Here is a 57671-nt window from a genome sequence, read left to right as displayed (position 1 = left end):
CCTTCAATTGCAAGCCACTGAATTCAATATTTGAAACCATATGATCCTTATCTGAGCCTTCGACACGGATCACTTCTTTGACTTTAGGGATTATAAATTCATTTTCATTTATATTTCCTTCGGGATAATAATACAAATCGCCAGTCGTTTTATTGAAATAATATTCACCTGGAACATCCAAGAAGCCTAAATTTCCTTGTACAAAATATCTTGCATTTGTACCTGTCTTATATTTAGGTCTGTACATTTCCGGTTTTCCTGGAACGCTTTTATAGGTAAGCTTACGACTTGCAGTATCAATTGCAGAAATTGGAATCGTATCTGTCATCCAATCCCAGTAGCCGCCATCCCACATATAAACAGAGGCATCTAAGTCTCCACGCACTTGGGCGTTTACGATTCCGTCAATTGACTCTTGATCAAGATCGCCATTTGAATAAATCAAGTCACCAATTCCGCCACCTGCACTTTTCATATATGGAGTTAAAGCGGAAGGGAAGTCTTTATACTTATCTAAATTTTGAGTACGTGCTAATGTTGCACGTCTATCATTTACATAAAGAGTATCAAAAATCACATCAGTGCCAACGTTAGTTTTGTAAACCTTACCTGCTGCTGCAGCTGGTAAGTCAGCATCAGCACCGGTTTTTCCAACTAATTTCCAATCTGTATCAACACGCTTACCACCGATAATTTCAGCACTAGCCAAATCATCTAAATTTCTATAGATGATCTTATGACCATTCGTACCGGAGTCGATTTCATTGAAAGTAATCGTTTCATCAAGATAATATTTACCTTCTGAAATAAATACGTAAATATCACCTGTCATGTCCTGATTAATTTTTCGAACCGCATCTCTTGCGGCTTGTAAAGTTGCGAATGGCTTATCATATGAACCTTTATTTTCATCTTTTCCATCTGGTGACACAAAGAATTGCGCTTGTATTCTGTTAAGAGAATATTCTGTTCCTTCTGCTGCTTTAACGCTAAAAGTAGGGACAAATAATGAAGTAGATATCATACATAATGCAATCATGGAACTAAAGATTTTTTTCTTATTCATAATTGTATAATCATTCCCTTCATTTACATTTTATAAAGTTTGAGATGTTAATAGAGCTTATCTGTTATACAACTTATACAAGATTACGGCAGCCTCAGCTCTAGTTGTCTTGCCAGTTGGATTGATCTTGCTGCCATCTCCTGTAATAATTCCTTCATTAATTAAGGATGCTACACTTTTTCGTGCATAACTTGCAATTTTGTCCGCATCATTAAATCTCTTAAGATCCACATTGCTTCCTTCTACACCTGATTTACCTGCAATTTGAAGTGCTTTCTCTACCATTACCATCATGTCTTGTCTACTAATTTGCGCACTTGGTTCAAATTTATTGTTTCCTAAACCAGATGTTATACCTAGTGCTTTGGCTATAGCGACTTCGTTATAGTAATGAGCATTTGCTGCGATATCATCAAAGCTTCCATTGATATCTGTTTTAAGTCCTAATGTATTTACTAGCAGCTTCAGGAAGTCTGCTCTCGTAATATTTTTTTGAGGAGAATAGGTTGTTTCACTTGTTCCTCTTATGATGTTTTTGGAAGCTAGTACAGATATCTGGTTTTCTGCCCATTTATACTTGGCGGTGTCTTCAAACGTTTTCTTTACAAAACCTATCGCATAGGTTCCATTTGTCATGCCATTTACAGTAACTTTGCCTGTTTCTTTGTTATATCTGCCGTTTAAAATGATGGTCAAGCTGCCATCCTTAGCTACTTGATATACGACGATATATTCATAATCTGTAGCTTCATTTCCTACAGGCTTGTAAGAAATGGCGATCTGAATGTCCGCATTTACAGGCTTGCCTTCTTGTAACATGGATACTTGAATACCTGCTCTATTACCTATCGTTTCGCTTGCAATGGGTGTAAGGCTACTCTTGTCCATTGATCTAATGACAACATCTACTTTACTATTGATATCTTTTGCTAAGGATTTAATCGTGTCATTGGTTAATACAATATCACCAAAGCCAGTGCTTATTGTGACATCTATCTTTCCAGTCTTTGCTGCTATTTTCCCTACAGGGATCGTTACCGTATTTTGCTTCGCATTATCTGTAGTTCCTATTTTTATGGTAAGTTGCTTTACTCCAAATTCATCTGTTACAGCACTATTAATCGCCGAATCTACATCGTCACCTTTAATTTCAACACTTACATTTCCGTCCTTATCAGGCTTTACATGATCATAAGAGATGCAACCATCTTTAATTGTAGGCTCTTGGCTCGGATTTGGAACCGGATTTGGAACCGGATTTGGGACCGGCGTTGGTGTTGGATCTGGTTTTGGATCTGGTGTTGGATCAACCTTTCCAGTCAACGTTGCTGATGAAACCAATGTTCCATTCATTCCATTCACATATACAATATGCTCTTCTACCTTTTCCAAAGCACCTGTCGTAATCGAACCTGAAATGGTACCATTTACATTTGCTTGAACCTGCCCCATCACTTTAAGGGTGTCATTTACTTTATCAACTACTCTTACCATATAATCCTTACTTGCTTCATATCCTTTACCCTCTATAGCAACAACGCCCTTATTATAAGTTGCTTTTAGATTAGTAGAAGCTGCAAAAACATTGATAGGCAATATGACTATACATAGTATTGCTGTAAGTATTGCAGGAATAATTCGTTTACGCATACTATTTCCTCCCGATGTTTCATTTCATTCATAAATTCTTTATATGGTACTCGTATGTTTCGACTTAACTAGAAACACCTGTTGTACCCAAGATAGTGCATTTTCCCCTTCAATTTGTTCATTATCCGCAAAGGCCAGACCTGTAAAACCAGTTAGGAAAATACCAACAGTTAGTGAAGCGCTTACATTTATTTCTCGCAGACATTTTTAAATGTTTCTTAGCGACTCCTCCATTTTTAAAAGTTAAAAAAACTTCTACTACAACTTATTTTCCTAACTTCCAAGTATCAAGCTGTGCTTCTTTGCAACAATAATCTTGTTCATGAATCCCCCCTAGGTTGTTAAAAGGCTGCATTCTTTTGATATAAATCAACTCAGCTATTCAACAAAATATACAGCTGAGTTACTTGCATTGTAGCCGGCTTATTCTCTAGCCAGCAATCTCAAAAAATGTACTATTTGATGTTTTTCTGCTTTTTCAAAACGAATAATACTCCCTGTACCTCATATTTTTAATATTTTCTCTAAGATCAGTCCAAACAAAAAAAGCCCACGTCTCCAACGAAAGAGATAAGGGCCAATAATCAAAAACTTAATTATGCTGTACAAGCCTGAATTCAATCATCATCAACATCATGTCCCAGATGCAGCCTGTATTCGCTGAGAGACATACCAAAATGCTTCTTGAATCGAGTATAAAAATAATTGTTTCTTTCAAGGCCAATCTTCTCAATAATCACCGACAAGGTCAGGTTGGTGCTTCGCATATATTCATCCAACTTTTTCATTCGCAAATCAAAGATGTATTGTGCTATCGACTGCCCGTATGACGTTTTAAACAATCGACCTACATAATTCGGAGACATACGCAACTTTTCAGCAATTGAACTTAAACATAAGCCAGTATCGGAATATTCCTGTTCTACAATTCCGATAATGCGCTGAAATAAATAATCGTTATTGTTTGACGAGTTTTTTAACATCACTACCTTACTACAGAGCTTTGTCAAAAAGGTATTCATAACATCATCAATATCCGTGCTCACTTCTGCATCTTGCAGATTGTGCAACAGCTCCTGCAAAAATAGATCTTGATTATCCTTTACGGAAGGTATTTTGCTAAGTACACCAGAATAAAGGCAATAAACCAAATGTATAATGCACGATATGATTTCATTGTAAGAACATTTATACAGCTGCTTTTTGATAGATTGATAGATAACGACAGCATCTTCAATATTTCCTTCAAGTACTTTTTCGATCAGCTGTTCTTCCTTCTTCACAGGTACATGGAAATCATCCATATTGATTTCATCCATCATATAAGGAGAAATAATGCATCCATGTCCATAACGGATCTTGAGTTGAATCGAACCCTTCATACTGTTATACATGCTGGGTAAATGTTCCATCCCCTTAAACAAGGTGCTGTACGTCATAGATAAAGATATACGAATAAATTGTTGCGTTTTATTTTGTACTTCGCGTAAATATCGCTCTATTTTTTCCTGCACCAACTTAAATTGCGTTACTTCTGCACAATCAACTAGTACTACAAATTTATCAGAATCACAACTAAATATTTCACACGGAATTTCCTCCGCTATTTCTGATGCAATATTCACAATAGCATAACGCAATGCCCAACGCTCTTCTTGACTATTTTCTGACCTAAATACACTGTAATTATCTATTTTGAATAGACACATACACAGCTGATTGGAGGCGATATAATCCAAGTCCAGATCATGAAGCTTGTCCAGAATAGTATTCATCGAATACGTTGAACTTTCACTTAATAGGGAATTTAGTAAATCTTGTTTGGCAGCATAGCCGGTTTCGCGCATGAGTTTATCAAGCTGCAAATTTTGCTCCTTCATCGATTCAAATACCGATAGAATAACTTGAAATTCTTCCGTGTCGGACACGAGTGGATTGCTTTTTTCAGGTGCTTCCCCATTTATGATTTTCGTAATGGCTTGAATAGGATTGTTCAGTCTACGTGCCAAGAACAGGCAAATGACTGCACAAAAAATAAATACAGCTGCTACGATCCCTGCAGACACGATTGATGCAGTGATAACATCCTTGAAAATTTTTTTGAAGGGTGTAACTCCCATGATGTACCAGTTGTTTGCATTACTTTTACTGCTCGAAACAAGATAACTGATTCCGTCAATTTTTTGCACCTGATTCATGTTGCCGTCCAGTTCCTGAGCTTTCCGGCCTAATGTCCGCACTTCACTCATGTCATGGGCAAAATCCGGTGAGAGGACCATGCTTAAAATAGAACCGTTCGAAACCACAAAAAAAGACGTTTCAGGAACTGAATCACTATTGTTAATCGCTTGGATAGAGTTCGTAAGCGCTTTCGTTCGAATGTTGACAACGATAGCATTTTTTAGGCCAGATTCCGTATTCCCTGGTTCAAATAATATATATGAACACACATTTGCCGGTTGTGTTGCTTCATCAACAGATGCCACAATGGGTCGACCACGGTACTCTTTTACAAATTTTTTGTCCGTTAACAACTTTGCAATGGCCTGATCTGAAAATGCAGACGATGACTTAAGTTCACCGCTGCGTGAGGAGTAGTACAAATCCAACCCCGTATTGTAAAGATACACGCTATCGATGTCGTTCAGTGTCAGAAAGTGTTTGTCAATTACCCTGCTTGCTGCAATTGCAACACGCACATCATTCTCATCCATGTTTAAATAGGCGATGATATCTTTGTCGGTGTATAGAGCATTTCCAAATTTTTTGGCGGTCTCGTCGAGATAGGTGATACTGTAATTGGATTGAGCAATCAGTTTTTCGTTATAGCCGTTAATTAATGAAATCGTAGTACGTAAATAATTAAATGTCAAAAAAGTCGTAAGTAAAACAGTGATGATAATCGAGATAATCAAAAAAGAGAAAAAAGATTTGCGTAAAAAGCTCGTTCTACCTTTTTGTGTTTTATTTGAGAGCTTCATTAAGACCTCCAAGTGACAGCTTCCTAAGAATATATTGATTATTATTATAGTGATAAATTAATTATACCTCAACGATTTATAACTCTTTGTAGAAATCGTTGTTTTTTAGAGATACACAGTGTTGAAAAACAAAAAGAACAACATATTTGTTTGTTGAAGCTCCCCCCCCCTCTTAGCTACAGTAATAGCAGACGTACAACCAATGCAGAGAAAGGGGGTGAAACAATGAAGACGATTACAAATGCAATTCCGAATCGCACGGGTAAGCCTCGCAGAACATTGCGCAGCATGCGCCGTCAGACACCTTTCTATTTAATGATGGCACCTGGATTAATTTTTGTTGCGATCTTATTTTACATCCCGATGGTCGGCGTTATCATTGCCTTCAAAGATTACAATGCACGCGATGGTATTCTCGGAAGTCCATGGATGGACCCGCTATTCAAAAACTTTGAGTTTTTCTTTAAATCCGACGCAGCGAGAAGCGTTACCTTCAATACACTTTTTTACAATGTAATACAAGCAGTTGCCGTTACGCTTTGCGCATTGGCACTGGCTATTCTATTAAATGAAGTAAAACACAAATTTGTATCTGCTACCTATAAGGGATCGATATTGCTGCCGACCTTCCTCTCATGGATTGTCATCCAGTTCATTCTCTTCAGCCTACTAAGTGTTGACCGTGGTATTGTCAATAGCATGATTAGCGAAAACGGTGGAGAGACCATTTACTGGTACAGTGAGCCGTCCTACTGGCGATACATTTTGCCAATTGCTTATATATGGAAGAACGTCGGTTACTATTCGGTGCTGTATGTAGCGGCGATTGCCGGGATTAATACCGACTACTATGAAGCTGCGCAACTGGACGGTGCTTCGAAGTGGCAACGTATTAAACATATTACATTGCCGCTTTTACAACCAACCATCATTGTTCTTTCACTGCTATGGGTTGGGAAATTGTTCAATGGCGGTCTGGGTGACTGGAACGGATTCTACACGCTTCCAAATGATGCGGGTGCTCTTTACTCAGCAACAGACGTTATCGACACACTTGTATTCCGCTCGCTGAAAAAGGTCAATGACTACGGCATGGCGTCGGCAATTGGTTTATATCAAGCGGTAGTTGGTTTCTTCCTTGTGTTGATCTCGAATTACATCATTAAAAAGAAGGATCCCGATAGCGCACTATTTTAATCGATCCGAAAGGATGAAAATTGCACTTTCTGATCGATCTGCAGAAACGGAATACTGTCTTTGAAAAAAGTCTTAAATCCGTTTCTAATTGGGAGGAAAATACATGCTTCTGAGAAAACTACATTTTTCGAAATTAGTGATTCATCTTACGTTTATTGCCATGAGCCTAGCCTGCATCCTTCCGCTGATTTTGGTTGTATCCATATCGTTTACGGACGAGCGATCGTTGATGCTTGACGGATATCGCTTCTGGCCCAAAGAGTTCAGCACAGCAGCTTACCAGTATGTATTCAGTGGAGCAGGCTCTATTCTAAATGCATATGCCGTTACGATTTTTGTGACGGTTGTCGGCACACTATTACATCTGCTGATTACTTCCATGCTGTCGTATTCACTGACACGTCCCGAAGTGACTCATCGCAAAGCGCTCACTTTCTTTGTGTATCTTCCGGTTTTGTTCAACGGCGGTCTTGTTCCGCAGTACATTTTGCTGACGCGCATCCTGCATTTGAAGGACACCATCTGGGTGCTGATTATCGTCTATCTGGTGTCGACGGTTAACATACTGATTATGAAAAATTTCTTCCGTACGATTCCAGATTCATTAATCGAATCAGCGCGTATCGATGGCTCGGGTGAAATCCGTACTTTTTTCCGGATTGCATTACCGCTTTCCAAACCGTCGCTTGCAACCATCGGTTTGTTTGTAGCCATTGCCTACTGGAATGACTGGATGACCGCATCATTGTATATTGAATCACAAAATCTACGCCCCCTACAATATCTGCTGCAATCTTTGATGAACAACATTGGATATTTGCAGTCGAACGCACAAGCTTCACAGTCAATGGAGGCTGCTATTGGAATGCTGCCTAGTGAAGGCGCGCGCATGGCAACTTGCGTACTCGCCATCGGCCCTATTATTTTGCTGTATCCTTTACTGCAAAAGTACTTTGAAAAAGGCTTGACAATAGGCGCTGTAAAAGAGTAGTTTTACCGGTAAAACACCGGGAAATTAAATAAAAATTAGGGGGAACTACAATGAAAAGATTTTCCGCAATTCTGTTGTCTGTAACGATGGTATTTACCATGATGCTGACCGGCTGCGGGCAGAAAGAAGCAGGCTCTACCGACGATTCTGCTCCGGATTCTGCTTCGGCTTCTGCTCCAGCTGATGAAAAGTTGGTTGAGCTCAAATTCTACATGATGAACAGCCCTGTCAATGACTTTGACCGCGTCATGAAGAAGGCGAACGAAATCATTGGCAAAGAAATCAATGCAAAACTGGATCTAATTCTTGTAGACAGCAGCACATATGCCGAGAAAATGAATCTGATGATCAATTCCGGCGACGATTGGGATCTCAGCTTCACTGCAAACTGGGGTGGCATTAACTTCTTTGAAAACGCAACCAAAGGTGCTTATGCTGATCTGACTGACCTCCTCCCTAAATATGCGCCTGAAACTTATTCCCGTATCCCTGAAGGACTGTGGGAAGGCGTTAAAGTAAATGGCAAGATCTATGGACTCGTGAACTATCAACAGTGGGGCACTGCCAAACGAGATGGCTTTAAATTCCGTTCTGATCTTGTAGATGAAACCGGTTTTGACTGGAAAGCCTTGAAAGACAAGACTGCAATTGATGCACTTGATAAGATAGGGCCTTTCCTTGGCGATGCTCTGGCAAAACACCGAGAAATGATCGGGTTTGAGACCAGTTCCATTGAAAGCTTGTTTGCCAGCAATCCGCTGTTATGGAACATGGAAGCCGTGGGTGATACTAGCATCCCTGGCTGGATTAACCTTGACAATCAAGACAAAGTCATCAACCAGTTTGAGACGGAAGATTTTGCGAAGTACACTGAAATTATGCGTGACTGGTTCCTCAAAGGTTATGTTCGCAAGGATGGCGCAACAGTAAAAGATACTTCTCCTGATCGTAAAGCAGCTAAATTTGTCGCTGAGAAAACTGGCAGCTGGCCTGACGGCATTGAATATCCTGGTAATCCTGATGCCAGCAATATGTCTATGACTAAAAGCGCAGGTAATGCTCCTGCAGTTACCGTTTCTACCTCTCGCACGATGATTCCTGCGGGCGCAGCTTCTACTGCTGCTATTGCAATCAATTCCGAATCCAAACATATTGAAAAAGCTTTACAGTTAGTTGAACTGCTCAACACCAACGATGATCTGTACAAACTGATTACGCTTGGTGAAGAGGGCGTTGACTACAATTACGACGAAAATGGCAAGTTTACTATGGTTGAAGGCAAATACAATTTCAACTTTAACGAATGGCAAATTGGTCAATCTTACAGCCCTAACTTCAACCGTACTAACTATGACAAGAACAAAGATGGTGAGATTCAAAGAGAGACTCAAAAAATCATCTATGAAGCTGACAAAACAGCAGAAATTTCACCAGTAACGGGCTTCGTCTTCGATTCGACACCTGTAAAAACTCAGCTTGCAAACTGCTCTGCTGTTACCACCGAAATGATTCCGGCACTAAGCTCCGGTTCAGTTGACCCTGCTAAAGTATTGCCAGAATTCCTCAAGCGCCTGAAAGCTGCAGGTGTGGACGACATCATCAAAGAAAAGCAGGCTCAATATGACGCCTGGAGAACAAACAAATAATCTCACACTCCTTTATGAAATCCGGTGTATGCAATATTTTACACCGGATTTCTATTTAATAAGTGAAAATAGAAAGGAACCCACTATGCGTTATTCTCTTATGTGTAAAACTTTTAACGGCAGTGAAGTACTAGACTGTGAGAAAGTTTCCGTGAATCTAGAAAACAGTCAACATACTTTTTCCCGCTACCCTTGCAGTGCTTCGATTACAACGCATACCCTGCCGCATGGCCAACGTTTGGATATTACCTTGTCTTTTCACGAAGATACAACAGTTCCGATGAATTTTTCACTTTCGATGGAGGCCGGACAATGGGAAAAAGGCAACTATGTGTTGATGCCAGGTGCAGTTTATAATGGTAACCGCTTTACAAGCTTGCCTCTTCCCTATCCGCCTTATTATGAACCTCCATATAATAGTCATTTTGCGGATGCAGAAGTTATTACCAGCATTCCGCATCTGGATATTGAGAAGATGCAGTCGCAAATTTCTTTGCTCTCTGGTGATATGACTTCGCCCTTATGCGGGTTCTATGATTTCAATGATCAATCCGGTTCTATTCTTCTGGGAAAACATCAGAGTGACAATTTTTATACAGGCTTTACAGTAAATGAAAATCAAATCGACTATCAAGCTACTTTTACGCTTTCTGTCCCGGGCGTGCGTGAAGCTGAACAATATTTTTTTGGTGATCAAAATGATGGTCTAGGCTTTCGCCCAGACGTCACAGCTCCTTCGCAAGATACAGGTGCATTTTTTAAGCAAGGAGATCTACTCACGCTGACTGCTTGTATTTATCATTGGCAGCAAATAACATTGCATGACTTTTTTCAGCAGGTAAACAGTACCAAAACAACTTTAGAAACCTCAAAGAACTTTTATAGTGTGCCATTATATAAAGCATATACCAGTATCAAAGAAAAGTACCAAAGAGAAAACTTTACAGAAGAAGGATATTACTCTGTAGGGACCGACTGGAATATACCTCAGCAGTGTTGGCAAGCGGGCTGGATCGGCGGAGGTATGAACAACTATCCATTTTTATTGGAAGATAATTCTGAAGCTCGGCAGCGCGCGATTTCAACTCTCCGCTTCATCTTTTCACGCTTACAGCATTCCAATGGCTGGGTGTATGGCATGTATGCACACGGAAAGTTCTATAGTGACGGTGGTGACAGTAAAAGCGATTCGATTCTGTTAGTTCGAAAAAACGCAGATTTGCTCTATTTCGTAATGAAGCAACTATTGTGGCTTTCGGAGAATCACCACTCCACCATCGAGTTTGAGCAACCCGTAAAGGCTCTTTGCGATGCATTTGTACGGTTGTTCCGAAAATACGGGCAGCTCGGACAGTTCATTGATATGGCTACAGAAGAAATAGTAATAGGCAATTCTGCCGGAGCGTGTATGGCTGTAGGCGCGTTGGCACTGGCAAGTGAATATTTTCAGTCTGCGGAATATCTCGATGTCGCCGAACAGCTCGGTGAGTATTATTACAATAACTATTTAGAAAAAGGCATGCTGAACGGCTGTCCAGGAGAAATCTGTCAAGCACCGGACAGCGAAGCGGCCTTCGCCATGCTGGAAAGCTATGTCCAGCTCTATGAAACGACCCGAAAGAGCATCTGGCTATCCTATGCGGAATATACCAGTGAAATTGCCATGACATGGGTCATGAGCTATGACTTTGTGTTCCCTGCACATAGTACAGCTGCAAAGCGTGGTGTGCATAGTAGCGGTACGGTATTTGCCAACGCGCAGAACAAGCATTCTGCTCCTGGGATTTGTACACTTTCAGGCAACAGTCTTCTCAAGCTGTTTCGTTTTACTGGCAATGCAAAATATCTGCAGGATCTACATGCCATTGCACACAGTTTACCGCAGTATGTATCTCTGGCGGAAGATCTGGAGTTTACCCTCGAAAAGAAATATTTGCCTCCAGGCTATATGAATGAACGTGTGCAAACAAGTGATTGGGAAGGCAAGGAAACCGTTGGTGAATTCCTCTATGGCTCCAACTGGCCGGAAGTTTCCATGCTGCTTACGTTTGTGGAAGTACCCGGGGTCTATGTGGATTTTACCAGCCGCACTGTTCAGGTATTCGACCATGTCGAATGCTATGTTACACAGTGGGATCAGGATTCCATACACCTGGAATTGTATAATCCTACAGCGTACAGCACGATGGTTACGCTGCTTGCGGATGAATGCACATACGCTCGGCGCTTAACGCATAATTACTTTGCTCAAATGAAAACGGTGAATATTTCCGCTGGTGAGCATAAACAAATTGAACTAAAAAAATAATAGGAGGTCCTCCCTTTGTTGAATATTGGTGTTATTGGATACGGCGTGCGGATCGACATGCTGATGGATGATTTGTTCGCGCTACCTTATGAAGTCCAGATCAAGGCAGTAGCAGACCCCAACCATGATCGCGTGCAGGCTTTAATGAAGAAAGACGGCTCCAAAGAATCGATGCACCAAATGGGAATCGATAAAATCGACGGACTTTTGCGCAGCTGTGAGATGAATCCGGATACCATTACATTTTATACGGATGCGGACGAAATGCTGGATAACGAAAAACTGGATGGCGTGATCGTAGGTACGAACTGCAACACGCATACCTATTTCGCCAAAAAGGTGTTGGATCGCAATTTGCCGCTGTTTTTGGAAAAACCGGTGGCAACTACGATGGAGGACCTGAGAATATTAGCCGATTGCGAAGCGAAAGCAACGGCTCCCACAGTTGTTTCCTTCCCGTTACGCGTTACACCGCTGGTGCAGGAGGTCAAGCGTATTCTGGATGCCGGTACGATTGGCAAGGTGGAGCATGTACAGGCCTTCAACGATGTTCCCTATGGATTTGTTTATTTCCACGACTGGTATCGAGATGAATCCGCATCTAAGGGGCTTTTCCTGCAAAAAGCAACGCATGATATCGATGTCATCAACTATCTGCTCGGTGAAGAACCCGTGAACGTTTGTGCCATGAAATCCAAACAAATTTATAAAGGCGACATGCCTGCCGGCCTTCGCTGCAGCGAATGTGACAAATGGGAAACCTGTATGGACAGCACTTACAATATCACTCATGTGCGGAATGACATTCCGCGTAACGACTATTGCGGCTTTGCGGTAGACACCGGTAACGAAGACTCCGGTAGCATGATTGTGAAATACGAAAGCGGCATGCACGTCATGTATTCGCAGAACTTCTTTGCCCGCAAAGGGGCTGCGCGCCGAGGGGCTAGGTTATATGGCTATAAGGGCACCGTGGAATTCGATTTCGCTACCAATGAAATTAAAGTATTTGATCACATGAGTAATAAAGTAACCACTGTGCGTCTCGATGATCAAGGCTCGCGTCATGGCGGCGGTGATATTGTACTCATGCGGAATTTTGTACACCTGATGCAGGGCAGAACCACCGAATCCGTTGCTCCACTAAAAGACGGGATTCGTAGCGCCCTTGTATGTCTACAAGCCAAAACGTTTTCCGAAAGCGATCAATTTTATCCTGTCACTTTATAAATCAAACGATAATGGAGAGATAGTATGAATTATAATTATCACCAGAATTTAAATATCGTTCGTATGAACACGATGCCAGATCGGGCTTATTACATTCCATGTGCACCCACCAAAAATACCACATCCAAAGAAAATAATGACCGTGTATTGCTCTTGAACGGAAGCTGGAAGTTTACGTATTATCCTTCCTTTGCGGAAGCTTCTCTGGAGGGTGTTTCCGACAACGTTCTCCCGGTTCCGTCCAACTGGCAAATGTACGGATATGACAAGCATCAGTATGTCAACATTGATTATCCGATACCGTATAATCCACCCTTTGCGCCAAAAGAGAACCCCTGCGGTGTTTATAAACGCACCTTCTCCGTGGAGCTTACAGAGGAAATGCAGTTTTATTTGAATTTTGAAGGTGTGGATTCCTGTCATTATGTATTTCTCAACGGCGAATTTATAGGCTACAGTCAGGTCTCACATTCCACTGCGGAATATGATTTAACTCCTTTTTTGCAAGATGGTGAGAATGAAATCGCCGTTATGGTTTTAAAATGGTGCGACGGAACCTATCTGGAAGCGCAGGATAAATTCCGCATGTCGGGCATTTTCCGCGATGTATATCTACTGCAACGCCCGCAACATCATGTAAGCCATTATGTTGTACAAACGTCCTTACAATATGAAAGTGCCACGGTATCATTCAAGTTTGATGATTTCGGCACGACGCTTGTTAAATCCGTCAAAATCCTGGACGCCGAGGGCAGGGTAGTGGCACAGGGCGAAACATGCGACGAGACGCTTAGCCTGACTATAGAAAAACCTGTGCTTTGGAATGCCGAGCAGCCATATTTATATCAGATGGTTCTTGAGACCTTACAGGAGCGAATTGTAGACACGATCGGAATTCGCACGATATCTTCTCAGGGTAATGTGCTGCTTGTCAACGATCAGCCGATCAAGTTCAAAGGTGTAAACCGTCACGACAGCTATCCTGATACCGGCTATGTGGCTTCGCGCGAACAAATGGTAATGGATTTGCAGTTGATGAAGCAGCACAACATCAATGCTATTCGCACATCGCATTATCCAAATGCCCCGGAATTTTATCATTTATGCGATGAATACGGCTTTTATGTGATTGACGAGGGCGACATGGAAACACATGGCGCATGGACAAGTCATGGCGATCGCGATAATGACTGGTATGCGCTTATCCATCACGATCCGCGGTTTGAAACGGCTATTGTAGATCGTGTGCAACGTCTAGTCACTCGCGACATCAACCGCCCTTGTGTAGTAATCTGGTCACTTGGCAACGAGAGTGGATTAGGTGTCAATACGCTAGCTGCTGTTGATGCTGTGCGAAAGCTAGACAACTCACGTCTGGTTCATTATGAATCAAAAAACTTTATGCCTGAGGACCAGGGAAAATACAACTTTGATATTCTGGATGTAGAAAGCTATATGTACCCTGATCTAGAATATACAGAAAAGCTGGCTCAGGAGTGCAAAAAGCCATTGATCTTGTGTGAGTTTGCCCATGCAATGGGCAATGGTCCCGGCAGTCTATCCGAATACTATGATTTGTTCTATCGTTATGATGGCTTTGCCGGAGGCTTTGTGTGGGAATGGTGTGATCATGCCATTCTACAGTATGATGCAAGTGGCAATGCACAGTATCTATATGGCGGGGACTTTGGCGAAGTGCTGCATGATGGCAACTTCTGTGTAGACGGACTCGTTTATCCCGATCGCACGCCGCACACCGGCTTGCTGGAGCTGAAAAATTGTGCCCGTCCTGTTCATATAACAAGAGCAGGAAATACATTCTCTGCACAAAACAAGCTGGACTTTGCAGACCTCTCCGATGCTATTACCATCATCTGGTCGCTGGAGCAAAACGGTACTAAAATTGCAGAAGGTAGCATTGCTAATTTCAACCTTGCCCCGCATGCAAAAGTACCATTATCGCTTTCGCTACCTCCAGTAGACGGAGCACGTGTTTATCTGAAATTCGAATATTTGCAAAAAGCCGAGCATCTGCTCATCCCGGTCGGTACGTCACTTGGATTTGATCAGTTTGATCTTTCCACAGAAGACACGAGAGTGTTCTTGCCTGTGTCGCACTCTGACGTAACGGCTAAGCAGACCCCTACCGGATGGTTAGTTTATGGTGAGACATTCTCTTATCATTTTAATACTGCATTGGGCACGTTTGATTCGTGTAAGATAGACGGCATCGAGTGTTTTGTGAGACCGGCTGAGTTTGATATTTATCGCGCCCCTACGGATAACGATATGGGTGAGGCTGGGATTTCCAATTACAGCATCAAACATTCTTGGAAAAACCTACGACTGGATGCGGCTTATACCTATACTTACGAAACATCGGTAGAACAATCTAATACTTGTGTTACTATTACCTGCCCTCTATCGCTTGTAGCAGATCGTGCTGCTCCTTTCTGCAATATTCAAGCAGTTTATAATGTGTATGGAAGTGGAGCTATAGAAGTGTCACTGCAAGTATCCGTCCGTCAGGACCTAGCCTATCTCCCTCGCTTTGGCATGCGGTATTTTCTGACCGAGGATTTTCAAAACTGCACCTATTTCGGCTATGGCCCGCAAGAGAGCTACAGCGACAAACACGCTGGTAGTTATAAAAGTATGTTTAGTGCAACCGTGCCTGAGCTTTTTGAAAACTATATTTATCCGCAGGAGAACGGCTCGCACTATGACACAGAAGAATGTACACTCTCAAATGCGATTACAACACTTAAGGCTTACAGCACAAAGCCTTTCAGCTTCTGCACCTCGGAGTATACCCGAGAAGAACTGGCTGCCAAAAAACATCATTTCGAACTGCAAAAAAGCGGCTGCACTGTCTGGAACATTGACTATGCGATGACGGGAGTCGGCTCTGGAAGCTGTGGTCCCTACACACTGGAACAATATCGTTTGACTGAGAAAGAATTTGTGTTCGAATATATGTTTATACCTAGAAGAAACATTTAAACAAAAGGAAGTAGGGTGTAACACTCCCCACTTCCTTTGTATCTCCTCCCACACATGTGTAATTACAAATGATTTGTTTCAACAAATTTTATGGTGGAGGTTATCAAATGTCACAACAAAAATTCACCTTGTATTTGATTCATCACAATCACACAGATATAGGCTATACCGATTATCAAGAAAAAATAGAACTGCATCATATTTATTATATTAAAGAAGTCATTGATATTCTAAATGCCATTCATGCGGGGGAAACCAAGTGGGAAGGCTTCAAATGGAATTGTGAAAGCTTCTGGTGCGTAGAGAAATTCCTCGAAACCGCTGATCAATCCTATATCGATGATTTTATTAAATATGTCAAATCGGGTGAGATCGGACTATCCGGCAACTATCTCAACATGACAGAATTAGTTGATTATACCGTTCTAAACAATACAATCGCTCGCAGTGTAAAAAGTATGGAGCGTTACTCGATTCAAATGGCTTCTGCCATGACCGCTGATATTAACGGCTATGGCTGGGGATATGCTGACGCGCTATATGAGAATGGGATCCGAAACTTAATGTCCTGCATTCATACGCATCATGGCTACCACCCTTTATTCAAGAAGCAAATGCCTTTCTACTGGCAGTCGCCAAAGGGGAATAAGTTGCTTGTATGGAATGGAGAGCATTACCTGATCGGCAATGAACTGGTTTGTAACGAATATGATTATGAGTATACGATTCATGATGGTCTAATGCATGAACACTTGAGTAGTTTCGATATGGCTGAAAAAAGAATCGAATCCTATGTAAGAGTGCTAAAAGAGCAGCAGCATCCTTATGATTTCGTACCTGTCAGTATCTCAGGAGTAATGAGAGATAACTCACCTGCAAGTGCCAAAATCATCGAATTCATTCATGAATACAATGCGATACACGGTCAGGAAATTGAGCTTCAGATGGTAACACTGGATGAATTTTTTGATATTCTAAACCAAGCTAAAGTTGAAATTCCAACCTATTCTGGCGATTGGACAGATTGGTGGGCTGATGGCGTAGGCTCTACACCAAATATCGTCCAGCATTATCGCGAAGCGAGCAGAAAGCTGTACGCTGCACGTCAGCTGGATCCGGATGGGAAAATTATTGGCAAAGAAGTATTCGACAGCACCGAATATAATTTAATGTTCTATGCTGAGCACACTTGGGGGTATTCATCATCCATCGTTGAGCCATGGCATCCGAATGTCAATAAACTCGATTTAAGGAAAAGCTTATTTGCGCTCAAAGCCAATGAATCTGCATCAAGAGCTATCAACAAAATAACTTATTTCCACGGTGAAACTTCTATCTCAGTTCATAAGCAACTGACTTTTGGAACTATTAATCCACATGACTTCCCTGTAATAGATGTCCTAAATGTTAGTTTGGAATCTTTATTTGGACACAGGCATTTTGAGATACTGGAGAAGGATACTGGACTAGTTGTACCTCATCAAATCGGACATTATGCTCGTGGATACAAAGTCAATATCCTAGTGAAGCTGGATGCTAAGCAAAAGAAAAGCTACGTGATCAGGGACATTGCCGCACCTCCTTTAATATCAGCAGGTAATTGTGCCAAGGTAGCCGTCGAGGGTGTAAACGATTTGGCATCAACATTTGCCGAAACACTTCAGACGGGCTCAGTTGTAACTCCTTATAAACTGGATAACAAGTTCTTTCGTATTCAATATGAAGAAGGACAAGGCATCACTTCGATCTATGACAATATCAATGATAAGGAGCTAATCAAACCAACCAGCAAGTTTAACGCATTTACTCCAATTTATGAAGTAACACCTGTGAAAACAACCCAGTACGAGGAAAGACGTCTGATGGGACGAAACCGCAAAGCCGTGCATACGCAAAGGGATATTGGAAAACTCCTATCTGCCACTGTGTTGGAAGATGGACCACTTTATTCTCGTGTTGAGCTCGGTTACCAGCTGCAAGGCACCAATGCCAGCTCTCTTATCCTAACTGCATACAAAGAGATTCCTCGAATTGATGTCGATTTCCGCTTCCATAAAACAAGTGTGTGGGAACCGGAAAACTTGTATTTGGCATTGCCGTTCACAACAGGCTATGACAATGAAGAATTTTGGGTTGAAAAAACGGGTACGATCTTCCGTCCAAGAATAGACCAATTACCTGGAACATGTACGGATTTCTATGCCTTGCAAGATGGCATGTGCTATCAGTCATCGAACAGCTCTCTAATCATCGCGACACCTGATACACCTCTTATTGCAATGGGAGATATCAAATCACATGAGATCAAATTATGTGGTGAAGAAGGTGTCAACAATATTGATGATGTATATGCATGGGTAATGAACAATTTCTGGGAAACCAATTTCAAAGTAGATTTAGGCGGATTCCATCAATATCGTTATTCCCTTCTGCTAAATGATTCGAATAACGTAGATGAAGCCTTTAAAACCGCAAAAGCTACGAACTGTCCTGTTCTAGGATACTATTCTTTCATTTAATAGCATATGGACCATGAAGAGGACATCATTGAATGATGTCCTCTTCGACGTGGGTTATAAGCTATCAAATATGTGGATTAAAATCAAATGCGACCCAAACGTATGCAATCTGCAATAATACCAAGGGTAAGCTTATGTTCCTTCTCGAAATGCTCTTTCTTTAATGATTCGAACAGCGTTTTCTTTAGCTTTATTCGAAAATTCAGCTATGTTCTAACATAGGCCTTGATTGTCCCCATTTCTTTTCCTACGCTATTACCATGGGGGCGTATCGAATAGCTGCCAACCATTGCAGGAATGATAAATGTTTCAGCATAATGAACTATAAATGGCTCAAAGGCATTTGTAGGGCTTTCGACTATAGCTTCCTCCCCCTCTATTAGATTGAGAACATTGACACCGCCATCAGTGTTATGGATGACTGGTCCTGAGAACCAATGTCTTCTAGTTTCAATAAACTGCCTGTCGTGTAAGCCTGTCTTTTCTTCGATCCATCCATCGCCTTCACCCATTTGTTCTAGACAATTGATTATATTTTCACTGACCCACTTCTCGTCTCTTTCCCATTGAATAGAATTGATTCCGTGTTCAAGATGGACAGGTCTTGGTATCCCATCCATCCCCAACCGTCCCCAGTCCCATAATTTAAACGTGAAGTAATTGGGTGTTGCACTTATTTCTAATACCAAGGAATCTTTACCCTGCGAATGAATAGTACCTGCTGGTATTAAAAAATGGTCATGCTTTTTAGCTGGAAATTGATTAATATACTTTTGGTCGTCAAATTTACTGCCTTCATCATATGATTGTTTTAAATCTTGAATCATTTCATTGGAATTTATATCATCCTTGACACCCAAATAAACGATAGCATCTTCTTTTGCATCAACGATGTAATAGCTTTCATCTTGCGTATAATGCACCCCAAACGTTTGTTGCGCATAATCAACCAATGGATGAACCTGTAAACTAAGATTTCCGCCCCCAAAAGTATCTAAAAAGTTAAATCGAATCGGGAACTCCGCGCCAAAACGTCCATATACCTTTTCACCCAAAAGATCAACTGGATGTCTAAAAACAGCATTAATAGCTGGGACTTCAATTTTTACGTCCCCGTATCTTAAAAAAAGACTATTTTCTTCTGGTACACCATTAAAGCTCCAAGCATAGTTTTCAACTGACGGATCAAGACCAAGCTTTTCTTTCATCCATTGCCCTCCCCATACTCCAGGGGCAAAGTAAGGAATCACTCTAAAAGGCTGGCTGACTGTTTGCTTTAATCCAGCTAAGTAGGTTGCCCCCTCTACCAGCTTTGGTTCATTGCTGCAGTTCGTATCTAATAGATAATCTATTTTTTCAAACAACTTCCTTTTATGTCTGTCCGCAACTGGCCATTCAAAGAAATAGCCTCTTTTAATCTTTCTAACCGCATCCTCATTATGGTTGTCTGCTCTCCAATTTGAAATTTCATTATTACTATATCTTTTTTGGATTTCCCACCTTGCCAAATCAGCATATATGAGAATATCAGGATCACATACAAGAGTAGCACCAGAACCATAAATAATGATTAAACCGCTATCAATGTTACTAATAGCACTTCTAGCCTCTTCCAAACGTTCATCATCTAAAAAATCCCCAAAATTATGAAGCGATATCTTCCCAAATACTCTATCCGTTGTTAGATGAAATTTAATCATATCCGTTACTTTATCGCTAGAATAATATAAATCATCTGCAAAAATTGTATAGGCAGGTTCCATTACTGAAACAAGATTAGCTTTTAGTTCTTCCATTCTTACGCCAGGATAACAATCGACGGTAACGATAGTCTTTTGCTTTCCTAGTCTGATTATTGCCCGATTAAGCTCATTCTTAATGTTTCCGTAATCTTGCCAAGCATGATCATTTGAATTGGATACTAGTATCTCTGGGTACATATTAAAATTAGCCATTATTTTATTCCTTCCTTCTAATAGATTGCTTTAATAGATTTGCTACACCTTTAAATGTACTCAGTGAGGTTTCTTCAGAACATTCAATGTTTACCGTTTTGTTCTCAAGCGTTTCATAAACCCCATTCATAAACAAATCTTTACTTTTTGTAATTTGACCGCCAAGAATGATCGCATCTGGTTTAAAACTTTTTATATATGGATTTAAAGCTTTTCCTATATATTCTCCAAACATTCGGAATGCCATCTGTGCCCTCTGGTCTTCATTTTTGCCCATAGCGGCTAATGTTTCCACTTCGTTGTCTGATGTACTAAGGCCTAATTCATTCGCCAGTTTTAAGATACCTCTTTTAGAAATATAGTCATCGACTATGGATTGCTTAAATGGTTGATTATAGATCCATCCATTTTCCGGTATATCTTGTCTGTCTTTTACCAATTTTCCATTTTCCATAAATGCCGATCCTGCCCCCGTACCAATCGTTAAAAAGATGGATTTGTTGTAACCTCCAGCCTTGCCGGATACATGTTCTCCTAAAGCAAACAGGCTAGCATCATTATCAAAAACAATCTGAAACTCATTACTTGTCTTTGAATGAAAAGAACTTTCTTGTTTAAGACGATTTATTAATAGATCACGAAGGTTCACTTCGTATATCTCTTCAAATTTATCGATACCTTTGATGTAACTTATCCCGCTTTCATAATCAAATGGACCTGGAAATGCATAGCCAACTCCAGTTATTTCGAAGTCTTTATCCAAAATTCCATTTGTTTGCTGCTTAATGATGAACACCAAATGTTCAATGATACCTTCTTTAGTCTCTTTTGATTTCGAGGGGAAGATGGCATACGAGTTAGGAACTATTTCCCCATCGTCGTTTAAAACAGCTGATTTTATAAACAATCCTCCGACATCAAATGCGATCGAATATTTATTCATTACAACTCTTCACATCCCTTTTTGGCAAAATACCCTTTTTATATTGGATCATTCAATATTTAATTTTAGTATAAATCTTGTTCTCTCCTTAATCTTTTGAGAAACCAGTCATATTTTTATAAAATCGAGACATTCGTGATACACTCGTGGAGAAATATGCTACTATCAAAGCGGGAACATTAATGTGGTTCATCATTATTTTGAAAGGGGAAGACAGCCATGGAATGGACTGATTTGTTTATAGATGGTTCAATTGCTCTTAATCAGGAATCTATTCAAGTCAATGGAAGTGATGTTTCCATTCTAATTCACTATTGGGGTGCTCAACCCGATCATTACAATAACAAGCCACATCAACATTCTTATTTTGAACTGTGTTATATTGTCAACGGTGAAGGTGAGTATATGGATGATGGACATTCATTTCATATAACGAATGGGTCCCTTTTCCTTTCCCGCCCCTTCGTTAAACACCAAATTTTAAGCGAAACTGGATTGGAAATTATTTTTGTTGGATTTGAAATTATAAAAACAAAATCAACAAAGAAATTAATAGAACTTTTCACTAATCTAGAAAAAACGAAAAAATTCATTATTAATAATGCTAGCCAATCTCCCGTTGTAAAACTATGGACTTCGATCCTCGTTATGGCCTGTGATTTTTACCTATTGTTCAACGACTGCTTTCAAGGCTTATGTTCTTCTTTCTATTCAAGTATTGTTGGTTTATTTAATGAACAACAAATTAAATACAAAAAGAATAAAGAAATTCGTATTTATTCGTCCTTAGTATATCAAGCGAAGCTATACATCCATGACAACCTATCTCAATCATTGAAAATGAGCGATGTAGCGGATTTTATTCACATTTCAGAAAGACACTTATCACGTATTTTCCAGGATGAATTAGGCCAATCGTTTTCAAATTATATTAAAAGAGAGAGAATGAGAAAAGCCAGCATCCTCCTCTCAGATACCGACCTTACCCTCAAAGAAATTTCAGAAATGTCAGGTTTTAAAACAGTTCACTATTTTACCACTGTTTTTTCAGCAGAAATGGGAATGCCACCTGGGGAGTTCAAGAGAAAGCTCAACCAACAAACGCTATCAGTACCAGAATATACTGAAACTTATTTACAGAGCGCTTCTATAAACTGATCAAGAATCTGAATAGCGTTTTTTTGTTTTCAACCAGCAAATCAAAGCACTTTGGGGATATACGTATTCGACTTGTTTTATATATTAATCTTATAAAAAAATCGACAAGTGGTAGTGTGCCTTTCAAGTAGACACTCAAAAAAAAACGATGTTATCATGAGGAACGAGTGAAACTTGGAGGGGTGTTAGGTATTGATGATTTTGCTATCCTTGAAGGTCATACCTGCAATACGGGGTTGCATGATTTGCGTGGTGACTCTTTGCTGGACATCATTCTAGGCAGGACATCGAAAGAATTACTTGCTTATTATGAGAATCATCCTGCGATGGGTCTGCTTAATCCGGTTGCCGTGGTTATGGATTTAGCGCATTTTTCCCGCAGTAGGGGCAACTTGGAAGCACGATCATGGGAGTCACCTTCAGAAATATTGAATCGTTCGCTTCATTTGGAATGAGTTTACTTACACGAAACTATGGTAGACCTAAAAATAATTTCGGAGCCAAGGATATCTATGAGCGTGATTTCGTTACCCTCTTTGTCCGTTCCAATCGGATCGTGCAGAAATACATCTTTACGTGTTTTCTTGAGCGAACGCAGGTGCATCAGAATCTCGTTTTCGATACAACGGGCAGCAAAAGTGGCTAGCTTTGTCCCTTTGTTCGGGCGATAACTTTCGATAGCTTTAATCAGGCCGATGGTGCCGATGGAGATCAGATCCTCCATATCTTCCCCAGTATTATCGAATTTTTTGAGGTTATGGACACGATGTGATGTCAAAAAAAATAAACCAATTACGATCGATTCTGATTCGAATTGGTTTACTTTTGCATATTATATTTAATTTGTAGTTTCCGATTGATTTCTTGTGTACATCCGGGTAACCCATTTAAATAACACTTTATCCCGCTTTTAACTGCTTCAAGAATAAACTCGCCATCAGCTTTACTATTATCAATAACAATTAATTGATCAATCAACTCTAAGTGAGATTATTCATACTTGTTAAATTGCGTCTAACAATATCCTCGGTTTCAATATGATAGCCACCGTTTTTCACACGTAGAGCAATACATTCAATATTTAGCCGAACATCTGCTAGTCCCACATAAAACACAATAATTTCAAAGCCTTATTCCTTTGTATCCCTCATCTATCTGCCTTATAACGTTACCACCCGCTAAAGTGGTTTCCACAATGAAATCCCACTTATTCCAGATATACTACCTGGCCATTCTTATGGCTTCTTTCCCAGCAGATACTTTACTCTTTTCAGGATGCCCATTATCGATCTTGCAGGCTAGTGCATCTGGAATCATCAGTGATTCTGCTTTATGCCATTCTCCCATATAGAAATCTTCCACTTTCATGAAATGAAAAACATAATATTCTCCGTTAATTATTAGCTGTTCCTCTTCTTTTTGATTTCGTGAAATTCAAGGTTTTTGATGATGCAGCCGGATGATGATACTCAATATCCTACAATCCTAAAACATATCATACAACGTTATATATTTAATAAAATAGTTTACATATACATTACACGCAATAATTAAAAAAGCCTTTTTCTCCTTTTTATAAACTCAAAATATATTAAATTCATAATATTTATTGACTGAAACAAATACAAGTTTTATATTTCCTAACATTAAATAATAAAATACATAAAGGAAAAGGAGATTACGCACATGAATAAGTTCAAACGTCTACGTGAAACTAAAAGAGATCATTCTGGTTCCACCCGATCTGAATATTCACCAGCAAAAAAAAATTGGAGTAAAAAGCAATTTATAGCTACTTCAATTGTGTTATCTGTTATTGCTACGAGTGTAATTCCGTTCCAAACAGCTGATGCTTTAACTAGAGTTACTTCAGAAAGTGGCACAGTATGGGAGATTCACGATGTTTTTGCTCCTAGCTTAGACACAGGAAGTTTACGTACAGTTGGTGCTACACAAGTACAAGGTTTCGGCAATATCTTTGTTAAAGTGTCCTCGCCTTCAGCTCCACTGATGAATGGTCAAATGATGCGTGGTTTTGACTTGAAATACGATGGCGTTAATAAGTTTACTTCGGCTCAATCTGTAAATCTAGGAAATGTAACTGTAACACGTGAGGTGTATGTGGATACTATTCATAATCGAACGAGATTCTTTGATACATTCACTAATAAAAATGATGTCGCTATAAAAGTTGATGTATCATTCGGTGGCTCTTTAGGATATGGTACAACAACAAATGCTTCAGTAGTTAAGGCAACCTACTCAGGCGATCTAAAGGTAACTACAGATGATTCATGGATTGTTGTAGATAGCAGTGCCAGAAACAATAAGCCGCTAGGCGTTGCAGTGGGATCTCCAAAACCGTTTGATAATGGATTAACAGGTCTAGGGAATCAGCAACAGGATCCATTCACAGTACCCTTAGCTGAGTATGGAAATGAAGCGAATTTCTATGGGTTCATTAATTCACTAAATATTGGGCCGGGCGAATCGAAGTCCCTAGTAAATTATGTACAAGTTGGAGAAGCTGGTGAAGAAGGGTTGAAAAATCTGGTTGCTATGCTAGATGGACTTAATAGTCTGCTGGATGTAACAGGATTAACAAACGCACAAATTCGTTCAATTAGCAACTGGGATATATCTGCTATAGAGGGACTTGATACTGGAGATCATCTGGATATTCCAAATGCTCCTGCGGCCAAAGAATTAATAACTTCATCGCCGTATGATGTTAAGAATAAATCAATTGCAGAAATGCAGAAGGATATGATTAATGGTAAAACTACTTCTGTACAAATTACTCAAGCCTATTTAGATAGAATTAAGGTATACGATGAGGGACAATTGGGATTCCATGCATTCCTGCATGTATCTGAAACTGCGCTTAATCAAGCAAAAGCTGCTGACGATGCCCGTGCACAAGGTGTAAAAGGTGATTTATTGGGTATTCCAATTGCGATAAAAGATATTTATGACACAAAGGATATGCCTACTACAGGTGGCAGTAAAGCTCTTGAAGGCTGGCAGCCTGATTCCGATGCATTCCAAGTGAAAAAGCTGCGGGAAGCTGGAGCTGTAATTATTGGTAAAGTAAATACTTCTGAGTTTGCTAACAGCGGAAGCTTTAGTGAGAGCGGCTGGCAGCAAACATGGAATGCACTCTATCCATCAAAAACATCTTTTGGCTCAAGCGGCGGGTCTGCAGTATCTGTTGCAGCTGATTTTGCAGCAGCAGCAATGGGATCGCAAACAGGGGTATCTCTCTATGCACCAACTACAGGCGCTAGCTTAAAAAGCTTCCGGGGTACAGACGGTATGGCAAGTACTACAGGAGTACTTCCACTCACTTGGGGACAAGATTATGCAGGTCCCATTGCTAAAACAGTAACTGACCTAGCCATTATATTGAATACTACAACGGGTACGGACCCACAAGATATTTTTACAGTCACTGCTGATGCAGATCATAAGCGTCCAGTGGATTGGAAGGAATCTCTGGATGCTTATGCATTGAAAGGAAAGAAAATTGGATATATTCCTGCATCCTTTGTATCTGCATATGCTGATGATGATACTGGACGGGCAGTGATGGATAAGTTCTCAGAGCTTCAAGCAGCGGGGGCGACAATGGTTGAAATGTCAGCTGTACCATCAGGCCCTAGTCGTCCTTCAGGTATTAATGGATCTACTGAAGGTTGGGCACGTTATATTGAGCTTCATAAGGACTTCCCTTATATTGATGGAGCAAGTGTACTAGCTTCAGATAAGGTGCTTATCTATAATCAAAGAGGATATAGTACTCCAACTCGTATGACTGAACAAGCTGTACAAGATTACATTAAGTATAGAACCGACTATAAGGAAGTTATTAAAAACTGGATGGACGCGAATAGCGTTGATGCTGTTGTTTATGCAGGTTTTATTAGTGACGTATATAACAATGACGCATCAGCTTCTCAATTAAGTTCTGACCGTAACACGGGCGTATTAACCTCTAATGTGGGTCTCCCTACGGTAGTTGTTCCTGTAGGAACGAATGACAGCGGATATTCTATTTCTATGCAACTGGTTGGTAGAGCATGGGACGATGCAAAAATTTTAGGCATGGGCTACGCTCTTGAGCAACAAAGTCAAGCTAGACTACTTACAACATTTGCTCCAGCACTTCAATATGTTTCAAACTCTACTAATCCTAATCCAAACACAGATAATGGACCAACCAATCCAAATACTGGAGGAGGTACACCTCCAGCAGTAACAACGCCTATAGAAACAACGGCACCTGCAGAAACAATAACACCAGCAGATAAGCCGAAAGTTGTTAGTTTTGTAGATACAATGAATCATTGGGCAAAAGCAAGCATTGACGCACTAATTGCTAAGGGATTATTGACCGGTTATTCCGATGGAACATTCCGTCCAAATTCAGGTTTGACTCGTGCCGAAGCAATTAAAGTAATTGCAACTTACATGGGACTTGAAGGACAAGAAAGTAACTTTATAGATGTATCTCCAACTCATTGGGCGAATAAGTTTATTGGTGCAGCTGCTGGATCAGGCTTGATGAACGGATATAGTGACGGAAGATTCCGTCCAGATGAGAAGATTAGTCGTGGTGAATTAGCGGCACTAATCACTCGAGCCTTTAAGCTAACAGGTACTGGAAACACATCATTCAAAGATGTTACAAGAAATGCATGGTATTATGATTCCATTGATGCACTCGCATCCAATAATATTATTACAGGATACGCAGACAGTACATTTAAGCCTGAAAAAGATATTACTAGAGCAGAGTTTGCAGCAATTGTTTCCAGATTACTAGGAACTATTAATTAAAAGAAATTCAATTAAAAATGACAGAGTACTCGAGTAACCACGTTTACAGGAAGGGCCATCCCGAAAGGGATGGCCTTATAACTTGCCGTTACAGATAGTGCGATGAACCGTATCATAAGTAGGGCGAACCCTATCCACACAAAAAACGACTCATCCGTAGACAAGTCGCTTTTCAAGTTTTATTATTAATGGATTATTACTGTGTAATTGTCATCAGTCTTACCGCTTCGCCTTATAAAACTCATGATACAGCTTCATGAGTGCCCTTTTCTCGATCCGTGAAACATAACTCCGCGAAATCCCCAGCTCCTTAGCAATCTCCCGCTGCGTCCGCTCTTCCCCACCTGTATCAAGTCCAAATCGCCCAACGACAAATTCTTTTTCCCGGTCATCCAGAATATCAAGGTTACGATAAATCTTGCTCTTCTCGATCTTCAGATCGACTTCTTTAATGACATCATCGGCTTCGGAGCCAAGGATATCGATCAAAGTGATCTCGTTACCTTCCTTGTCTGTCCCAATTGGATCGTGCAAAGATACATCTTTACGAGTCTTCTTCAAGGATCTTAGGTGCATCAGGATTTCATTTTCAATACAACGGGCAGCAAAAGTGGCCAGTTTTGTGCCTTTGTTTGGACGATAGCTCTCGATGGCTTTAATCAGGCCGATCGTGCCGATGGAGATCAGATCCTCCATGTCCTCCCCAGTATTATCGAATTTTTTGAGGTTGTGGACACGATATGATGTAAAAAAAATAAACCAACAAGATCGGTTACGATGCTAGTTGGTTTACTTATCCCTTTCTATTCAATTGTTGCTCAATAATATGAGACCATTCTGGTAATTCATTAACATAATTTCTTATTCCGTATTTATCTGCTTCGAGAATAATTTCACCATCTGTTTTACTATTATTAATAATAACTAAATGATCTATAAGACTTAAATGGAAAAGCAAATTCTCCATGTTTGTTACATTGCGACTAATAATATCCTCGGTTCAATATGATGGCTACCATTCTTCACCAGTGATGTTTAGAGTGTCATAAAATGAAACTGCAAAGACAACCATCTCTGGTAGGAATGGGGGGAGATACTCTTTTACTTGAGCTGATCTAGAAGCGGTTAAATAATCTATAGCTTATTAGAGGTAGCAATAGCATATAGGTCTAACAATATCAGTAGTGCAAAAATATATAATGGAAACTTATACATATAAGCAGCTTAAGAACTCTTTAGCTTTAAAAACAGAAGTAAAACAAAAATCGGCTAGATATATGCATAAAATACGTATTATATTAAATCAAAATATTGTTATGAATATAATGAATACTATCGTCATACAAACTGCGAAAGTTGAGTTAGTTTTAAACTTTCTGTAGTAAATGTAATTCATTAGTTTCTATTCTCTTATTCATTACACTACATTCATTAATTGGAACATTAAACTTAAAACTTTCATGAGTAGCCAATAACACAATAGCATTTGCCGAAATTTCTTCAATTATTCTTAATACGTCTTCAATATTTTTTTGATCAATAGCTGAAGTAACTTCATCAAATAAATATACATCGGGGTTACTTACTATTGCTCTCGCAAGGCATACCCGCTGTATTTGTCCTCCAGAGAAGTTTAAACCCTCATTATTAAACACAGTGTCGTATTGATTTGGCAAACTTATGATTAATTCATGTAAATTTAGGCGTTTGCATATACTCACTATATCTTCCAACGGCACTTCTCTGTATAAGGATATATTTTCTCGTATTGAAATTGAAAATATGTAGTGGTCTTGTGTGACATAGCTCACTTTATTTCTCAGGTTTTCTTCACCATAACATTTTAATTCTATACCATTTATTAATATTTCCCCAGTATAATCGTCTATTAATTTTGATAATATATTTAATAAGGATGTTTTTCCCGAACCACTTGCACCTTTTATAAGATATATATTATTTTTATGAAAATTAATGTTTAAATCTTTGAAAACTTCTATGCTGCTTTGTGTGGTGTGACTTAGATTTTTAATTTCTATTTTTTCAATCTTGTTATATCTTTCTTTGTCATTGACATTTTCAATTATTTGTATACTTTCATTTCCTACTATCTCACCTACCCTACGTAACGAAACAGATACCTGCTGTATTTTAGAGTTAAGTTTTGAGAGTAGTAATAGGACTCCTTTAAATCTGTCAGAATATTCATTGAAAGCTGTCATCATTCCCAAACTAAGCCTTCCGTTAAATATCAAATATATTGCTAAAATTATATTCAAATTGTTTATCAAAAACGTTACAGCACCAATGATAACTTGGGTTACTAATTGAACATTAAACTTTTCTATATTTTTTTCATTAATATCCATAACATTCTTTCTAAACATCTCATTCCACTTATTTTCAATCTTAAAAATTTTTATTGATTTCAATCCTGATAAGGATTCATATAAAAAAGACATAAAAGAATCATGCATTTTTGTATATTCAATCTCTTTTGATTTGATCATTCTCCCTGAATATATATATATCACGAATGTAATTGGGAATGTTACTATGGTTACAAGTGTTAATATTGGACTTATATATAACATAAATATTAAAGAAATTAACATACTTATAGTTTGGACTACTAAGTTCATATTATCAAAAAGAATTGAGGAAAAAATTGTCGAATCACTTTCAATGTTATTGACTAATCTCCCTTTGTCAATTTTATAAACCCTAGAATAAGGCATTCTTAAAATTGAGTTAAACAAATCTTCTTTAATATTGAGCTCGACTGAATAACTAAGCTTAATAATCATTTTTTGATTTTTGTAATCTAGTACAGCAGAAACTACATAACATAAGAACATATAAAGCAAATTCATTTTTATTGAATAAAATGATTTACTGACTATACCATTAATTATGTTCCCAAAGAATAGAGGGAATGCTAATGATAAAACATTCGACATTATCATGAGAGATAATATTAACAATATTGATCTTTTAGGTATATTCAACTTTTTTATTGTATTAAAAAATAGCACAAAATCTTTTTTATAGTCTTTCATTGTGCTACTTCCCTCCATCTTACACAGGATACAACTAAAATTTAATGGGCTAGATTGATTAAAAAACTAGCTTACCACTTAGTTGACTCCATTAATTTCATTAATTTCATTTACAGCTTGATCAAGCACTACATGCGCTTCGGACCTTGCTGTCTATTGTTCATCAAGGGATATTATCCTTTTTCCTCAAATTCTAATTCCCGACTCGTTGAAGAATTGATCAGATAGCTTGTACCAATCGTCACTACGTGTTAGCAATTTTGATCTTAATTGATAGAACTGCTCTTAATGGGTTCCTTCATAGTCAGTCAAATATCCTGATTGACTTAATAACAGTTGCTGGCCTAACAATAATTCATTAGATTGGGAATAACGCCGAACATAATCTTCATCGCACACATATTTAATAAATTCCTATGCGGCATCCTGATTGGCAGATGCTATATTAATAGCGAATATATTACCTAGAGTTACAGATTGTATTAGATTACTTTCGCTGGAATTTAAGCGAAAAACCATACATCTTCCACACCTTGCTCCCTCAAAATGCTGGTGATTGATAATAAATCGTATCGATTTTATAGTGATCCCGCACCACTAGCGGTTCAAGATCTAACAAGAACCCTATTGCTAATAACTGATTTTATTCATAAATAACCAACTGAGAAACATCCAGTTATTCTTGTTCGATAGACTGTGGGAGAGCTTTCACATAATTCGGAGCATTCTTCTCAAGTTTCATTTTTTGAATTAACAACTTTAATCTTAATCGAACCCTTCTGGGCATGGAACATATCACCGTAAAGAGCAATAATTCTTGTTTTTTCGTTGTACATCACCTTCAACTTTGCGGTGTGTGCCGCTGAAAAGATTTTACAACCTAGTAATCCGCGCAAGAGTAAAGCTATAAGTAACATAAATGTTAGTTTCAACTTATATAAACTGACCACCTCTAATTCAACTTTCCCATAAAGCTCTGAAGCATGATCACATGCGAATGTGCAAGATTCAATGGCTTCATAATGAAATTCCAATTTATCACAACTCCACTTTACGAGAAAGTCAAATCAGACTAACTAATATACCATGTGGCTTTTAAATATAATTTACCAAAAGTGCTTATTACTCCCTATGGTGTTATTAGCACTTTTGTTGGCCTCACCACTGTCACATTGGCAACTGCAACTTCCAAGACAAGCAAAAGTACTTTTAGTATCCGAACTACCAGTACTGCAGCCACAACCCGATAACGGCGTAATATCATTCCCTATTTTTCCGAATGGATTAACGATCTTCATGCATCATTCTCCTCTACATAATTGTGGTAATCATGTCGATTTCACGTGGTAGCTTTGCACATTCGCATGTTACTATATTCACCACTAATCCACGTGAATTCGTATATATTAAAGGAAGATCACTTCCTCTAATAACTAGGTAACAGTCTTATCCAAAATATATTTCATTTAGATACACTAATGACTCGGGATTCTTTTCTAATATCTCATGGTATAATACCAATCTCTGCTCTGACTTGACTCTGTGTTCCAAACATCGTTCATGCCTGTATGACATATTAATACCATCACGATCATAACATTGCGTATAGCATAGATTACACATATTAACAGCCCAACAGTCATTACAATATTTCGTTGCTTCTCCCTTAAAGTCAGTAATATAGTGTTTATTAATTTTTTCATAGTCTAAGCCTTCATCTACTGTCCCAATAAAAGGGGCTGGACCCATACGTTCACATAATGCAAGTTCACCATTTACTGTAATATATAATTTCCCCACTCCCGGTGCACAGCATCCATTCATAGAGAATTGTTGAACAGGTTCGTCTAAGAGCATTCTATTGTGTACACTAGCTAGAGCGTTATTATAAGATTCTTTTGATATTAGTTTTTGTTTTTCTATATCACTGATTCCAGAGTTTAATTTTCCTATACTCCATTTTATTAGAGGGTCTATTTTCTGCCTTTTCGTCTCACTTAGTTGCCTATCTCCCTCTGTACCAACTCCTAAGTAACTCAACTTTTCAGGAGGGGTATTAAGATAAGATGTTGATATGCTTGACCCTGCTGGTATAAGCTCCGAATTCCCAAAGAAATGTTGTATTTCTTCCAACGTCTCTACACTTGTATCTGCTAAAACTATGTTATAGTTAATATTGTCTGCAGCTTTTGCACCCTCAGCTTCCACTAACCTTTTCAAACCTCTCATGATCATTTGAAATGATCCGTTTCCATCACAAAAGACCCTATTTTGATTATGTATCAATTCCGGCCCGTCTAAGCTAATTGTTGTAATATGATGCTCTAAAGACGACCAATAGTTAGCTATTTGCTCAGTAATCAGCGTTCCATTCGTCGTCATACTGTAAAATACTTTTTTATTGTGAAGCTTTATTCTGCAATACTCTATTGTATCCTTTATTATATCGAATCTAAGCAACGGTTCCCCACCGCAAAAAGTGATATAAACATCTTTTTGTGTTGATCTTGACAATATATCTACTGCCTTCTTCGCAGTATCTAAATCAATATCTTTAGTTCCAAATGTGCGGAATCCACTTTCCCCTTCATGATAAATGCAATATTTACACCTTAAATTACAACGTTCTGTCATCTCTAATGAAATTGATTTAGTCTGATTACTCGGTGCATCATCAAGACTTAACATCTTCTTAATCGGTGGCATCTGTAGTATATTCTCACTCTTTACTGTTTCTCTTATCTCATTTAAACCATTCAACAAATTTTCAGAAGACATCTCTAATTCTAACAATCTATCAAATTCATCCGTATTCCATAGGCATTCAAATATTAGATAGGTGTTTTCATTGACCATAAGTACTTTTCCAGTGCCAGAGTCAAAAAAATAGTTATTTTCTAAAGTCTTAAAAGGCTTCCCAAGTCGTGAAAATCTCAAATCCTTCTTCAAATTGATAAATAGATCTTTGAACCCAAGAATTTCATTAGAATTCTTTGCTGATTCTACTGAATTTTTCATGCAATTCCCCCCAAAATAAACGCCTTATTTATAAGTGATTTCATTTAGATAAGCCAATGACTCAGGATTTTTTTCTAGCATTTCATGGTATAATACCAGCGACTGCTCAGTGTGAACCCTATTTATTACGCACAATTCTTGTCTATAAGACATATCAATACCATCACTATCAAAACACTGAAGGTAGCATAGACTGCATGTATTAACAGCCCAACAATCATTACAATATTTCGTTGCTTCGTTCATAAAGTCAGCAATATAATGTTTATTAATTTTCTCATAGTCTATGCCTTCATGTACTGTCCCGATAAAAGGTGATGGACCCATCTTTTCACATATTGCAAGATCGCCATTTACCGTAATGTATAATCTCCGTCCTCCAGGTATACAACATCCATTCATTGCGAATGCTTCAATAGGTTCGCTTCTTCGCATTCTATTGTGTACTTTACTTAGTGCTTTATCATATGAATCTTTTGATATTAATGATTTATCATCTATATCACTCGCATCAGAGTTTAATTTGTCTACACTCCACTTTGTTAATGGGTCGAATCTCTTCATTAACGACTCACATAATTGTCTATCTTCCTCTGTACCAACTCCTAAGTAACTCAACTTTTCAGGAGGGGTATTAAGATAGGATGTTGATATGCTTGACCCTGCTGGTATATGCTCCGAGTTCCTAAAGAAATGTTGTATTTTTTCCAACGTTTCCATTCTTGCATCAGTTATTACGATGTTATAGGAAATTTTGGCCGCAGCGTTTGTCCCCTCAGCTTCTACTAGCTTTTTTAAACCCCGGATAACCGATTTAAAAGATCCCTTTCCATTACAATAGACTCTATTTTTATCATGCATCCATTCCGGTCCATCTAAGCTAACCAGTGTAGAATGATTCTCCAACGATGTCCAATAGTTAGCTATTTCTTCAGTCATCAGCGTTGCATTCGTTGTCATATTATAAAATACTTTTTTGTTGTGAAGCTTTACTTTGCTATATTCTATTGTATCCCTCATGATATCAAATCGTAGTAGAGGTTCCCCACCGTAAAAAGTAACATAGACTTCTTCTTTCGTTGACTTTGATAACATATCTATTGCTTTCTTACAAGTATCTAAATCAATATCTCTACTTCCAAATGAACGGAATCCAGCTTCCCCTTCATGATAGATACAATATTTACACCTTAAATTACAACGTTCTGTCATCTCAAATGTAATTTGTTCGGTTTGAACATTAGGTGCATCCTTATCGTAAAAAACTTTACCATCAAAGAGATACATCTTTTCAACTGGTGGCAACTGTAATATATTCTCACTCTTTACAGCTTCCTCTACTTCTTTTAAGCCATTTAACAATTCCTCAGAAGACATCTCTAGCTCGAACAAACGTTCAAATTCATCCGTATTCCATAAGCATTCTAACACGCGATAGGTGTTTTCATTGAGCATAAACACTTTTCCAGTGCCGGAATCAAGAAAATAATTGCAATTTGAAGTTCTGAAAGGTTTACCTAGTCTAGAAAATCTGAACTCCTTCTTCAAATTAACAAATAGCTCCTTGAACTTAAGAATTTCATTGTGATTCTCTGCTACGTTAACTAAATTACTCATTAAAATTCCTCCTCATATCATACTTTCAAGCAATCCTCTGCCACTCTTGTCTATAGATTGTCTAGCATCTTAGCCCAAAATAAATAGATTTCCATGAATAACGAATTTATGACGTGAATAGCGTTAATCATGCAATACATGTAAATTCACTACTTATTTCTAATCCGTATTTATGCATTTAACATATTTTTTCACGCCTGTTGATTGACATAAGTGATATAATTCACAATCATATACATGCCCATACATCACTCTATTTCCATAATAAGCTATTTCCTCATAAAATACCAGTATTTCTTATAAAATGATATATTTTACTATAAAAAGCCTACTGAACGATGTTTATCAGAAGTTCAGGGCTAGACAGCCCGTAAGAGAGCATCGTAAAAATGAGGCCAAAAAACCATAGATGCAAAGTCTCTCGTCAACCTCCTCCGGCTTATCGTTTATAAAAATACCATTTTTTAGCTAATTTATTCAAACTATCCCTATGTTTTGTATAATTATGTACAACTATTGAGACCTTATCTTTGTATTTAGGTCATAACCCGCTTCCCTCTACGATTGCCATACTTATGCCGGTATTAATTAACCTCAAAACCATAAGTGTATTTTTTCACTTAGTTACCTACAATACTCGAATTGCTCTTCAAAATAATCTCTCAGTTCTGGTTCACTGGCATGGTTGAAACACAGTATACTTTGATTGTTATCTGTCCGAATGGATTTTTTTCATGGCGTATCTTTCTTTTTTATAATTCAAATCGTTATCATCAATTATGATTACTCGTTCATCCATAGATAAATAATCATCAATCAACTGAGTTGATGGTGAGAGATAAATGTTGCCGGATTATACCTTAATCCAAACAACGAAATTGTGCAGCTGTTTAACGATTTATTGAAGTTTTTAAGTCAATATGATGTCACACCATAAGGTTTATACTTGGACCTTCCTTAAATGGAGGAGGGAAGGGAAGAATCTGTTACTTCCATAGCTAAGAGTAACTATCTACTACGATCCTCTTTAATGGCAATATCAATCTCATTTAAATACCTAGATAAAGTCTCCTGTCTTTCTACTCTAGTAATAATTCTCCAAAGCACTTCTTTATGTAGCACTTCCTCCACAAACATACCAAATTTTAACAAACCTTCTTTTACTTTCTCATGTGTATTACTCAACATTAGACAGTTGCACCCAAATACTTTCACACCTCATTTTCGCACCATCAATATTAGACACTCCACATGTGTTGTCCGCCTGTCCTTTTACTTTCTTAAGCGAATCTGTCAATTCTCATTATTAACTCCCCTTATTTTGCCAATGATAAGGGTAGAAGAGTCTCCATTGCCAGCCAGCTAGAGGCCGACTCTATCCATCCCTTCAGCATATGGTTCAAACAAGTGTCTGGCTATCCGCCAGGCAAGTATCGCAGCCGCAACAGGATAATTTAATATAGAAAACTGCGCTGCATCAGTGCAGCGCTGCTGTACCATTGTCAAGTTTGATCACAGCATCCAGCCAACCTCCCTGTAGGCCCTCCAATGCGCCTGAAAAGATAGCGACTGTGCCAGGTGTCATTTCGTACAATGTGTCTAGCAGCAGGAAACGAATCTCGATATCCATGCCATAGAGAGGCTCATCCAGCAGCAGAAACCATGGATCAGCAAGCATCGCCTGAGCAATCATAAGCCGTTGCTTGTTGCCGCCTGACAACCGCTGAATAGGCATCTTCCACTCGGCAGTAAGCCCGAGCCGTTCACATAGCTCACGAGATCGTTCCTCAATGGTCGCCCGTGGCATCAGCTTCATCTCACCAACATAACGCAAGTACGCCTCGACGTTCATATTGTCATAGTATGCTGCCTGCTGTGGCTTGTAGCCCAGATATGACTTGAAAGCATTCCCTGACAACGCCACGCCATGAAGCTGATAGGTAATCGAGCCGTGTACAGGCTGGTATAGGCCAGCTATCGCTTTGAGCAATGCTGTTTTCCCGCTGCCATTGGCGCCCTCCAGACCATACCAGCCTGGCGGCAAAGCCAGATTCACATCCCCTAGTAGCAGGTGACCATTATCTGCAAGAAGTTCAACCGCGGTAAGTTTTAACTCAGCTCCTCGCACCACTCTTCCCTCCTATTCATATTGCTTGTAATAATGCCGATGGCGTAGCAAAATACTTGTAATAACACCAAGCGCTATTGCCAGACTAACAGCAACAAGCTTGCTTGCAAGCCAGTGATCGGACCCGTATTCGCTGAACAGTTGAAATACACCAAGCCTCTCGCCAGCGGAAAACTGGATGACGCCCACTGCGAGCACAGCCGCGGTACCAGGCCATGTCCCGAAACGAAGCATTGCAGCCAGCGATGTAAAAGCGCTCAGGCAGATCGGCAGTAATAGATCTGTGATCAGTACAGTAGTCTTAGATCCGAATTCACTGCTGGTACCCGTCAAAACGAGTATTCCATAAAACAACAGCGATAGAAGGAGGTCATATAGCAGTATGGTTCCTATTCTGGCTACCATAAGCTGTACGGGTGTAACAGGAAAGGTTGCCTCAAGCTCACTCATTGGCGTATGCATGGATCGGAGTGAATATGCCACACTGGCTACAGGAAGCAACAGAATCGTAAATAAAAATACATCCGGCTTAGCAGAGCTACTGAACCATTCACTTGCTGCCAGCCCCTCAATGACTGCTCCTATGCCAATCATAAGCGCTGATATAAGCCAAAACAGCCAATGCATCGTCCTTGCCTGGGCTGCCATTTGCTGTATAAGCTTTACTGGCAAAGACATAGCGATAGCTGGTAGCCGCCCAGGCCTGTCATGACTTGCCACTCGCCTAGATGAGGGTGCGGCAACCGATCGCTCAGGCTGTGAAGCATATGCAGCGGCAAGAGCCAGCAGGGATTGGGTCTGCTGGCCGCTGAGGCCTTCGATGGTATAGCGATCCAGTTGGCTGAATACGGCTCCGATCTTGTCATGTTCCCATCGATCCGCTGCTGCTTCACCCTTTTCCTCTAGTTGCCGCTGCTCTTGCAATTCCCTGTGCAGTTGACTGTCACGACTAGCGTTATCGGCTCCGGATATGTAACTCATTCTGATCCTCCCCTTTCTGCAATGTATGGGCCAGTCGCCTGAACGCCCGATACAGCTTGGACTTGACCGTTCCAAGCGGCAGTTCCAGCAGCTCGGCTATTTCATCCAGCTTGAGCTCCTCGTAAAAACGCAAAATAACAATTTGCCGCTCCTCCTCAGGCAAAGCGCCAAGGGCAGCAATGACTGCTTCACGCTCATACTGCTTGTCTAAAAAAGACGCTACCGTATCTTTACCGCCATCAGCCGCATCATACACTCCGGTATCCTTAGCCGCTACTTCATAACGATATGCTCCGGACTTCCATACATCACGGCACAGGTTCGTCGCAATTCGATAAATCCATGGTCGAAACCGTTCAGGCAAGCGACCAGCTTGCAAAGCGGTGAATACTCTGACAAAACACTCTTGCACCAAATCTTCTGCGAGCTGACGCTTGCTGGTCAGTCGGTATAAATACGCATAGATGGTCTGATGATACCGATAGACGAACAACTCCAGCACGGCTGTATTCCCTTGCTTGTATTGCTCGAGCAGTTGCTCATCCGTAACAACAGCACGGCTGTTCACTTGACTCCCTCCCTTCTCGCTCAGCACTATTGCCTGCGCACGAGCCAACCTCTGCCTTTCCCCAATAGAAGCAAACAGCAGAAAAGCAGTATTCCAGCTGCCACAAATAATGCGATTGCGTTGTGCGATTTATCTGCGAACCGGCTCACCGGCCAGACGGCTTGAAATAAATAGTAACGATTGAGCGGCATACTGGACATAAAATACTCCAGCAGCCACACCGTTGCACCCACTCCTAGCCCGACAGCCATATTGCGCCCTAGCAGACTGCCCAATGCCGCCAGACCACCGACAAACATATTCACACTGAGGCTATGTTTGATTATGTACGCTAGTTGTGCCGAACTTAAAGGGATCGCCCAGCGGTCAATTGTCCAGAGCAACGCTGCTTCATAGATAACAAGCAATAGCGCAGCGACCGCTCCTCGCTCGGCGAACACGAGTAATTGTGAATATGGATAGCTGAAATGATGTGCAAAAGTACCCTCACTGAAATCATCGGCGAACAAGGCCGCACTTAAAGCAATCGTAAGTAAAGGCAGAATAAAAATATAAACCATTTTGACTTGATAAAAACCTGGAGATGGTAACAACTCTGGCAGCATGAGGCAACTAGCTGCTATCAGCGCCGCAATAATAGCTATAGCTAGCAAGTAGCCGCTCCATAGGATGCGCCATGCATATTTTGCACGGGACAAAAGGATGAGGGTGACCTTCATTTTCCTCCCTCCGTTTTCCTTTGCAAATAGCCTCGCAGAAGCTCTTCCATTTGTTCATCGCTGTCCTCGATTAGCTGCTCTGTGCCAATACTGTTATAGACAAGCTTGATGACATCGTAGACACTTTCAATACCGTACTGGCTGTATATGGTGTTCATAAGGTCATAAACCTGATTCGGTGTACCGTTCAAAAAATAGCTGCTAACAGGTTCGAACAGTGGACCTTTCAGTTCATTTCCCGCCACCTTGCGCTCAATATAGGCCTGAAAAAAGTTATTCAGTATATATTGGCTATTAAAATAGACCAATCTCGCATTTCTAATCTCTCTGCGTTTGGCACTGTAATCAAGCCAGTATTGCCCCGTTCTCAGTTGGATGTTCCCATTCTTCCCTCGATCAATTTCCGCCCCAAAATAACTTGATACAGACACCTTAGACAAAAAGTGAACATCGCGAGCTTCCGGACCTCCAACTGCTGCATCTACCATGCCAAGGGTGTTCATACTCACCATATTCAAACTATAATACGGATAATCGGCAAGTGCCATAGTAACCGACTGGGGAAAGCTCGTTGCAGCTTCTCCATCCAACATTTTCAAAGTACGCGCCGCTTGGGCGTAATACTTAGCTGCGTACTGTGCTGCTTCTTCGACAGAACGGTCAGGCAATTGACCAGATGCCAGCAGACGCAACGTCTTGCCGTCTGCTGTCGCTTCTGCAAGCTGCAGATCGCCCCCAAATAATGTAAGTCCGCTTGCTTCATCCAGCTCCAGTCGAGTGACGGTCGCTCCCTTCTCTCCAGCCATCTTACTAGTAATGACAGAGGCGTTGGAGAATAGTTTCAAGCTACTTGGCCCTGTGATAGCAACTTCAAAGCCCGCCATAGGGCGCGGCAATTGTGTGTCCAGAACATCTGTAGCGTGACGCCCCCATTCGTAGTGATCGGTAAGCAATTCCGATAGCCGGCTATTGCCGATAACAGGGTACCAGCCATAGAAAGCTGGAAGGAAAATCCTGTTATCGTCGACAACAGCGATCTGCTCCCAGCTATCCCTGCTAGGAGCGACGGAATAATAATGACGCCAATCATTTATGGTACCGCTATATATCATCTCGATCTCCAGATGCTCCCCTGGCATAACATCCGTAGCAGGCTTGATCCAAAGTACATCTGTAGCCTCTTCCCACTCATAGGCAGCAGCAGCACCGTTCACCTTCAGTTCCTGTACATCAAATATATGCCGTAGCATGATGGGGAATCTCCCTAGCGTTTCCGCTTGTCCATTGCTTGCTTGCATCGTCGCCTGTATTTCTAGCCCATGCCGCGGCAATAATTCCAACTCCAGCTTATAGTTATTAATGTGCAGATCCTGAAACTTCATGCCGACAAGCAGATCTTTAATATGCGATACCGAGAGCGGATTGCTGGTAATCCCGTCTGTGTTAAGGGTGATACGAGACATCTCCTTAATATCCGCCTCCGTATATTTACCCGCTGCAATTCCAGCAACGAGCAGTTGCTCCAATTCACGCTGTTGCGTGATATCATTGGCTGAAGTAAGACGTTCGCGATAGAAACGTTCATTGGCATCCGCAATATCTACCCGTTCCTGCAGGTATCCGTACATCGCACTACCTGCCCATAACAATGCTGCACCTAGAATCAGCATCGTGGGATAGACCAGCCATGCCTTGACCCGTTCCCGCCTGCGTCTACATACTACAAGTAGAACAGTCATGACCATTCCTGCTGCTAAAGCTGCAACGATGCCGCGATGCAGCCAAAATGCCGGATCATATATAAATCCCCACATACGTGAGTAAGACTTACCAATATATTTAACTAGTGAATAATCGAACCAAATCTGCGTATGAAGGGGTAATGAAAAAGAAGGGCGATCGGTCTTAAAAAATTCCGGTAAAATAATTGCCAAGCTAAGCAACAGGACGAAGCTGATCAAGTAACTGTATCGCTTGCGGATAAGGATACCTACTAAGTAGGCAATTACAGTTGCAAATAACATCGGGATGGCAAAGGAAGCCAATACAGCAGAGGTATACCATTCACGCATTCCCCATGAGATGCCATCATTTACGACCAACCATACATAAGCCCCCATCGGCACGAGCGCAGCTGCTAACGGAAGGGTTACAGCACAGAGCAAGCGTGCAGCCTCCATTTCCCATGTTTGATACGGAAAGGTAGCCATCATGGTTGCTGTCTTCCATTCTTCATCCCGCCGTGCTATCGCTGTTGCCAGCAAAGGCAAAATAATGAGGGCTACATGGCAATACACCTCAGAAATATCCATCACGTATACTGCACGATCCAATTTGGCATCGGCGGTCTGAAACATCAAATACAGGATGCCGACCACAGTTGCCAGCATCAGATACAAGCCTGGGCCACGCAGCAGCAGCTTGCACTCTGTTTTGTAATAGCGAATCAGGCTCATTGGCTATTCCCCGCTCTCATGACCGCGATATATCCGTCCTCAAGTCCTGCCTTTGCCTGGACTGCTCCAGGTAATGGGACAGAACTGGCAAGAACACGCGCCTCATAGCCGGCTCCTGAACGCTTTGCAGTCACGATGGCTGCAGTTTCTTTGAGCTCTGCAAGCTTCTCATCACCCACTTGGACCGTCCACACTTGTCCCTGCACACGCTGGAGCAATTGTTCTTGCGTACCGTGAAATACGATGCGCCCTCCGCTCATAATCGCCATACTCTTACAGTTATTATCAATATCGGCGACGACATGTGTAGACAGTAGCACAGTACGATCTTTACCCAGCTCTGTCAGCATATCACGAAATCGCATGCGTTCTTCGGGATCAAGCCCTGCCGTAGGCTCGTCCACAATAATGAACTGCGGATCACCTAGCAACGCCTGGGCAATACCGATGCGCTGCCGCATCCCGCCAGAATATTTGCCTATACGCACATGGCGCTTCTCCTCCAGATTGACTCGGCGCAACATTTCGGCTACTGCTTTCCTCCGGGCTTTTCCATTTGTAATGCCCTTCATGGACGCGACATAATCGAGATATTCCGCGCCTGTCAACTTGCGATACACGCCAAACTCTTGTGGCAGGTAGCCAAGCAAGCCACGAATTTCACGTTCATCCCGCCCAAGCTTGCAATGTCCAATTTGTACATCCCCTGATGTTTTCGGTATTACTGTTGCCAATATTTGCATTAAAGTTGATTTTCCCGCCCCATTGGGACCGAGTAAGCCGAACATACCCGTACCCAATGTCAGGTTAATTCCGTTCAGTACTTGTTTACTGCCATATTTTTTGCACAATTGCTGGATAACTACATGCATCATTACCTGCCTCCATTCGTACTTGGCCAACTACCGTGCGCACGAGTAGATTGTCGAACAGTATAACGACACTCCCTTCTAAAAGTTTAAAAAACAGGTATTTTTTTTAAAAAAAGTATCCTTGCGCTGCCAATATGACATTTGTTCGATGTGTCGCTTGACGCTTATGGCTTACACAAATCTCCCATTTATTACACTTACATTTCAAACTACCTGCTCCATTTACTTTCCGGTTGGTCGTAATAATTCATTACTCCACCTTCGAACCAGAACTCCAGTTGATTTACAGTATGAATTAGCTCATATCCTTCTGGCTGCGATAAAGAATCAGGAAACGGGTCGTTAACTCTAGTTAATGATGGCAGAATCATCGATGGTGCAGTTTCTACGTACTTAGGGCAAACTTTTTTAAAATAAAGGTCAATGCTAGCTTATACCTTGCGTAGAACTAGTGCAAATATTTGGAAGTACAACTTTTTAATATAAAATTTCTATATTACTCCATCAGAGTTGCATAGAAGCTGTAGCATTTCTATTTGTTGAATTACATATGAAGGAATTTGTTAACTTTTGTAGAATGGTATCATTCACCTGCAACTTAAGTCCTAGTCATTTACGGCACATATATTCGCTGACATGTTAATAACAAAAGAGTTTGATATTATTTTAGCGAAACAACCATTTGAACAGGCATTAAGCAGGCAAAGTGAAAAAAAGGGGAATGAATATGCTCTGTAAAAAGTGTAACACGGAACTTTCAGAGGACAGTCTTTTCTGCAAAAATTGTGGAACTAAGACTTCAACAGCGTCTTCAGAAAAGTTAAGTAACAGGAAGAAATGGATTCTAATCGGTGGTATTATAGGAGTCGTGATTGTCATCGTACTGACAATCTGGTTCTTAAATAACAGACCTGTTGGTTCATTCAAAAATGCTATCCAAGGAAACAAATATGGAGATGCTATCGAAATTTATGAAAAGAAAATTAAAGGCGATCTAAAAAAAGAATCCGAAGTTGAGACGTTTCTTCAAACTAACATTGAAGAAGCGAAAAAAGATTTCACTAACGAAAAGATCGATTATACCACAGCTACAAACCAACTTGAAATAATTAAGAAAACTAACCTTTTGAAATCAGAAGTAAGTGCAGCTCAATCTGAGATAGACAAACTGAATGATTCGAGAACAGCATTTAAGACTGGAGAAGAACTCCTGAAAAACAAAAATGTGAAGAATGCTCTTGCGGAATTGAAGAAGGTTATCGAAGTTGATGAAGCCAACTATTCAAAGGCTCAGGAATTAATAAAGGACACTTCTGCTGGTTATAAAACCGCCATCCTGGACGATGCCCAAAAGCTTTCGTCCGAACAAAAATATGATGATGCTATCAAAGTCATAAATGAAGCTTTGATGATTATACCTAATGATTCTGATATGATGGCTAAAAAAACAGTTTATGAAAAGCAGAATGAGGAAAAATTGGCCACCCAGCGTAAAGTAAAGATGGAAGAAGCGAAGAAAAATCAAGAGGTAACAGTAGAAAAATCTATTATAATAGTTCAAGATGATACCTATAAATCTTTATATCCCGATATGATTCAAGTAATTACCCGAAACAACTCTAACAAAGTGGTTAAGAATATGAATGTATCTATGTTAGCCTTTGATTCTAACGGACTTCCTATAAAGATTAAACGAGAGTACGGAGATGCTTCCTTCGAGTTTGTGGGTATTGCTGAAAATGTAAATATTGTACCAAAAGCAACATTTGGAAAAGGAAAGGGGTGGAGTCTTGATAGCACCCATGGTATAAAAACTGTACTTGCCTGTGTAAAAGATGTCGAATACTACGACGGTACAAAATGGGAAAATGAATACTATCCATATTGGGTTGAAGAACACCAAGAAAAATCCTTGAATTTCTAACGATCAATCAGCATGGGCTTTCCATGCCATCTGTCGCAATATCTATTTCTTATTACAATGGAGTTTACTCGACCATCTTCCCAATCTCCATCCCACTCTTTAAGGTAAACAAATAACGCGTTGGCGAGGGGATGGTTATCTTCTCTACCAACGCGTTAAATTGTTCATCATCAAATTGTTCAAGCAAATTCTGTCGAGTATACATTACCTGTATGGTTTCATTTGTTTGTTTTGTTATTTGCGATTTTTGTTCCATATCCTTTTCAATATGTATTCCTTCATCCGAATTCATCTAACTCCCGTGATGTCCTGGCATTCGCCTTAAAGCTTCAAATTAACCCATCCCTTGAGGTCGGTTTTCAATTGTTCGATGTTCTGTCCTACAATAATTAGCCCATGCTGGGTGTACTATCAAAAAAGCAAGTTCCCTGTTGGCAAGTTGCTTTTAAAATGCTCTATTGTGAATCTCTACTTAAATCTAAATTATCCTCCAGACCCTACCGCTTAGCCTTATAAAACTCATGATAAAGCTTCATCAGCGCCCTCTTCTCAATCCGCGAAACATAACTCCACGAGATCCCCAGCTCCTTGGCAATCTCCCGCTGCGTCCGCTCTTCTCCACCTGTATCAAGTCCAAATCGCCCAACGACAACTTCTTTTTCCCGATCATCCAGAATATCGAGGTTACGATAAATCTTGCTCTTCTCGATCTTCAGATCAACTTCTTTAATGACATCATCCGCTTCGGAGCCAAGGATATCGATGAGTGTAATTTCATTACCTTCCTTGTCTGTCCCAATCGGATCGTGCATTGATACGTCTTTCCGTGTTTTCTTCAAGGATCTAAGGTGCATCAGGATCTCGTTTTCAATACAACGGGCAGCAAAAGTAGCCAGCTTTGTCCCTTTGTTCGGACGGTAACTCTCAATAGCTTTGATCAGGCCGATCGTTCCGATGGAGATTAAATCCTCCATGTCTTCTCCGGTATTATCGAATTTTTTGAGGTTGTGGACACGATGCGATGTAATAACTAGAAATGGACTGAATTATGCATGTCTCTGGGCAAGCAAACAATTAAATAGCCACATGGAGTTCTTACGCTCCTATGTGGCCTTTCACTTAGCTATCTTGAATTTTCTTCTTCAATTACAATATTTCTACTACTATTTTCCCATACTATTTATCTGTTGAAGCACTGCATTTACTTGTCCTAAAATTCTTTTAACCTCATCTGTAATATTGCAACGAAAAAGACCCTTAACTACAGAGAAAAACTCAGTATCAATTCTTCTGTAGTCATATCCCGTTCGAACTACATTATTAAGTTCATTTAGAACATATATCCAAAATTCTTTACTTAGAAATTGCCTTCTCAAATCAATTAGGTCGTGTCTTAAATCTCACTTAAGGGCATCTTTCTCCGCCTTTTCGTCCCCCTGCTGCGTCACTTTCTCTTGAAGTACCCCGGTACGCCTGCGAAAAAGTCCCTGGCTTGGAACGTAAATTCGGCAAAATCTGCTCCTTTAGGAATTCTAAGACACACCCTAATCGAACTTGACCCTTTCGACAGTATTCGCGGGATTCCTGCACCGTAGAGAACTGGACTCGTCTCATCTCTTGGTATTGAACCACTCTACAAGAATCGCAGCCGTATCATGGGGCTGAAATACCGGAAAATAATGACCATAGGGTACATCTACGCATTTAACCTGTGGATCGATTTCCTCAGGATAGTGGTAATCCTCATCTTCCTTGCCCCAGACCACTACTGTGCTCTTCGCCTGATCAGCTTTACTCCACGTCCCCATCGATAACTTGTCTTGGACTCCTTTGCCCTTCCCGGTATGAATCCAGCGTAACAAATCGGTATGCGCACCCGCAATGCGTGGAGATTGCATACTGGACCTCACCTTTTCTGCAAATCTTCTAATTACACGGTGATCCGTGTCACGTTTTGATTGAAGCATACGATTCCAGCCAGCTTCGGATCGCCCGGTCAGAAGGGTACGCACGAAATCTCTTGGCATACGGGAAGCCATACGCAGAGCTGTCTGGTTAGAGTTATGACCTACGGGCTGCAATAAACCAAGCTGAATATCTGTGCGTCCGCTCCTGAATGCCGCAGTAGCCGCAATTGCGCCCCCAACAGAGTGACCGATCAGCTTCATCGGGCCTTCCAACTCGCGAAGTGCGGTGAGTAGTTCATGCACATGGCCTTCAAACGCTTCACTCTTCTGATGAACAGGTGACCGACCGAATCCGGCCAGATCGACAAGCCATACCGGGTTTCCTGTCAGTTCCCGAAGCCGTTCTCCCAAAGGTAACATCTCATCGGCACAACTAAGCAAACCATGTACGATGATCCACGACTCTCCTTCACCATCCCAACCAAGTGCAGCCAAATTTCCGATCCGTGATCGAGTACAACCGGCTGGCAAAGTCCCAGATGATGCATGACGGAGACGATAATCCAAGTCGGCTGTCACAAATGGAAGCTGTTCCCTGATATCAGGCCAGGATTGTCCCATACGTGTGAACAGAGCCTCCGTCTCTTCCACCGGAAATGTTCTGTTGGTAATAAAAGAAACCGATTCTGCTGGAACACCGCTGATCCGCGTACCGCCTGATTTCATCGCCCATTGAACCCATGTCAGTGGTACAGCCCATTTGGGCTTTGGAACATCCATTTGCTGTGACAGAAGATGCAGTAATTCCTTCATGCTAGGACTATCTTCTTTGCGCGCCAAAAGTGGATACGTTCCTCCCACTGGAGCTGTTTCTTTGGATAAAAAGACAAGGGTCTTTGCAACCACATCATTCTCCACAAGCGGCAACCAATATGATGAACCTCCCGGTACAACAGGCATGAATCGTTTCTGAATCGCCTGAATGAGCAGTCCGATACCACCCGTTTGCTCGGTTTCACCCGTGGGTCGCGGTCCCACCACTGTACTTGGATTGACAACAGACAACGGATACTGATTCGCCTCTGCATGTTCACGGACATACAGATCAGCGTGAAATTTCATTTCTTCATATGCACTTTCATGATTTTCCAGTTTGTTGACCTGAATGTATTCCCCCTTTTCGTCCCGTTGTCCATACGGGCTCATAAATCCAACAACATGGATAAAGTGTCTCAGTCCGCGTATACGATGGATCTCGCCAGCCAGTTCCGCCACTTCCTTCGCGCCGTTCATAAAAATCTGTTCTGCTTCTTTACGCTCCAGAGTAACATCCATCGTGCCGCCAGCATGAATGATGACGTCTGCTTCGAGAACAAGCTGCCGATCAGTCAATATAAGGCCGAGACCTGGTTTGGACAAATCGCCGTGGATAAATGTAATTCGGTCGAAGTTCTTCACTCCGTAAGCTTGCAGCACAACTCTGGCTCTTGGTTCGGAACGAACAAGCAACAACAATTTTGTGTCCCCAGCCGCGAGTTGTTTTACTGTTTCCTTACCGATAAAGCCTGTACTGCCTGTCATGAAAATGATTGCTGGTTCAATTGCCCTCTTGTTAATAACCTGCTTTATGTCCCTAGTGTGCTCCGTTTTTGTTTCACGAGTAGTATGAACATTCATTGTGTATTCGCCCCTCATAGTACTATTTAGTACTAATTATATTCAAAAAAAAGCTTCGTTTACCGAAGCATCTGACAAAAAGTACGTGCTGATTGTTCAATAATTCCTGTATCACGCGCGGTCTCCCCAAGTACAAGCGAACCTTCCATTGCCGCAATAAATAATGCTGCTGCTGGTCCCGGCTCGATTCCTTTACGAAACTCCCCGCCATCCAGCCCCTGTTGGAACAATTTCTCCATCATTGGCTGCAACTCACGAAAGAAACGGGATATGCTTTCTTTTACTTCCGGTGCACTGGCTGGTGTCTGCATATACAGTGTAATAAACGGACAACTTCCTTCATAATCCCGACCCTCTATGCCTGCGGACAGTAACGCCATAAACGAATAGATGCGTTCTGTTACCTCTCGTTCACGCTGACTGAGCAGCAGGTAAAGATCTGATTCATACTGGGCGATCCAGTACTGCACCACAGCATGAAGTAATTCCTCCTTGTTTTTAAAATGGTAATAGATATTCGACTTGGATACTCCGCTAACCCGTACTACCTCATCCATACTAACGTAGCTGTACCCCTGACGCAGAAATAACTGTGCAGCCACTTCAACTGCCTTGGTCCGGTTAACCGGATTGGAACTCTTAGATTTAGCAGATCCATTGTTCAATTTTTTATTCGTCATATATAGAACTATATAGTACTAATCAAATAAAAACAAGTTTTTTGTTAATCAAAAGATCCTCTTTCACCTCAACCCCCTCCTACTTGTCCACATATAGTATTAACGCTGTGTTAAATACGTCATGGAATTACTAAACCGCTTCGGGTTATCCACATTCCAGAGATATTCACGAGGTTATTGGATCTGATCGGCAGATTCATCCTCTTTAATCAAAAGCGACTAGGGCGTGTTAGTGACTCAAAAATATATTTTCATTATATCCATATTATTACTACATCATTTCAACTCTTGTAGATATAAGTCTAGCAACAATTATTACTACTCTTTTTTTGCTATCGATCATTTTAGAGTTATCTATCTAGAAGCTTATTCCTACATTCAAAACATATATATATTAAATCTATGCATCATTTAAAGTATTCTTCTGAACACCACTTTATCTTTATTTCACTACTTTTTTCATGAATTTTTATTAACTGATTTTTAAAAAAATTCGTTGAACTATATCTTTAGCTATAAAAAACTGTCTCTTAAAGTAAATTATTTGCTTCTGATATGGACCTTGGTGCTTTTCATTGTTCTCATATACATGTAACAATTGAATATGGAGATCATAAATTTCTTTGTATGTCATAATAACACCCCTCAGCAGTTACAAAGTTAATTTTCTGAATATGCTTTTTTTATGTTCATTTATCCCAACGACTTGAATTAACAAAAAAGCAACTCCCCTGTTGGCAAGTCGCTTTTAAAACACTGTATAGTGAATCTTTAGTTATTATCTAAGACCCTACCGCTTCGCCTTATAAAACTCATGATACAGCTTCATGAGTGCCCTCTTCTCTATCCGCGACACATAACTCCGCGAGATCCCAAGCTCCTTCGCAATCTCCCGCTGCGTCCGCTCTTCCCCACCTGTATCTAGCCCAAATCGCCCAACGACAACCTCTTTTTCCCTATCATCCAGAATATCAAGATTACGATAAATCTTGCTCTTCTCGATCTTCAAATCCACTTCTTTAATAACATCATCCGCTTCAGAACCAAGGATATCGATTAGCGTGATTTCATTACCCTCTTTGTCTGTCCCAATCGGATCGTACAAGGACACGTCTTTGCGAGTTTTCTTTAACGAACGTAGGTGCATCAGAATTTCATTTTCAATACAACGAGCCGCAAATGTGGCCAGTTTTGTCCCTTTGTTCGGACGATAGCTCTCAATAGCTTTAATCAGGCCGATGGTGCCGATGGAGATCAGATCCTCCATGTCCTCCCCAGTATTATCGAATTTTTTGAGGTTATGGACACGAAGTGATGTCAGTACAACAATAAAACCGAACACTGTGACCTTACAGCGCTCGGTTTTATTGTTGAATATTCCTTTTTTTCAAATGTTGAGCAATACGTTGAGCCCATTCAGGCAAAACACTCTGATGGTATTTGAAGCATTCCTTATCTGCTTCCAGTACAATTTCACCGTCTGCTTTGCTATTATCAATAACAACTAGATGGTCGATTAAGTCCAAATGAGCCAATAGATTCTCCATGCTAGTTACACTGCGTCTAATAATATCCTCTGACTCAATATGATGACCCCCGTTTTTCACGCGAGTAGTAACACGCTCAATATTAAGCCGTACATCCCCTAGTCCAACATAAAACATGATGGTCTCAAATCCATTTTCTTTTGCATCATACATTTGACGAATAACATTTCCACCTGCTAATGTCGTCTCGATTGTGAAATCCCGCTTATTCCGGATACATTCTCTAGCTAATTTGATAGCTTCCTTTCCTGCAGTTACTTTATACTTCTCTGGATTTTGCTGATCAATTTTACGCGCTAAAGCATCTGGATCGATGTTTACACTTATACCAAGTCGATCAACAATCTAGAACGGACCTATGCAGAAATGTAGGCAGTGCATTAATCGTGCCTCTGGGGAAAATACCACTAAATCAACGATGTATAAAAAGTCATAGGCGAGAAGCAACATAAAGCACCTGCAATTAGTAGGTGCTTTATGTTTGATCAACTCTTCAATCGCAGCCTTAGTTAAATCCCTGGCTTCATAAATGGCATTGTAGTAATATGTTTAGCATCACCACACTCAACATGATAGATAAATATGTCCGGTTTTTTTCTTTACTAAGGGAAAAATCCGGACGGAGAAATAGAATAAATCTTAATTAACTGTTACACTTGAAAATTTGATTGGCTTGGTAGAGGTCTAGTTGTATACTGAAAAGTAATTTCTTATATAAATTGACAGGGGCGTAAGACTAGAAATGGAGATACATGCCATTCAATTATCGTTCATTACTGAACATGCGTTGTTTGATCAACTGCTTGTATATGTACCACCCAATAAAAGAGCCAAGATTAATAAATTCCACCAATTCGAAGATAAATTGCGTTCATTAATTGCAGATCTACTCTCTAGGGTCGTGATGTGCAGATTGATGTACATAACAAATCGAAATTTCACTTCAAAACTGAATGTAACCTCCTACGGAAAACCCTATCTTGAAGGTTCATCGTTGCACTACAATTTATCTCATTCTGGAGTTTGGGTGGTACTAGTTGTAGATCATGAGCCGGTAGGGATTGATATCGAGAAGAAACAAACTATTGATTTGGATATTGCATCGGGATTTTTTTCACCTGCTGAATATGCTGATCTATCATCATTACCATGTAGCCAAAGAACAAACTATTTTTATTCATTATGGACGTTGAAGGAAGCATTAATCAAAGCCGATGGCCGAGGATTATCGATTCAGTTTGACACCTTCTCATTCTCACTGCGTAACGATCGAATTTATTTCGATCCCGCTTGTTCCGATCTCCCACAATATTATTTTCATCAATATGATATTGCTCCAGATTACAGTCTATCTGTATGTGCGATGAACGATAAATTCCCGGAAAATATTCATATTTGGGATTTTGAAACATTAATATCGAACGTCAAGAACTTTCTAAGATAACTCATCCCTTGTAGCTAAGAGTATGGATGATAGTCTATCTACAATTGCTAGAAGCATCCACCACCATAACTCTGTGATGAAGAACACCACTTAGTTCTAAAGAGTAAAATGAAATCATTATTTATTCAATAGAATAATAGCCTCTCTTTTCCGTACGATGTCTTCGATTTCGGTTTGCCTTGGTTCCAAATCATATCCAAGCTATCGTCTCGTGAGAAAAGGGGGCCACGCCAATTATACAGTTAGTTAATCCTATGGTCTTGTCTCCTCTGTCGTAGCTAGAAAAACATCGTGCCTCATAGAGTTGACGGATGGCTTTATAAGCTTACTTTCCGATCTCAGAGAATACCAGCCAAACCCAGGATACACTATATTGAAAGTAGAGGGGATCAGTTATATTGACAACTATTATGTTCTTTAATTATATTCTTCCATAATAATTGAAATTAGCGTAATAACTGCTTGTATTACATATTAGAGGAAATACTAACCTTCATTATTTAATGCTATTTAAAGCAACTAAAATTGAATTTACATAATTCAGTACCTCTGCCTCTTGATCTAGAATAAAAAAATGCCCCCCTTCAAACTTTTGGAAATGACAGTGACCGGTAGTTTCTTTTTCCCAATTAATCAGTTTTTTCCCTTCACTACCTATATCTGTATCTCCGTATAATATAAACAAATCACTTTTTATTTTTCTATGATTATTTGCTATATACTCTTCCGTTATTTTATAATCAGCTCTTAGAATTGGTCCAAAGAGATCTGTAAGTTCATCATTCTCAAAAACCAATGCATCAGTTCCCCCAAGATCAAATATTTTATTGAAAAAAAGTTCTTTTGGTAGTAAATGAATTTGTTTATTTTCTCTTTCTCTAGGGCAGGTACAACCTGATATAAATATTTTTTGTGGCATTTTAATGTTTTCATTAATAATTCGATGAACCAATTCGAAAACAATCAGCCCCCCCATGCTATGTCCAAATAAAGAATACTCAGAATGAGCATCAATTTGATCAATAATTCTTAAATACACATCGTCTACTGCCTCTTCGAAAGTTTTATACAAAGGTTCCCTCATTCTTGAACCCCTACCTTTTAATTCAATCGGCACTATTCCTATATCTTTATTCATTCTTTTCCATTTATTGAATATCGTCGCTGAAGCGCCCGCATATGGAATGCAAAATAACTTTGTATTAATCATTTTGTAACTCCTCTTATCATAGTGTTTGTAGTTTAATTTTCAGTTCCCGAGGGGCCAAAAATCATCAGCTAAATTTTCAGCGATGATCTTTGACCTACCTGTGGGACAATAGAATTGATTAGCTTGTTTCAGAATATTTCCTTGTTACCTCAGTTGTGCTGACCAAAAGATATTGATATTGCTTATTTAACTTGCTACCCAGGAACCACTACTCATTTTTTAACCACAAGTTCGCTGCTTTGGACGATGCTTTGCCCAAATTGTCATAAATTCCATCATGTACAATTTATTAGCGAAACTCGCTTCTTTTTCCAATCCAAATAATAATCAGATACCTACCTCATTCTAAAAATGCTTGCTTGATACAGCCAAACGCAATAATAACAGCTTGGTATAGAATGGTATGGAAGATAATCGAATCTTGATTGGCTTCTCACTCCATTATTCGTTGATATACTGAAGTTGCATCTGCACAATCCTCTTTTGTTTTACATAGGGCTTCCATCAATATTAGCCTAGGTTCATTCCATCAATAGCCAATTTTGGCTTTAACTCACTTTTCAAACTTAGATTTTCAAAATGAAAGGCCATTTCTTTAATAGTTCTATATGAATAAACTATAATTTCTTCAACTTGGAATCCATTTCTTTCTAACTCTATTTCTAATTGTACTGCTTTTATTGAATGGCCACCTAACTCAAAGAAATCGTCTGATCGTCCTACTTCCTCAATCCCCAAAACTTTTTTCCAGATCTCAGCGAGTTGTTCTTCTATTGCTCCTTGGGGTGCAACATACTCATTTCCTCGCATCCACCCCTCTTTTGGTAAAGGTAACGCCTTCCGATCCACTTTTCCGTTTGAAGTCAATGGCATTTGCTCTACTTCCATAAAGTAGGCAGGTACCATATAACTTGGTACAAGTTTCTCCAAATGCCTTCTTAAATCGGTTACATCTATGGTGGTCTCACTAACAAGATAAGCGCATAGATATTTGCTGCCATCGTCTGACTCTCGTGCCATAACCACGGCCTCGTTAACCGAATCATGCTTCAACAGCTGAACTTCGATCTCACCACATTCAATCCGGTATCCTCGAATCTTCACCTGATGATCCATCCGACCCATATATTCTAGAGTTCCATCTGGTAACCACCGTGCTAAGTCTCCACTTCGGTACATCTTTTCCCCAGGTTTAAACGGGTTCGCAATAAATCTATTCCTTGTGAGCTCCTCACGATTCAAATAGCCACGAGCAATCCCTTTTCCACCAACAAAAAGCTCTCCAATCACGCCTACAGGGACAAGTTTTTGCTGTTCATCGAGAATACACATAGTGGTTGTGGGAATAGGATGACCGATATTACTTTTCTCACCTTCAATATCCTCCATAGTCACTTCCCTATAAGTCGTGTGAACAGTTACCTCTGTGATCCCGTACATATTAATTAATTTCGTATGTGGATACGCTATTTTCACTTTATATAATTTTATTGGACTTAGTGCTTCTCCCGCAAAAATGATATAGCGTAGTGCCAAATCATTTCCAATGAAATTGCTTCCCTCTTGCATAAGGGCATAAAATGCTGTCGGTGTTTGATTCAAAACTGTTACTTTCTCTTGTAATAATAAATCTGTCAACGCCTCTGGAGATTGTGCAATAAACTTTGGTACGATAACAAGTTTTCCTCCATACAGTAAGGCACCGTACATCTCCCAAACAGAAACGTCAAAACAATAAGAATGGAACATTGTCCATACATCATTCGCATTAAAGTCAAATTCCATTTCATCATTTAGAACTAAGCGAATGACATTTCTGTGTTCGATGATAACCCCTTTAGGTAAACCTGTAGTACCTGAAGTGTATATGATGTATGCAGCATCTTGCGGGCTATTTATATTCTCTAAATTCGTTATCTCCTCTTCCGATATGACATCCAGTTCCTCTGAGAGATTGAATGTTACTCCGCTAAATGTAGTACTAGCAGCATATTCACCAGTTGTAATTAAGAATGAAGCCTTGCTATCTTCGAAAATGTATTCTACTCTTTCCGCCGGATAACCTGGATCAATTGGGAGATATGTTCCTCCTGCTTTGAGAATGGCTAATATACTAATAATTGTTTCAACCGATCGATCTAATAGTAATGCAACAATAGATTCTTGTTTAACTCCATGAGACCTTAAGGCTCTTGCTAGTTGGTTAGAACGCTCATTTAACTGAAGATATGTTAACTGTCGACCTCCAGCCACAACAGCAATATTCTCTGGTGTTTTTTGAACCTGTTCCTCGAATAACTGATGTATGGTCTGATGAGATGGATAACCTGCTTTTGTTTGGTTAAATCCGTTTACAAGCTGTTCTCTTTCCTCTGCCGTCACTATTTCAATCTCATTAATCATAGAGTTCGGATTTGCTATGATTTGCTTAATAACATGTTGCAAATGACCTTTCATTCGTTCCACTCTTCCAGGTTCAAACGCGTTCAGATTGTAACTGAATTTTATAGCAAGTTCCTTTGCAGGTATCAAAATCACATTAAAGTCATAATTCGTTTGCTCAAACGTATTGAAATTCGATAATTCCAATCCTACTCCTGCTGCTTGACCCATGTCCTTCAAGCGATCATCCATCGGGTAATTTTCAAAAACCATAATATGATTGATCAAATCTTGTTTTAATGTACATTGATTTTGGATCTCATATAAAGGATACGAACTATATGCATCTGACTCGCTCGCTGCATATTGAACTGCCTTCAGTACCTCCGTAAACTGTTGAGTCGAACTATTTGAAATTCGGACAGGAATAGTATTAATAAACAATCCTACCATCTTCTCGATTCCTGGTATCACTGCAGGTCTCCCCGAAACGACTGCACCAAAAACAACATCATTCGTTCGGTTATATTTCTGCAGGACTACCCCCCAGATTGTCTGCATAATGGTATTCAAAGTGACCTGGTATTGGTTCGCCAGTTGTTGGAGTTTTCGCGTCTGTTCCTCATCCAGAGCAAACCACAGCTCCTCTTGCTTATAACCATCTGCCGTCTTTTTATATCCCGGCAGGGTAGTCACTTCATCGATCGTTTTCAAATAATCGTTCCAATAATCCGATGCTTTCGCTTTATCTTGTTTCTCTAACCACTGAATAAAGCGACTATAAGGCTGTGCCGTCTCCAATTGTAAGCGTGTTCCCTTATTTAAGGATTCGTAGATATGGAGTAATTCACCAAACAAAATACCTAGACTCCAACCATCTATAACAATGTGATGGAAACTCCAAATCACCTCGAACTGCTCCTCACCCATCTCAAAAACAGCTACTCTCATTGGAACATCCTTCGTCAACCTAAATAAATTCTTTTTATCTTCTTTAATATATTCAAATATCATATTAATCCTAACATTTTCTAACTCTTGAGAGATATTTTTATAATTTATATGAAGATTTTTCTGTTTTTTTAAAACAATTTGTAGTGGATTCTTAGTATTTTTATAAGAAAAAATTGTTCGTAATACTTCATGCCTCTCAATAAGTAAATTGAAGCATTTTTCCAAAATTAAAACATCAAAACTCCCCTTTATACTAAATCTTATCTGCTCATGATAAGCTTCGTTCTTCTGATAAAGGGAATGGAACAACATTCCTTCTTGCATCGATGATAAGTGATACACATCTTTAATATTATCCTTAGAAAAAAGGTTCATAAATTTTAATCTCTCCTAATATAAATCAATATTTTTCTAGGGCAGTGATTGAGGAGATATTTCGGAAATTCACTTTTTTATCTCCGCACTTACTTAGAAAATTTCAGCTCTAGTAGATCAATAACATTGGTTTCTGCTGCGATTATTCTTAGAGCTCCGAATTTGTTATATTCGGAGCCCTGTCAGTACTCAAACTCCAAGAATAGCTCAATCTATTAAGGATTGATACAATGCCTCTAAATCTTCAAAAGAAATATTCTTACTGCTCAAATCACTTGGAGTCAACTCCGTACTCTCTTTCTCCACGCAGTGCTGAATAATTGCTGTTAGCTTCTGCATATAACAGCCCGCAAGATTCTCCATCTCCTGCTCAAAATACTGCTTCCCGTTGTAACCAAACGTAAATCGCATTCTTCCCTCTTTCACAATGCCACTTACTTCTAGTGCACTATTTCGTTGCAACTCAGGATTTGCCATGACACCTACAGGTAACGAAGATCCTTCAAAGATCGCTGTCTGGAAGTCTTGGTCAAACTGTCCCAAGTAGTTGAAACTAATGCCGGATACCTTCCGTCCTTCGCCTTGGCCTTCCTCACCCAAGTAGCGGTACATGCCGTATCCGATCCCTTTGTTCGGAATTGAACGTAGTGCTTCTTTTATCGTTTTG

39 protein-coding genes and 1 pseudogene (1 of these 40 running past the window's edge) are annotated in these 57671 nt (G+C 40.0%); 12 read left to right on the top strand and 28 right to left on the bottom strand.

The genetic code is table 11. The features are described from left to right. From MKX41_RS00200 to MKX41_RS00190, 3 genes are all read right to left on the bottom strand, one after another. Positions 1-1066, bottom strand: partial view of an Ig-like domain-containing protein gene (locus tag MKX41_RS00200; RefSeq protein ID WP_340968034.1) — the start only. 3629 nt of this gene lie to the left of the window's left edge; the window shows 1066 of its 4695 coding nt (coding positions 1-1066); it begins with the start codon at positions 1064-1066; the stop codon falls past the left edge of the window. Between the two features lie 57 nt (positions 1067-1123). Then, entirely contained in the window at positions 1124-2716 is a 1593-nt protein-coding gene (locus MKX41_RS00195) for an S-layer homology domain-containing protein (protein ID WP_340968033.1), read from the bottom strand. A 617-nt stretch (positions 2717-3333) separates the two neighbouring features. Beyond that, positions 3334-5697: an AraC family transcriptional regulator gene (locus tag MKX41_RS00190; RefSeq protein ID WP_340968032.1), complete on the bottom strand. Its 2364-nt coding sequence runs from the start codon at positions 5695-5697 to the stop codon at positions 3334-3336. 225 nt (positions 5698-5922) lie between these two features. Here MKX41_RS00190 and MKX41_RS00185 point away from each other — a divergent pair, with 225 nt between their 5' ends. From MKX41_RS00185 to MKX41_RS00155, 7 genes are all read left to right on the top strand, one after another. Then, complete coding sequence (locus tag MKX41_RS00185; RefSeq protein WP_060625408.1) at positions 5923-6894, top strand: ABC transporter permease; 972 nt, start codon at positions 5923-5925, stop codon at positions 6892-6894. Positions 6895-6997: 103 nt separating this feature from the next. Continuing rightward, positions 6998-7885: a carbohydrate ABC transporter permease gene (locus MKX41_RS00180; protein WP_340968029.1), complete on the top strand. Its 888-nt coding sequence runs from the start codon at positions 6998-7000 to the stop codon at positions 7883-7885. 50 nt (positions 7886-7935) lie between these two features. Further along, positions 7936-9531, top strand: a complete 1596-nt coding sequence (locus MKX41_RS00175) for an ABC transporter substrate-binding protein (RefSeq protein WP_340968027.1) — start codon at positions 7936-7938, stop codon at positions 9529-9531. 151 nt (positions 9532-9682) lie between these two features. After that, positions 9683-11839: a hypothetical protein gene (locus tag MKX41_RS00170; RefSeq protein ID WP_340968026.1), complete on the top strand. Its 2157-nt coding sequence runs from the start codon at positions 9683-9685 to the stop codon at positions 11837-11839. 15 nt (positions 11840-11854) lie between these two features. Then, positions 11855-13069, top strand: coding sequence for a Gfo/Idh/MocA family protein (locus tag MKX41_RS00165; protein WP_340968025.1), 1215 nt, complete (start codon positions 11855-11857; stop codon positions 13067-13069). Positions 13070-13093: 24 nt separating this feature from the next. After that, a complete protein-coding gene (locus tag MKX41_RS00160) occupies positions 13094-16072 on the top strand; it encodes a glycoside hydrolase family 2 TIM barrel-domain containing protein (RefSeq protein ID WP_340968024.1) in 2979 nt (992 codons plus the stop codon). 107 nt (positions 16073-16179) lie between these two features. Then, positions 16180-18591 carry a glycoside hydrolase family 38 N-terminal domain-containing protein gene (locus MKX41_RS00155; RefSeq protein ID WP_340968023.1) on the top strand — a complete coding sequence of 804 codons (2412 nt, stop codon included), beginning with the start codon at positions 16180-16182 and terminating at the stop codon, positions 18589-18591. Between the two features lie 206 nt (positions 18592-18797). Here the strand turns inward: MKX41_RS00155 and MKX41_RS00150 are convergent, their stop codons facing one another. Together MKX41_RS00150 and MKX41_RS00145 are read right to left on the bottom strand one after the other, a co-directional pair. Then, on the bottom strand, positions 18798-20546 hold the full coding sequence (locus tag MKX41_RS00150) for a class I mannose-6-phosphate isomerase (RefSeq protein WP_340968022.1): 1749 nt from the start codon (positions 20544-20546) through the stop codon (positions 18798-18800). A 4-nt stretch (positions 20547-20550) separates the two neighbouring features. Then, the gene (locus tag MKX41_RS00145) at positions 20551-21489 is read right to left on the bottom strand and encodes an ROK family protein (protein WP_076284379.1); all 939 of its coding nucleotides are present in this window, start codon (positions 21487-21489) and stop codon (positions 20551-20553) included. Positions 21490-21708: 219 nt separating this feature from the next. Between MKX41_RS00145 and MKX41_RS00140 the strand changes: the two genes are divergently transcribed. Together MKX41_RS00140 and MKX41_RS00135 are read left to right on the top strand one after the other, a co-directional pair. Beyond that, positions 21709-22647 carry an AraC family transcriptional regulator gene (locus MKX41_RS00140; protein WP_076298192.1) on the top strand — a complete coding sequence of 313 codons (939 nt, stop codon included), beginning with the start codon at positions 21709-21711 and terminating at the stop codon, positions 22645-22647. 167 nt (positions 22648-22814) lie between these two features. Further along, the gene (locus tag MKX41_RS00135) at positions 22815-23102 is read left to right on the top strand and encodes a transposase (RefSeq protein ID WP_076298193.1); all 288 of its coding nucleotides are present in this window, start codon (positions 22815-22817) and stop codon (positions 23100-23102) included. A 38-nt stretch (positions 23103-23140) separates the two neighbouring features. Here the strand turns inward: MKX41_RS00135 and MKX41_RS00130 are convergent. After that, positions 23141-23407: pseudogene (locus MKX41_RS00130) on the bottom strand (sigma factor); the annotation flags it as partial. 461 nt (positions 23408-23868) lie between these two features. After that, positions 23869-23994, bottom strand: a complete 126-nt coding sequence (locus MKX41_RS00125) for a hypothetical protein (RefSeq protein WP_340968018.1) — start codon at positions 23992-23994, stop codon at positions 23869-23871. Between the two features lie 339 nt (positions 23995-24333). On the opposite strand from MKX41_RS00125, the gene MKX41_RS00120 reads away from it, so the two are divergent. Next, positions 24334-27486 (top strand): amidase family protein, encoded by a 3153-nt coding sequence (locus MKX41_RS00120; RefSeq protein WP_340968017.1) that lies wholly within the window; start codon positions 24334-24336, stop codon positions 27484-27486. A gap of 219 nt (positions 27487-27705) precedes the next feature. On the opposite strand, the gene sigK (MKX41_RS00115) is transcribed toward MKX41_RS00120, so the two are convergent. The 12 genes from sigK (MKX41_RS00115) to MKX41_RS00060 all read right to left on the bottom strand — a co-directional run bounded on the left by sigK (MKX41_RS00115) (position 27706) and on the right by MKX41_RS00060 (position 42907). Further along, the gene (gene sigK, locus MKX41_RS00115) at positions 27706-28242 is read right to left on the bottom strand and encodes an RNA polymerase sporulation sigma factor SigK (RefSeq protein WP_340974776.1); all 537 of its coding nucleotides are present in this window, start codon (positions 28240-28242) and stop codon (positions 27706-27708) included. 611 nt (positions 28243-28853) lie between these two features. After that, positions 28854-30545, bottom strand: a complete 1692-nt coding sequence (locus MKX41_RS00110; RefSeq protein WP_340968015.1) for an ABC transporter ATP-binding protein — start codon at positions 30543-30545, stop codon at positions 28854-28856. 731 nt (positions 30546-31276) lie between these two features. Beyond that, positions 31277-31579: a hypothetical protein gene (locus MKX41_RS00105; RefSeq protein ID WP_340968013.1), complete on the bottom strand. Its 303-nt coding sequence runs from the start codon at positions 31577-31579 to the stop codon at positions 31277-31279. Between the two features lie 412 nt (positions 31580-31991). Continuing rightward, complete coding sequence (locus MKX41_RS00100; protein WP_340968012.1) at positions 31992-33563, bottom strand: radical SAM protein; 1572 nt, start codon at positions 33561-33563, stop codon at positions 31992-31994. Positions 33564-33587: 24 nt separating this feature from the next. After that, positions 33588-35180, bottom strand: a complete 1593-nt coding sequence (locus MKX41_RS00095) for a radical SAM protein (RefSeq protein WP_340968010.1) — start codon at positions 35178-35180, stop codon at positions 33588-33590. A 1008-nt stretch (positions 35181-36188) separates the two neighbouring features. Further along, positions 36189-36368, bottom strand: coding sequence for a hypothetical protein (locus MKX41_RS00090; RefSeq protein ID WP_340968009.1), 180 nt, complete (start codon positions 36366-36368; stop codon positions 36189-36191). Positions 36369-36657: 289 nt separating this feature from the next. Continuing rightward, the gene (locus MKX41_RS00085; protein ID WP_340968008.1) at positions 36658-37308 is read right to left on the bottom strand and encodes an ABC transporter ATP-binding protein; all 651 of its coding nucleotides are present in this window, start codon (positions 37306-37308) and stop codon (positions 36658-36660) included. 12 nt (positions 37309-37320) lie between these two features. Continuing rightward, the gene (locus MKX41_RS00080) at positions 37321-38289 is read right to left on the bottom strand and encodes a hypothetical protein (RefSeq protein ID WP_340968006.1); all 969 of its coding nucleotides are present in this window, start codon (positions 38287-38289) and stop codon (positions 37321-37323) included. Further along, positions 38264-38857: an RNA polymerase sigma factor gene (locus tag MKX41_RS00075; protein ID WP_340968004.1), complete on the bottom strand. Its 594-nt coding sequence runs from the start codon at positions 38855-38857 to the stop codon at positions 38264-38266. The genes MKX41_RS00080 and MKX41_RS00075 overlap by 26 nt, the downstream gene beginning before the upstream one ends. Positions 38858-38883: 26 nt before the next feature. Beyond that, positions 38884-39576 (bottom strand): hypothetical protein, encoded by a 693-nt coding sequence (locus MKX41_RS00070; protein WP_340968003.1) that lies wholly within the window; start codon positions 39574-39576, stop codon positions 38884-38886. Beyond that, complete coding sequence (locus MKX41_RS00065; protein WP_340968002.1) at positions 39573-42032, bottom strand: hypothetical protein; 2460 nt, start codon at positions 42030-42032, stop codon at positions 39573-39575. Before MKX41_RS00065 ends, MKX41_RS00070 begins: the two co-directional genes overlap by 4 nt. Beyond that, positions 42029-42907, bottom strand: coding sequence for an ABC transporter ATP-binding protein (locus MKX41_RS00060; protein ID WP_249267678.1), 879 nt, complete (start codon positions 42905-42907; stop codon positions 42029-42031). Before MKX41_RS00060 ends, MKX41_RS00065 begins: the two co-directional genes overlap by 4 nt. Before the next feature lie 724 nt (positions 42908-43631). Here MKX41_RS00060 and MKX41_RS00055 point away from each other — a divergent pair. Beyond that, on the top strand, positions 43632-44828 hold the full coding sequence (locus MKX41_RS00055) for a DUF5780 domain-containing protein (protein ID WP_340968001.1): 1197 nt from the start codon (positions 43632-43634) through the stop codon (positions 44826-44828). A 64-nt stretch (positions 44829-44892) separates the two neighbouring features. Here MKX41_RS00055 and MKX41_RS00050 read toward each other — a convergent pair whose 3' ends face one another. From MKX41_RS00050 to MKX41_RS00025, 6 genes are all read right to left on the bottom strand, one after another. After that, positions 44893-45120, bottom strand: a complete 228-nt coding sequence (locus MKX41_RS00050; RefSeq protein ID WP_340967999.1) for a hypothetical protein — start codon at positions 45118-45120, stop codon at positions 44893-44895. Positions 45121-45325: 205 nt separating this feature from the next. Continuing rightward, a complete protein-coding gene (gene sigK / locus MKX41_RS00045) occupies positions 45326-45856 on the bottom strand; it encodes an RNA polymerase sporulation sigma factor SigK (protein ID WP_340974775.1) in 531 nt (176 codons plus the stop codon). Positions 45857-46438: 582 nt separating this feature from the next. Next, positions 46439-48412: an alpha/beta fold hydrolase gene (locus tag MKX41_RS00040; protein WP_340967997.1), complete on the bottom strand. Its 1974-nt coding sequence runs from the start codon at positions 48410-48412 to the stop codon at positions 46439-46441. A 59-nt stretch (positions 48413-48471) separates the two neighbouring features. After that, positions 48472-49077, bottom strand: a complete 606-nt coding sequence (locus tag MKX41_RS00035) for a TetR/AcrR family transcriptional regulator (RefSeq protein ID WP_340967996.1) — start codon at positions 49075-49077, stop codon at positions 48472-48474. Between the two features lie 805 nt (positions 49078-49882). Further along, positions 49883-50434 (bottom strand): RNA polymerase sporulation sigma factor SigK, encoded by a 552-nt coding sequence (gene sigK / locus MKX41_RS00030; RefSeq protein WP_340967995.1) that lies wholly within the window; start codon positions 50432-50434, stop codon positions 49883-49885. A 22-nt stretch (positions 50435-50456) separates the two neighbouring features. After that, positions 50457-50792, bottom strand: a complete 336-nt coding sequence (locus MKX41_RS00025; protein WP_340967994.1) for a hypothetical protein — start codon at positions 50790-50792, stop codon at positions 50457-50459. 589 nt (positions 50793-51381) lie between these two features. Between MKX41_RS00025 and MKX41_RS00020 the strand changes: the two genes are divergently transcribed. Beyond that, complete coding sequence (locus tag MKX41_RS00020; RefSeq protein ID WP_340967993.1) at positions 51382-52083, top strand: 4'-phosphopantetheinyl transferase family protein; 702 nt, start codon at positions 51382-51384, stop codon at positions 52081-52083. 496 nt (positions 52084-52579) lie between these two features. On the opposite strand, the gene MKX41_RS00015 is transcribed toward MKX41_RS00020, so the two are convergent. From MKX41_RS00015 to MKX41_RS00005, 3 genes are all read right to left on the bottom strand, one after another. Continuing rightward, complete coding sequence (locus tag MKX41_RS00015; RefSeq protein WP_340967992.1) at positions 52580-53293, bottom strand: thioesterase II family protein; 714 nt, start codon at positions 53291-53293, stop codon at positions 52580-52582. A gap of 510 nt (positions 53294-53803) precedes the next feature. Continuing rightward, entirely contained in the window at positions 53804-57004 is a 3201-nt protein-coding gene (locus MKX41_RS00010) for a non-ribosomal peptide synthetase (protein WP_340967990.1), read from the bottom strand. A 207-nt stretch (positions 57005-57211) separates the two neighbouring features. Further along, positions 57212-57671, bottom strand: a 460-nt coding sequence (locus MKX41_RS00005) for a condensation domain-containing protein (RefSeq protein ID WP_340967988.1), incomplete at its 5' end; no start/stop codon positions are given.

The organism is Paenibacillus sp. FSL R5-0475 (genome assembly GCF_038004585.1).
Lineage (GTDB): Bacteria > Bacillota > Bacilli > Paenibacillales > Paenibacillaceae > Paenibacillus_AQ.
Note: the sequence above shows the minus strand (reverse complement) of the source record. Positions and strands in the feature narration are given on the sequence as shown.

Bases quoted from the DNA above. Each gene is read 5' to 3' on its own strand.
- MKX41_RS00195 (WP_340968033.1), bottom strand. From the start codon at position 2,716: ATGCGTAAACGAATTATTCCTGCAATACTTACAGCAATACTATGTATA.
- MKX41_RS00190 (WP_340968032.1), bottom strand. From the start codon at position 5,697: ATGAAGCTCTCAAATAAAACACAAAAAGGTAGAACGAGCTTTTTACGC.
- MKX41_RS00185 (WP_060625408.1), top strand. From the start codon at position 5,923: ATGAAGACGATTACAAATGCAATTCCGAATCGCACGGGTAAGCCTCGC.
- MKX41_RS00180 (WP_340968029.1), top strand. From the start codon at position 6,998: ATGCTTCTGAGAAAACTACATTTTTCGAAATTAGTGATTCATCTTACG.
- MKX41_RS00175 (WP_340968027.1), top strand. From the start codon at position 7,936: ATGAAAAGATTTTCCGCAATTCTGTTGTCTGTAACGATGGTATTTACC.
- MKX41_RS00160 (WP_340968024.1), top strand. From the start codon at position 13,094: ATGAATTATAATTATCACCAGAATTTAAATATCGTTCGTATGAACACG.
- MKX41_RS00155 (WP_340968023.1), top strand. From the start codon at position 16,180: ATGTCACAACAAAAATTCACCTTGTATTTGATTCATCACAATCACACA.
- MKX41_RS00150 (WP_340968022.1), bottom strand. From the start codon at position 20,546: ATGGCTAATTTTAATATGTACCCAGAGATACTAGTATCCAATTCAAAT.
- MKX41_RS00145 (WP_076284379.1), bottom strand. From the start codon at position 21,489: ATGAATAAATATTCGATCGCATTTGATGTCGGAGGATTGTTTATAAAA.
- MKX41_RS00140 (WP_076298192.1), top strand. From the start codon at position 21,709: ATGGAATGGACTGATTTGTTTATAGATGGTTCAATTGCTCTTAATCAG.
- MKX41_RS00125 (WP_340968018.1), bottom strand. From the start codon at position 23,994: ATGGGAGAATGGCATAAAGCAGAATCACTGATGATTCCAGATGCACTA.
- MKX41_RS00120 (WP_340968017.1), top strand. From the start codon at position 24,334: ATGAATAAGTTCAAACGTCTACGTGAAACTAAAAGAGATCATTCTGGT.
- MKX41_RS00110 (WP_340968015.1), bottom strand. From the start codon at position 30,545: ATGAAAGACTATAAAAAAGATTTTGTGCTATTTTTTAATACAATAAAA.
- MKX41_RS00100 (WP_340968012.1), bottom strand. From the start codon at position 33,563: ATGAAAAATTCAGTAGAATCAGCAAAGAATTCTAATGAAATTCTTGGG.
- MKX41_RS00095 (WP_340968010.1), bottom strand. From the start codon at position 35,180: ATGAGTAATTTAGTTAACGTAGCAGAGAATCACAATGAAATTCTTAAG.
- MKX41_RS00090 (WP_340968009.1), bottom strand. From the start codon at position 36,368: ATGTTGAGTAATACACATGAGAAAGTAAAAGAAGGTTTGTTAAAATTT.
- MKX41_RS00080 (WP_340968006.1), bottom strand. From the start codon at position 38,289: ATGAGTTACATATCCGGAGCCGATAACGCTAGTCGTGACAGTCAACTG.
- MKX41_RS00070 (WP_340968003.1), bottom strand. From the start codon at position 39,576: ATGAAGGTCACCCTCATCCTTTTGTCCCGTGCAAAATATGCATGGCGC.
- MKX41_RS00065 (WP_340968002.1), bottom strand. From the start codon at position 42,032: ATGAGCCTGATTCGCTATTACAAAACAGAGTGCAAGCTGCTGCTGCGT.
- MKX41_RS00060 (WP_249267678.1), bottom strand. From the start codon at position 42,907: ATGATGCATGTAGTTATCCAGCAATTGTGCAAAAAATATGGCAGTAAA.
- MKX41_RS00055 (WP_340968001.1), top strand. From the start codon at position 43,632: ATGCTCTGTAAAAAGTGTAACACGGAACTTTCAGAGGACAGTCTTTTC.
- MKX41_RS00050 (WP_340967999.1), bottom strand. From the start codon at position 45,120: ATGAATTCGGATGAAGGAATACATATTGAAAAGGATATGGAACAAAAA.
- MKX41_RS00040 (WP_340967997.1), bottom strand. From the start codon at position 48,412: ATGAATGTTCATACTACTCGTGAAACAAAAACGGAGCACACTAGGGAC.
- MKX41_RS00025 (WP_340967994.1), bottom strand. From the start codon at position 50,792: ATGTATGATGCAAAAGAAAATGGATTTGAGACCATCATGTTTTATGTT.
- MKX41_RS00020 (WP_340967993.1), top strand. From the start codon at position 51,382: ATGGAGATACATGCCATTCAATTATCGTTCATTACTGAACATGCGTTG.
- MKX41_RS00015 (WP_340967992.1), bottom strand. From the start codon at position 53,293: ATGATTAATACAAAGTTATTTTGCATTCCATATGCGGGCGCTTCAGCG.
- MKX41_RS00010 (WP_340967990.1), bottom strand. From the start codon at position 57,004: ATGAACCTTTTTTCTAAGGATAATATTAAAGATGTGTATCACTTATCA.